This window comes from Thermomonas sp. HDW16, assembly GCF_011302915.1.
Lineage (GTDB): Bacteria > Pseudomonadota > Gammaproteobacteria > Xanthomonadales > Xanthomonadaceae > Thermomonas.
The window spans coordinates 1,985,834-2,043,504 of sequence record NZ_CP049872.1; the positions used below are offsets into that span (position 1 = coordinate 1,985,834).

Here is a 57,671-nt window from a genome sequence, read left to right on the forward strand (position 1 = left end):
AAATGACCGGCCACGAGGCGGTCTCGCAGCTATTCGAATTCCAGCTCAGCCTGCTCTCCGAACGCGACGACATCGATCCGCTCAAGATCATCGGCAAACCCGGCATCTTGCGCGTCGAGACACGCGACCCGGGCGTCATGGATGGCGAACGCCACTGGAACGGGGTGGTCTCGCATTTCGCACAAACCGGACGGGTGCAGTCGGCGGACGGCGGCGACCTGTACGCCTACGAATGCGACATCGTGCCCTGGTTCTGGTTCCTGACCCAGCACGAGGACTGCCGCATCTTCCAGGACATGACGGCACTGCAGGTCATCGAAACCATCTTTGAGGAATTCGGCTATTCCGACTACAAGCTGGACGTGGCGGAAAACCACCCGACCCTGCGCTATTGCACGCAGTACAACGAAACGAGCTTCGACTTCATTTCCCGCCTGCTGGAACGGGAGGGACTGTATTACTACTTCCGCCATTCCGAAGACGGGGAAACGCGCCACATCCTCACCATCACCGACCACAAGGACGACAACCCCGCCTGGAACCGGACATCGTCCAGTTCCACCATGCCGATGCGGGAGACGCGTACGACACGATCCGTACCTTGTCGCGCTCGCAACAGATGCGTACCCGCAAGGTGACCCTGTCCGACTGGGACTACGAGAAAAAAAACACGCTGAGCGAGAACACGCCTACGGTGCTGGGGATCGGCGAGGGCCGCGACCTGGAGCGCTACCGCTACCCCGGCGGCTTCGTCGAGGCGGATGTCGGCAAGCACCTGTCACGGGTGGTCATGGAAGCCGAGGAAGCCAGCCACCTGCGCCTGCGCGGCAGCGGCAAGGTGCGGGCATTGGCACCCGGCCACATGTTCTCGCTGGAAAGCCACCCGTTCGACGATTTCAACAGCGAATACATGGTGCTCTCGGTCTGGCACCGCGGCCACAACAACCTCAGGAACGAAGGCGGTGCCGCCGGATACGACAACGACTTCACGCTGCAACCGCGCACCGCGGTCTTCCGCGCACCGATGACGACGCCGAAAGGACACATGCGCGGCCCGCAGACGGCGATCGTGGTCGGCCCCTCCGGGGAGGAAATCTATACCGATGCGATGGGGCGCGTGCTGGTGCGTTTCCACTGGGACCGCAAGGTCGACGGCCGCAACACCAATTACCCGGACGATGGCGCGACCTGCTGGATCCGGGTGGCGCAGATGTGGGCGGGCAACGGCTACGGCAGCCTGTTCATCCCGCGCATCGGCAACGAAGTGGTGGTCGACTTCCTGGAGGGCGATCCCGACCAGCCGATCATCCTCGGCAGCGTCTACAACGGCTTGAACAATCCGCCGGTGGATCTCCCCGCCAATGCCACGCACTCCACCATCAAGACCTTGTCTTCCAAGGGCGGTGGCGGTTTCAACGAGATGCGCTTCGAGGACAAGAAGGGCCAGGAAGAGATCTTCCTGCACGCGCAGAAGAACCTGCAGGTGCGCACCGGCAATTGCCGGACCGAAGCGGTTGGCGTGCATTCGGACCTCAGCATCGGCAAGAGCCTGACCGAATCCATCGGCGAGCACCACAGCGCAGCCATCGGGATCAACGAGACGATTTCCATCGGTTCGAACCGGGCATGCACGATCGGCGCGGACGACTACCTCACCGTCGGCGCGAACCACCACACCGATGTCTCGGCCAACGATTCGCATTCGGTCGGCGCGGGCTACAACCTCACTGTCGGCGCGAACATGATCGTCAACGCCGGCGCCAATATGGATCTCAAGGCGGGCGCGAATCTCGTGCTTGAAGCCGGAACGATGCTGAGCATCAAGGCCGGGGGCAGTTCCATCGTGCTCGGGCCGGCCGGCGTACAGATCACCGGAACCATGGTCTTCATCAATTCCGGCGGCGCCCCACTGCCCGCGAAGCGTGCGCAGAAGGCCGAAAAGGCGGACAAGCCGAAGGATGCGGCGCAAGCGATCAAGTCCTCGGCCGGCAAGGTCAGCGATCCGATCCAGCAGGCGCAGGCGCGGGCACTGCGCAAGGCCGCGCAGACAGCCGTACCGTTCTGCGCCGTCTGCGAAGCGGCGCGCGCGCGACTCGCATCCCTGCAGAGTGGACGATGACAACGCATTACATCCCGCCACCGGCTTCCCCTCGATCCATGACCGGATCGAAGGCTCCGCTACGTATATCCGAAGCAGGGAAGCCCAGTACCGTACCGACGGCAAACGCGCATCGCGCAGCGGCCAGCGGGCGGTCAGTCGTTCAGCCTGGAAAGGTCGCCGTGATCCGACAAGAGCAATTCGAACTCCTCAAGCGCGCAATCTTCGGCGGAAACGATCTCCCTGTGTTCGCCGTACTGGACGGTGCCGTCATCAACGGACTTCCCGACCTGCTGGAGCAACATGCACCGGAGGCGATGTGCCTGTTCTCCGGCAACCTGGATCCAATGCTGCAGGCCGCGGCACCGTACGTACTCGAACTCGTGAACAATGCCGGTGCCACCCAAATCGCTTTGCGCGACGGCTGGAACGAACACTGGGGCATCGTGGTGGTCGCGGATCCAGGAACCGACGCCTATGCCCTGCGCAGCCACCTGCGCCGCATCCTGCGCGTCGCCGGGCCGGATGGCAGCCCGATGCTGTTCCGCTTCTACGACCCGCGCGCGTTCCGTTCGGTGGTGCCCACCTTCGACGACGAACAACGCAAGGCGTTCTTCGGGCCCATCCGCGGCTGCTGGATCGAAAGCCGCAGCGCGGACGCGGCCCTGTATATCGCCCGCGATCCCTCGCAACAGCAGCGCACCCTGCAGCTGGCGTTGGCGGCATAGACGCCATGCTCGAACTCAAGCGCAAGCAGATGGCCGTGATCGGCGAGGTGCAACTCCGCAACAACCTTGCGGACTTCCTGGGCCGCCACGTCGACGGGATCGGCGCGCTACCGCTGGATCGGCTGGATGCCGAACTCGACGCAATCATCGCCTATTGCCGCAAGACGGGCCTGCGCAGCCAGCGTGCAATTGCCTCCTACGCGCTGGCCTGCTCGCTGTTCGGCAACGAGCGCGTCGCCGGGGATCCATCGATCATCGGCGTGCTCGCCGATCGCAACAGCTCGCAGCTCGATCGCGCACTCTTGATCGAAATGTGGACGGCGACCGCCTATGGCGACTATCGCCGGATGCAGGGAGGCTGACATGTTCGAAGGACTCACCGAAGGCCTGTCGAACGTCGGTGCCGCTGCCGGACAAGCCGTGCAGCAGGCGCAACAGCAGGCATCCGCCGCCGCGAATTCCGCAGCCAGCGCCGCGCAAGGCGCGATCTCCGAAGCGCAAACCGCTGTGGCCAATGCCACGGCCGCCGCCGCAGGCGCGGCCAATGGCGCAGTAGCGCAGGCCCAGCAAGCGGCGCAGCAAGCGGCGGCACAGGCGGGCGCCGCCGCGCAGGGCGCGCTGAACCAGGCCAACCAGGCCATGGACACTGCGCGCAGTGCGGCCAACGACATGGCGCAGAACGCACTGGCGCAGGCCAACGACGCGTTGACCAACGCCAGCCAGCAGGCCGGTGCTGCAGTGCAGAGCGCTTTGTCGCAAGCGCAGGAAGCGGTGAACCAGGCACAGAGCCAGGCCAAGGCGCTGGCCGAGGGTGCCTTGTCCGCCGCTTCGGAAGCATTGGACAGCGCGATGGCCAGCGCCGAACAGGCCGCGCAGTCGGCCATCGACAATGCGATGGGCATGGTCGACAACGCCATGGGCATGGTCGAAGACGGTGTCGGCAATGCACTGGATGCCGCCAACAACGCCATCGACCAAGCCCAGGACATGCTGCGCGATGCCGCCACCGATACGTTGCAGCAGGCGCGTAATGCGGTGATGGACAACGCCCGCAATGCACTCGGCCAGATCGCCCCCGCATTGGATGCGCTGCCGCACAGCTTCCCCAACCTGCCGGTGGATTTCCCGGCATCGGAATGCCCTTACGTGCGTGCGCTGCAGGACGAACTCGCCAGGCGCGCCGCGCAAGCGAACAACGCACTCGGCAATGCCGCCAGCGCACTCGGCGATGTCGCCGGCCCGATGCTCGACCAGGCCAACAATGCGCTGGATCAGGCGGATGCCCTCGCCGACCAGGCGCTTGGGGCAATGGACGATGCAATGGCTGCACTCGACCAGGCGCAGGCTACAGCCAACAGCGCCGCGCAACAGGCACTGGGGGCCGCGAAGGATGCGGTGCAGCAGGCGCAGCAAGCTGTCCGCGAACAGGCCGGTGCCGCCATCGCGCAGGCGAAGGATGCGGTCAATGGCATGAAGGAGCAGGCGCAGCAGGCAGCGCAAGGTGCCATCGACCAGGCCATGGCTGCCGTGGATTCCGCACAGCAGCAAGCCGGTGATGCCGCGCAACAGGCGATCACCACCGCACAGGATGCAGCCGCGCAGGCGCAGCAACAGGTCACGCAGGCCGCGCAACAAGGACTCGCGCAGGCCAACCAGGCCGTGCAACAGGCGCAACAGGCGCTGAGTGGGGCCGCGCAAGGGGCACTCAACAACGCACAGAACGCCGCGCAGTCTGCTGCCGCACAGGCGGGAGAAGCGGCGCAAGGCGCGATCGCCAGTGCGCAGGGTGCGATCGGCAACGCTGCCAACGCCGCCGGCCAAGCCGCGCAAGGTGCCGTTGGTGCGGCGCAATCGGCCGCGGCAGGTGCCGCTGCGGCGATGGGCAATGCGGCCAGTTCACTTGGCAATATGGGCAACATGTTCGGCTGATGTCGCTTACCCAGTTTGCGTGCGTCACGAAAAAGCCGGCCTAAAGCCGGCTTTTTGGTCACGTGCAAATGGCCACCCTCAAGGAATCATCTCGGTCATCTGCCCCGGATTGGTCACCGTGATGACACCACCCCATGTGCATTGGCACGTGCATGTATTGTCGAGCGCCGGCATGTAGCCCAAGAGCACCGTTGCCGCCCCCGGTTTCCATGGCGTCGTGACTGGAATGCAAGGCATCGGCGTCAACACACCCAGCGCCGTTGCCGTGGCCGATGCGACTGTTGGATTCGCCAGCGACGTGCACATACCGAACGGCATGATGTTCTTCATCGGCACGAAGTCCATGATATTGGCAGCCGGCTGATTACCGGACAGCACCCTGTTTTCCGGCGTCACCACCAACGTCGATGGCGCCACGCCGAAAGGACACATCAGGGTGGCGCCATTGACGACCTGAATCGGCATGATCGCGCCCTTTGGACGGTCAGCCGCCGGTCGCCTGGATCTCCACACGGCGATTTTCGGCCGCGTTCGGATCGTCGTTGTTGAGCAGCTGGCTTTCGCCCTTGCCCATCGCCTTCAACCGCGAGGACGCCACGCCGTTTTCCATCAGGTAACGGCGCACGGCGTCCGCACGACGGTCGGACAAGGCCTTGTTGTATCCCGCCGAACCGCTGGCATCGGTGTGCCCGATCACCGTGAAGTTGCGGTTCTGCAACTGCGGCGACGCCAATGCCTTGGCCAGCGTCGCCATGGTTTTTGCGGAGCTGCCGGCAATATCCGCCGAGTTGTATTCGAAGTTGATCTGCATGTTCACCGAAGCCGGTCTTGGTGCGGCCGGCGCGGGTGCCGGTGCAGTGGACATCGAAGCGGCGCCCGGGCGCAGCGCACGGGTCTGGCCCGGCCCGGCTGCGGGCGCATCGGCCTTCAGGCTCTCGATGATCGAATCCACCGATGGCGTGCTCTGCGCATCCTGCGCATGGACACCGCCGCAAACGACCAGCACGGCGATCGCCAGCGCGGAACGGAGAATCTTGATACTGCTCATGTCTGTCCTCGTAGCGTTGCGGCCTTGCGGCCTGGATGCATTCCGGCGGGTCATTGCCGCACGGCGATCGGCACATGCCGATCCTCGCCAACGAGTCTGCGCCGCGGAACGGTCGATTTCGATACCACGTTCGGCCTAGTTCAGGCACCTGCAAACGCGGGGACTGCACTTCACAGCTAGCACCGATGGGATATCGCGGCGAGCCACGGCCTTGACTAACCTGAACAAGCGTTCCCGGGGGTATTCCATGGAGGCGATGCAGCAACTCGCGCTGGCATCGGGCACCGCCATCGGCGGTGGGCTGTTCGGCGCAGCCGTTTCCGCGGCGCTTCGCCTGCGTGCACAAAGGCGCGACGCGCTGCAAGCCGCAAGACTCATCGCCAACGGCTCCACGCCTCCCCTGGACGCATCGCATCCCTTGTCTCCCTTGTTGGAGGAGATAGCACGACAATTGGCGGTGCTGCGTCGTGTCAACGATGACAACGACCAACAACGCAGGCAACTATCGGCCGAGATGGCCCGGCTGATGACCCAAGCTGATGGCGCGAAGCGGGCCAAGGATCGCTTCCTGGCTGCGATCAGCCATGATTTGCGCCAGCCCCTGCAGTCGATGGGCCTGACCCTGGAACAACTGCGTCGCGATGCGCCGCCTTCGCAGGCTGGCGAGATTGCCCAGCTGGACGCCGGGATGCGCGCAATCGTCCATGTGCTGGATGGGCTGTCGTTGCTGTCGCAACTCGAAGCCGGTGCACTGCAGGCACATGCCGCGCCCTGCGATCTCCGCAATCTGTTCGCGAGCATCATGGCATCACGATCCGATGCCACACGACGCGCCGGCATCGCGTTATGCGCGCATGCGGGCGACCATGCCGTATACACAGACCCCGACATGTTGAGGGGGCTATTGGAACGCCTGATCGACAATGCGATCAAGGCCAGCAAACATGGCGCGCGCGTGCTGCTGGTGGCGCGCCGGCATGGCGGCGACGTCCGCATCGAAGTCCGGGATGGTGGCGTCGGCATCGCGCCGATCCATCAACCACGGGTATTCGATGAATTCTTCCAGGTCGGCAACCCGGAACGCGATCATCGCAAGGGGCTCGGCCTCGGGCTATCGATCGTCTCGCGGTTCGCCGCATTGTTGGGTACGCGCGTCGAACTTCGCTCTCGCCTGCATGCCGGGGCCTGCTTCTGGCTAACCTTGCCGCGGGCATCCGTATTGAAGCGTCCACCGTGCGCCGTGCTGAGGGATCTCGATTCGCCACAGCGCGAGGCATTGGCCGCGATGCTCAGATCATGGGGCTATGCCGTCTACGCAGACGCGGATGTAGACACCGCATCCGCACTCATCGGTAGTGGCGATGAAGGGATCGATGCGGTCTTGTGCGCAGTGGATTCCGACGACGATCCGGCATGGGCCTTGATCCGCACGACCGCTAGCCATTACCCGCTGGCCGCGCGCATCGTGTTGTGCACGCAGCCCGGGGCGGGCTTGCTGGAAGCCGCTTCGCGCCATGGCGCACGTGTCCTGTCACACCCGCCGCCGCCATCGAAGCTGCGGTCCCTGCTCGCCAGACGAACGCACCAACGCATGCCGGGCGCCGCCTGAGCGGTACCCGTGATCGACGCCAGGTCAAAAATCGCCGCAACTGCTCTTTTGTTCGGTCTGGAAGCAGTTGGTCAGGTTCGGGCGCGACCGGACTTTCGACCATTCGTTCGACAGCTCGTCGCCGAACGAGGCCAGCTTCTGGTCTTCCAGCGAAGCATTCAGCGCGCACATCGGCGCACTGCCGAAATTGCGGTCGTATACATAGGTATCAACCGTCTCCCGGATGAAATCGATCGGCGTTGATGAAAGCTGCGGCATCGGAATGACCTGCAATGCAGTGGCGTTGCCCGGCGCTTGTGAAAACACGTAGTTGACCGCGCTGGTACCGCCATTGATCGGGTAGAAACCGATCGGCGACGATGCCCCGGCCGAAGTGAACCAGATCACGTCGCCGCCGAATACGCTTTGCGCCGTGTCGCCATTCCGGAAACCGCTGATGTCACCCGTGAGCAATGGATTGTCGATGCCGAGATAGCGCACCAGGTTGTCCGCGGTGAACAAGAGCGTGGCTGGGGTAATCGCCAACGTACCGGGCACGTATTGGAGACGGTAGCCGGCTGCTGAAGTGAAACCGCCATTGATCTGATAGTTGCCGACATTGCTGCCGATGGTTGCGGTGCTGAAGCCGCTCCCGGCGGCAACACCCGCAGTATTGTCGCCGAGGATCGCACCTGCGATGTTGAACGTGAACACCGGATCCGGCAGCCCGTACTCGCGGCTGGCACTGTCGAAGGTGATCACCGCCGTCGGCTGTTGCACGTAGATGAAGTGATTGTCGGAACCCGGCACGGTCACTCCGCACGCACCAAGATAGGCACAGCCATACAGATTCGGCAGGCTGCCGCTACCAGCCAGGCCACCGCGTGCCTCCCCTGCCCAGGTATTTGCCCACACCCGCCAGTTGCCGCTCGCCGCAAGGTTGGCACCGGCCAGGTTTTGCAGGGTATTCGCCGTTACCAGGTCGATGTTTACGCCGCTCACGCCGGCGTTCAACGTCATGTCGCCGGCCAAGTTGCGCACGAAGACATTGCCACCGGCACTGATCCCGGCCGTCCCCATGCTCGACAGGCTATTCGACGCCGAATCCAGGCCCTGCGCCGAAACACTGCCGATCGCCAGTGCGTCCACGTCCTGGTATTCGAAATCGCCACCGGAGGACCCTGTCAATGTACTTGCCGCAACGTTGTTGCTTGCGCTGGCCAGCAGCACGTCCCCGCCCGCCCGCGCCAACAGGCTGTGGGCGGTGATCGCGCCGACGCTGGTCTGGGTAATATCGCCACCACTGGACAAGGCCAGCACACCGCTACCGACATCAAGCCCGGCCTGGATATCAATGCCACCGCTACCACCATCGTTTTGCAGGGTCAGGTTGCCATCGCGGCTGGTCGCAGCCAGCACGCGAATCGCGCCTGCATGCAAGCTGCTGCCCAAGATCAGCTCGGGTGCATCGATCAACGCAAGTTCCGCCCCGCTCAGGACGAAACCGGCACTGCCACCAATCAGGATTTCGTCGGCCGTGCGCTCGGCGAGGACGCCGCTCGCATCCACACCGCCGGGGCGCAGGTTGACGGCCATGCCGCTGGCAATTCCGCCATTGATGCGGATCGCGTCACTACTGCCGTCATTGCCGGCGCGAATGACCACCAGGCCATTGCCTGCATCCAGGCTAGACGCCGCGTCCATCGAAAATCCGGCCACGCTATCCGTCGAACCAGCGATATCGATATCGCCATCCGCGCTATCGATGCTCGTGCCGTTCAAGGCAACGCCATCGACGATGTCGGCGCCACGCCCATGCAGGCTCACATCGCCGCCACCGGTCGAGATGGTCGTCCCTTCGATCAATACGCCGGCGTCGCCACCCCCGGTATCCGCCGCAGTGCTTGCGCCGCGCATCAGCAGGTTTCCGCCACCGGTAACGATGTTGCTGCCAGTGAGCCGGATGCCGCTGTCGTAACTGCTCGCCAGTCCGCTTGCCAGGTCCGATTGGCCGTAGAACAGGATGTCGCCGCCATTGCTCTGCAAGGTTGCGCCGTCGAAACGAATACCGGCGAAGCCGGTGCTGAGGTTGTTTGCGTCGGCATTGAACGCGATGCCCAGCGCACCGTCGACGGCGCGAATGGCGAATGCATCGCCACCAATCGTGCCGTTGGCATCCACGCGCAGCGATAAGGGCGCCGTACCCGTCGTATAGGCGATGTCCACGCCTTTCTGGATATAGACATCGCCTGAATCGGTATCGGCAACTCCGGCACGAAGCGTCACGTTGGTACTGCTGGACAAAGCGGTGTTGATTTCTTCGTCCTGAATCGTAGTACCTGCCACCCGAGTTTCAAATGCCGTGCCGGAGTCCGCGCCATGGGTTACATCGATCGTCGGAGCCGAGAGCACCCATGTTCCAGGCGTGCCCGAGGCAGAACCTGCATCGACCTGAAGCCCGCGCATGTCGAACTCACCACTGGTGACGGTGCTGATGCTGCCGCCTGCCGTGGTACCGCGCGCCTGGATGCGGCCATAGGCCGTGATCCCGGCGACCGCATTGAGATCGACCTGCCCGCCGCTGCCACCCGCACTATTGACGGAAATCAACGTGTCCTGGTCGGCAATCACGAAGAGGCTGTCGGTCTGTACGTTGCCACCATTGCCGCTGCCCAGGCCGTCGGCACGAATACTTGCTCCCTGATAGAGCCTCGTGGCAATCGAGTTGATGGCGACACTGCCGCCACCAGCATCGCCGGACGCGTCGATCCAGCTGGCGACACGTGTTGAGGGCTGAAACGGATCACTCATGAGATAGACAAGACCCGCCTGAAGGAAGACGCTTCCTCCCCGCATTCCGGCGCCGCCGGTCACGTCGATCGTGCCCGGCCCAAGATACCCATCCCGGAGATCGCCCAGAATCACGCTCCCGCCCTGCGATGTCAGTTCGACGTGCCCAGCACGGCTGCTGATCGTCCTTGCCCGGAGATTGCCGCCATTGAAGACCCCGCCATTCAAGCCGTAGGTCAAGGCACGCATGAATATCTGTCCACCATCTGCGGTGATGTCGCCGTAGTTGCTGGCGCTATTGATGTCACCAGCCGCTACCGCACCATTCATCGTGACCTGTGTCAGGCCATCGCCGAAGAAGTCCAGGGTGACCGCAGTACCCGCGCCGAAGCCGACGTTTCCGCCATTGACAACGATATTGCCGTTGTTCTGCACTTCGGGCCCGACGAACGCCACCCCGCCAACGCCTGCAGTGATGCTGCCGCCGTTGCTGACTCTGTGGAAGGTACTGGGATCGCCGTTGAAGCCACTGAAGACGTATTGACCCGAGGACAGGCCGTTGATGAAATCGCCCGAATTCATCCACAAGGTGGAAGCAATCAGGCCACCGACATTCACGGCCGCGTCGATGCCGAAGGTGATCCCTGCCGGGTTGATCAGAAACACGTTGCCGTTGGCGCTCAGCCTGCCATCGATGCTGGAAGGTGACGCCCCATAACCGGATCCAACCACACGGTTCAACGTCACACTGCTGCTGCCGAACTGTTGATCGAAGGTCACGCCATAGCCGGCGCCGATGCTGAAGCTACCCCAGTCGATAATCGCGCCCTTGGTGGTCTGGGTGATCGTCATCTCGTTGCCAACGGTGCCGATACTCGCGGTGCCATCCACCACGTTGCCGCTTCCCGGCAAGCTCTGCGCAAGTACCGGTGCCGCCATCGGCATCGCCATCGCACCGACCAGCGCCATCGCCAGCCGGTGTCGGCGAACCGTACGGATCCGCTTGGATGTCTGCTTCGTGCGCATGTCGTGCTCCTCAGAACGATTTCTGGATCGACCAATACAAACGGGGGTTGCGCCCCCGCCATCGGTGACGCCGGGATCGCTGCCGCGCCAGGCGATACTGAAATTCACCGTGACCTTGCCCGACTTGCTCCAGTTCATGCCAAGCCCGTAGCCACGCAAGCTGCGGCTGGTGGACACGTCGAACGGTCGCGGGTCGTGGAAGAAATCGCCGCGCGCCGCGTCGTAGAACGCGAACAGGGTGGTTTCCGGGTTCGCCGCGTAACGCAGCTCGGTCGTCGCCAGCCAGCCGTCGTCGACCAGCACTTCGCCGGTGGCATACGCGCGTACCGCCTTCGGGCCGCCCAACGACAATTTCTCGTAGGCATCCAGGTTCTTGCTGGCGCGCTGCAGGCCGGTACCGAGGAACAGGCTCAGCTTCGGCGCAACGTACTGCAAGCGCGCCAATTGCAGGGTGAACTTGCCGAAGCTGCCCTCGGTGTCGTAACCGAACGGGGGATTGTCGAAGGTCTCGCTGGTGGCGTCCTTGATGTCCAGGTTGCCGCGATAGAGCAAGGCGTTCGCGCTGGTGTAGCCGCCACCAAGGAATTTGTCGCGCTTCTCGAACGACAGACCGATGCCACCACCGTGGATACGCTTCTTCGTCTCGAAGCCCACCGCCTCGAAGCGGTCTGTCAGATCCTTGTTGTCCAATATGCCGCGCACGAACAGGTTGGCGCTGCGCTGGCGGATGATCGGATAGCTGAAGGACAGGTCAGCCACGTTGCCGGTGCCGGTCGGCTTCAACGGCTCGAACGGCCCGCCCAGTTCGTACTGCACGCGCGCCAGCCCACCGCCGATGCGCAGGCCGCGATAGCCCACCGGCGTTTCGTAGGAAATGCGGCCGAATGCGGTGTGCATACCCTGCGCCAGCATCAGGCGCAGGTCGAGGTTGTCGCCGCGTTCGAACGGGCTGGCCCAACGCATGCTGCCGGTGATGCGATGACGACCGGAATCGCGGGTGCCGTAGTTGTCCAGCTCAAGGCCGTATTGGAAGCGATCACGCTCGGTTACCTGCACCGCGAGGTCGGTGGTGCCGGTGACCGCGCCAGCAGAAATAGCGGATTGCGGCTTGATGCCGGGCAAGTCGGACAGCAGCAGCATCGCGCGTTCGTATTCGCGGCCGTTCAGCGGTTTGCCGGGCTCCAGCACCGCCAGCGTCTTCGCCACGCGTTCCTGCTGCACCGGCGCACCTTCGGCGACATCGATGCTGACATTGCCGAGCACGCCTTCGCTGATGGTGATCCTGACCACCCCGTCGACCACTTCCTGTACCGGCACGAAGGCCTGCACCAGGCCGAAACCGTGCTTCCGGTAGACCGCCACCACGCGCGCGGCGAGTTGCTCCAGGTCGGCGAAGGTCACGTCCTTGCCAATCTTGTCCGCCACTGCCACCTGCAGTTCGCTCTCCGGCACGCCGGTGGCGCCATCGAACCGCACGCCCTTCAGCACGAAGCTCGCTTGCACCTGCGTTCCCATCTGTGGCTCGGGCAAGGCCTGCGTCTGTTGCGGCGAAGCCGACGGTGCCGGCGTTGCTTCCTGCGCGGCGTCGATGCCTTCGGCCTGCGCGAACGGCGCACACGCCAGCAACAACGAAGCCGCCAGCAGGTTGATCGGCGGCAACCGCCGTGATTGATGGATGCGCATCCCTTCAGCCCCGTGCTTCATTTCACCACCTTCAAACGCCAGTTGCCGATCAGGTTGAACGGCGCCCAATAGAACGGATGCGAGGTCGCCGGATCCGCCATCACCGCGCGTTGCGCATCGCGCATCGCATCCTGTACTTCCTCGCCCTTGGCGAGATCGGCGTACAGCGTGGTCATCAGCTTCTCGGTGGCGGCATCGGACACTGGCCACAACGAGGCCAGCAGGGTCGATGTACCGGCGGACAGGAAGGAACGGGTGAAGCCCAGCACTTCATCGCCGTTCTCGACCCGTCCTAGGCCGGATTCGCAGGCGGACAGCGCGATCATCGCCACGTTGCCCAGATCCATGCCCAGCACGTCCTTGGCTTCCAGGTAATTCGGCTGCCCGTTCTCGTCCGCCAACAACACCTTCGAATGCAGCGGATCCAAGGTGTCTGCCATCGCATGCGCGGCGATATGCACCAATCGCGATTGCGGCGCGCTGGTGATGAAATTCGTCTTGTTGGCGTCGGCCTTGAAGAACAGCCTGGCGCCGGGGAACTGCCGCGACAGTTCATGCACTTCGCGCTCGGCGCCGGGCAACGGATCGGCCACGTTCGGGTCGATGGTCGGGTTGCCGAAGGCCAGCAGCTGCGGGGCTGCGGTCGGCGTACGCTCGGCCAAGCGCGCGGCGATGCTGATCGACGGCGCGATGGAGATCGGGTTGCGCTCGATCAGGTATTGCCCGTCCAGCCGCAATGCCTGGAACGGCAGGTAGTGCAGCGGCCCATGCGGGACGATAATGATGCGCTTGCCGGCCTCGATGCCGAGCGGCGCCAGCAGCAACTGGCCGATCTGGTCGCCGATCTTCGCCGCATTCGGATTGAGCTTGATCAGCGTGTCGCGGTAGGCATCCACCAACCGCGCCAGGTCGTCGCGCTTCAACGCGACAGGAAATGTCGCTTCGCGCACGCCATCGTTGGACAGCACCCAGGCCATCAAGCGATCCGGCAGCGCATGGTAGGCCACCACCACTTCGTCCGGGCGCAGCATCTTCTGCAACGTGGCCGCATCCAGCGCCTTGCTCGCATCGCCCTTCAGGTCGGCCCGCCCGGACACCGCATCCAGCAACGCGCGAGAACGGCTGCGTTCGCTGATGTCGAAGGCCTGCGCGGCTTGCCCGAGCTTGCTGTGCATGCCGATGGCACGCTCGAACACGTTCTGCAGATCGGAGAACAGGCCCATCTTGAATTCATCGCTGCGAAACTGCGAACGCGCCTGGTCGAACACGTCGATGGCCTGGTCCAGCGCCTGCGCGGCTTCCGCATCGCGCCCCAGCGCGGATTCGCTCTTGGAGATGCCGTCCAGCGCCCAGGCGCGGTAGAAGTCCTCGTCACCGGCGGCCGGCGCATTGGCCAGCTTCTGGTACACCGCCAGGGCTTCGGCGGGCTTGTTCTCGGCCAGCAACAGGCGGCCGCGGGTGCGCTGCAATTGCGCGCGTTGCCTGGCGTCGTCAGGTTCGACCAAGGCATCCAGCGTGCTGCGCGCACGCGCCAGGTCGCCGGACAGGATCAGCGCATTGGCGAGCGAGGCATCCACCAGCGGGCGGAACCGATCGGAACTGCCCTGCTGCGCTTCCTCGTAACTGGCGATGGCGTCGTCGTAGCGTCCCTGCCGAGTACGAACGTCGCCGATCACCTTGCGCGCCGGCCCGTTGACCTGGGTCGGGTTCAGGCCCGGGTATTTCAATGCGAGGTTGGCGAACTGCTCGGCGCGTTCCAATTGGCCGGCATAGTTGAAGGCGATGGCAAGGTCGCGATACGCCTTGCCCAGCAGATCTTTGTTGCCGGTCTGCAGCGCAACATGAAGCGCCTTGCTCGCGGCCCGCGCGCTCTCGCGAAACTCGCCCTTCTCGGCCAATTCGACCGCCTGGCTGCAATAGGCGTAGCCGTCCAACTTCACCGCCTCGCGGTCGTACAGCGCCGCGCCCTCGGCGGCCAGCGACAAGGCTGTGTCGGCATCGTCCAGCCTGCCGATGGCGGCCAGCACCTCGCGCGCCTCGCCAGCGGCATCGGCGTCATCGACTTGCACAGCAGGCGTGGCGCTGGATGCGGCATCCTGCGGCTGCGTCATTGGCGGGGCCTGCTGCTCCTGCCCCGCCTCTGACGCGCAGACGGCCCACGCTGGCAATGCGAACACGACAGACAAGAGCAGGATCGATGCCAGCACCCCCGGCACGGAACGAAATATGGACGACGCGACGCGTGACATGCGGTGTGCTCCCCAGACAGGATCGGACGCAGGCAAACCTGCGTGGAGTCCGGTGGAGTCTAGGAAGCGTTGACGCCGCGGCCTATTCGCGGGAAGGCATAGCCCGTATTGGCTAGGAAGACGTGTCCGGAATGTCGCGCGCCTGCCGTGTGCCTGCTAGAGGGACGCTATTCATTCAGGACGCGGCGACACCTGCATTCGTCAGGCGAGAGGTCGACTGGCATCCGGATCGATTCGTCAATGCCTTGTTCCGAAAAGAAGGCGTCGGTTGTCGCGACGATGTCCTGCAAGGCCGAGACACCGCGCTTGAATGTCGGCGCCATCTCGCCCCGAGGCAGCCCGGCTGGGCCAGGGGTCGACCGCGCACGCAATCCGCGGATTGCCCCTGTGTCAGTGATAACGCAGTCGTGCGGAACTGACGGACACCACACACGCGAAAACCGGCCTGCGGCAACGAATGCCGGAAACGCAGTGAAAACTAGTAAAAAAATGGCCGAACCAGCCGTATTCAGCCTACTCGATGGACGAATGCCGCGTCTGTCCGTCTCCACGCACCACGAAGCGCTCGATAGTCAGCGTTTCTGCACCCATCGGCCCATAGGCGTGCAGGCGGGTGGTCGAGATGCCGATCTCCGCCCCAAGGCCAAGCTGGCCGCCATCGTTGAAGCGTGAAGACGCGTTCACCATCACCGCCGAACTACGGGTAGCGCAGACGAAGGCTTCGGCAGTAGCGGCGTCTTCGGTGGCGATCACTTCGGTGTGGTCGGAGCCAAAACGGGCGATATGCGCCAACGCCTCGGCCAGGTTGTCCACGACCCGCACGGCGATCACCAGGTCGAGGAATTCGGCGGCGTAGTCGTCGTCGGACGCCTGCGCGACATCGACATCGAAGCTGCGCGTGGCCGCATCGCCACGCACTTCGATACCACTTGCCCGCAGCGCCGCCAAGGCGCGCGGCAGGAAAGCATCGGCGATCTCACGATGCACCAGCAGCGTTTCCAACGCGTTGCACACGCCGGGCCGCGACGCCTTGCCGTCGATCAACAGGCCGAGGGCGGTATCGATGTCGGCGGCGCGGTCCACGTACAGATGGCAGACGCCCTTGTAATGCTTGATCACCGGCACGCGGGCGTGCTCGGCGACGAAGCGGATCAGGCTTTCGCCGCCGCGCGGGATGGCGAGGTCGACCAGATCGGTCAATTGCAGAAGTTCGAGCACATGCTCACGCGCCGTGTCTTCCACCAGCGAGACCGCCGCCTCCGGCAAGCGCAGCGCGCGCAGCGCCGCATGCAGGCAATCGGCAATCGCGGCATTGCTGCGCGCGGCCTCGGAACCACCGCGCAGCAGCACCGCATTGCCGGCCTTCAGGCACAGTGCGGCAGCTTCGGCGGTGACGTTCGGTCGCGCTTCGTAGATCATCGCGACCAAACCCAGCGGGATGCGCTGGCGCTGGACCACCAAGCCATTCGGCCGCACTTCGCTGCGGGTGATTTCGCCCAGCGGATCGGCCTGCGCAGCGACCTCGCGCAGCGCCTGCGCCATGCCCTGCACGCGCGCGGCATCCAGCATCAATCGATCCAGCGTCGCCTTGCTGGCGCCCGTCGCCGCCGCATCCAGCACGTCCTGCGCATTCGCCGCCAGGATCGCCTCTTGCCCATCCAGAAGTTGCGCGGCCATGCGCTCCAGCAGCGCGTAACGGGTCACGCTGTCGCAGCCGGCAATCGCCGTTTGCGCCGCACGCGCCGCCACTGCCAATCCACGCACATAACCGCTCATGCCTTCGCCTCCATGGGCCTGTCGACGCCATCCAGCAGGACCAGGTCGTCGCGATGGATCATCGATTCGTCGTAACGGAAGCCGAGGATGGTCTCGATCTCGCGGCTGTGGCGGCCGGCGATACGTGCGCTTTCGGCTGCGTTGTATTGCGCCTGTCCGCGCGCCAACGCCACGCCATCGAGCGACTGCACTTCGACTACGTCGCCACGACGGAAATCGCCCTGCACTGCGAGCACACCACCCGGCAACAACGAGGCGCCGCGCAACAATGCGCCTTGCGCGCCGGCATCGATGCGCAGCACACCGGATGCGGGCGCATGCCCCAACCATTGCTTGCGTGCGCTGCGACGGCTGCCTTGCGCTGCGACCAGAGTGCCGCGCAACACGCCATCGCCCAGCGCCGCGATGGTGGCGGCATCGCGACCGCAGAACAACGCGGTGGGAACACCGGCGGCGGCGGCCTTGGATGCGGCTTCCAGCTTGGTACGCATGCCGCCGGTGCCCAACTCGCCCGCAGCGCCGGCCATCGCCAACACCCGCGGCGTGACCGATTCCACTCGTTCGACCGGCAGTGCATGCGGATCGCGCGCGGGATGGCCGCTATACAGGCCAGCAATATCGGTGGCGATCAGCAACAGATCAGCTTCCACCAGCGAGGCAACTGCTGCGGCCAGATTGTCGTTGTCGCCCAACTTGAGTTCATCGACGGCGACGGTGTCGTTCTCGTTGACGATAGGCTGCGCACCCAATCGCAGCAGTTCCTGTAGCGCGGTGCGCGCATTGAGATAGCGGCGGCGATTGCGCAGGTCATCGTGCGTCAGCAGCACCTGCGCCACCGGCGCTTCGAACAGCTGCTGCCAGAACCCCATCAGCGAGGCCTGCCCCAGCGCCGCCAAGGCTTGGCGCTGGACGATGCCGTTGCCCGCCGCAGTACCGATGCGCCCGCGCCCGGCGGCCACTGCGCCTGACGACACCAAGACGACTTCGCGTCCCTGTGTGCGTGCCGCCGCGATGAAATCCGCCAAGCCGCGCGCATGAGTCGCCTGCAAGCCACCATCGCCCGCAAGCAGGCTGCTGCCGACTTTCAGCACCGCTCGACGCCAGTTCGGCAAGGGTTGCGGTGCGAAGTCGACCATGGCTCAGCCCAACCTGCCCTTGTCCAATGTGTCCCAGCGCATGCGCAGCTCATCCAGCCGCAAATCGGCCGCTGCACCGGGCGAAGTGCGTGCGGCCAGCGAGCCTTCCGGCGTGCGTCCCTGCCCCGCGCTATCGGCCGATGCGGCGGCCGCTTTGTAGGCCTCGCGGAACGGCACGCCGGCGATGGCAGCTTCCACCGCCACGTCGGTGGCGTACATGCCGGAATCGATGGCAGCGCGAATGCGATCCTCGCGCCATTCCAGGTTCGCCAGCAAAGCCGGCAACAACTCCAGCGCAGCCAGGCCGCGACCAAAGCCGTGAAAGATCGCGCCCTTCGACGCCTGCAAATCGCGCTGGTAGCCGGACGGCAGCGACAGTAGTTGTTCGATCTCGGTACGCGCAGCGGCCACGCTGGCGTGGGTGGCGCGCATGAGCTCGATCACGTCGGGGTTGCGCTTGTTCGGCATGATCGAACTGCCGGTGGTGTACTGCGCTGGTAGCGCGACGAAGCCGAACTCGGCGGTGGTGTACAGCGACAGGTCCCAGGCAAGGCGTCGAAGATCCAGCGTGGCGCTGCCGAGTGCTTCCAATGCCGCCAGCTCGAACTTGCCGCGCGAGAGCTGCGCGTAGATCGGACTGACCTGCATGCGCGCGAAGCCGAGCGCCTGCGTGGTGTGCTCGCGATCCAGCTTCAGGTTCACGCCGTAACCGGCAGCGGTACCCAGCGGGTTGGAATCGACCAGCTTGAGCGTGTCGGTGGCGCGCATCGCATCGTCGATGAAGGCCTCGGCCCAACCGGCCCACCACATTCCCGCCGACGAGACCACGGCACGCTGGATATGCGTGTAGCCGGGAAGCGGCAACGACTGTTCGGCTTCGGCACGGTCGAGTGCGACCTTGGCGATCTCGCGGCTCAGCTCGGCCACGCGCGCCAGTTTTTCTTTCAGCCACAGCCGTGTCGCCACCAGCACCTGGTCATTGCGGCTGCGGCCCGTATGGATCTTCTTGCCAGCATCGCCAAGACGCTCTGTCAGGCGCGCTTCGATGGCGGAATGCCCGTCCTCGAAGCGTTCATCCAGCACGAAGCTGCCGCTGCGGAAATCATCGGCAAGTACAGCGAGTTCGCGCTTCAAGCCCTCAAGCTCATCGGCAGTGAGGATGCCGATGCGTTGCAGCCCTTCGGCATGCGCGTCGCTGGCGGCGATGTCGTGCAGGAAGAATTCGCGATCCAGCAGCACATCGTCGCCGGCCAGGAAGGCCTGGATCTGCGCGTCCACCGCCACGCCGGTTTTTTGCCAAAGCAGGTCGCTCATGCTGCATCTTCCATCGGAATTCCGGCGAACTCGTCAAAACCAAACGCCATATTGAGATTCTGCAAGGCCTGCGTGGCCGCGCCTTTCAATAGATTGTCCTCGGTGGCGACCACCACCAGGCGCTTGCCATCGCCACTCAGGGTGAAACCGCCGAGATCGACATGGTGCGCACCGGCGATACGGCTGACCCATGGCGCATCGTCGACGACGCGCACGAGCGGCTCGTCTGCATAACGACCACGATAACGCGCCAGCACTTCTTCGATGTCGAACGGAATCGACAGATGCAGGTTGGCGGTGATGGTCAGGCCGCGGAAATGCGGAGCCACGTGCGGCATGAACTCGACGGGATGGCCGAGCTGTTTCGAGACTTCACGCTCATGCACATGGCCGGTCAGCGCATACGGCATCAGGTTGTCGCGCAGCAGCTCCACATTGTTCTTGTCGCTCGGCGTGGTGCCGGCACCGGACCAGCCGGACACGCCGAAGCACTGCACCGGCCCGTCCAGCACGTTCAGCATCGGCGCGATGGCCAATTGCATCGCGGTGGCATAGCAACCGGGATTGCTGATGCGGCGCTGGCCCGTGTACTGCGCGCGAGTCAGTTCCGGCAAGCCGTAGTACCAGGAAGGATCGAAACGATAGTCGGCGGACAAGTCGATGATCACCGCATCGGCGCCGGCATCGTCGAACTGCTGGACGATATGCGCGGCCTTGCCGTTCGGCAGCGCCAGCACTACCGCATCGGCTTCCAGCTCCGGCAGCTCTTCGTACGAGGGCGAGGTGTAGTGCACATCGCCCGTATAACCCGCGATATGCGCAGACAACGGTTGCCCGACCAGTTCGCGCGACGTCACGTAAGCCAATTCGAACTGCGGATGCGCCGCCAGCAGGCGGATCAGCTCGCCACCGACGTAGCCGCGTGCCCCGACGATACCGACGCGCACCGCACTCATGCCGGCTCCTCCAAGGTGGCGGGACGCGCTTCACAGGTACGCACGTAGCGCTCGATCAGGTCGAAGCCGGCCGGTCCATACCAGTACACCTTCCACTTGTCCTGCTTGATGCAGCCGTCGGATTCGGCGTAGTAGAAGGGGTTGACCGCATTGCCGTGGCGCGAGCGCCAGAACAGCGTGGGATTCTGCTCGCGCATCACCTGCCACACCGCGCGACCCAGGCCCTCGCCTTGCGCTTCGTCGAGCACCGCGAACTTGTCGAGATAGATGCCGGCCTCTTCCGACGTCAGGATCACCGCCGCGCGGTAGTTCTCGCTGACATAGGCGCGATGCAGCTTCGTCGTCTCGAAGTAGTCCGGCAGCAGTTTGCGGCCAAAGGCCGAATCGATCAGACCGCGCAGGCGGGTCAGATCGAACGCATCCCAATCCGAAGCTTCAAGCACGCGCTCACCGCGCCGCACCAAGGTGCCGGAGCCCTTGTGGGTGAACAATTCCTTCGCCAGTTCCGCCGGCTTGGTGATCGATACCGACGAGGCCAGCGGCAACCCGTCCAGCAAGTCCTTGATCTGCTCGATCTTCACCCGCATGCCGCCTTCGATCCACGGCTGCTGCATCAGGTGGTCGTATTCGGTGGACAGGTTGATCGAATCGATCACCTTGCCGTCCACATCCAGCAGGCCGCCGGTGCCGGTCAGGAACACGATCTTGTACGGCTGCAGCACCTGCACCAGTTCGTTGGCGGCGAAATCGGCGTTGACGTTGAGGATCTGCCCGCCGATGGTTTCGCCCAGCGAGGCGATCACCGGGATCGAGCCGGCCTGCAGGCTGGCCTGGATCGGCGCGAGGTCGACACGCTTCACTTCGCCAACCAGGCCGTAGCGTTCGCGGTCCAGGTAATCGGCCTCGAACACACCGGAGACGATGCTGGTGGCACGCGCATCGCCCGCCTGCAGCGCTTCCACCAACTTGAGGTTCTGCGCATGGAACACGCGGCGCACGATGGCCAACGCTTCCGGCGAAGTCACCCGCAGGCCATCGATGGTCTGCTTTTCGATGCCGGCGGCGGCCAGTTCCGCATCCAGCTGCGGGCCGGCGCCGTGGATCACGATGGGGGTCAGGCCGACGTCCTGCAGGAAGGCCAGCGACGACGTGAGCGAATCAAGATCATCGCGCAGCACCGCGCCACCGACCTTGACCACCGCGAAGCGCGCGGCATCCAGCTGCGAAAAGCGCTTGAGGTACTGCGAGATTTCCTTGGCGCCACCCATGCTGGACAGCAGGCGGACGATGGTCTGCCGCGTCTGCGGGTCGTGCACGTGCGAGGGATTGAAGACGGGCGTCACGGTCAGCTGGTTCCGAGAATGCGAGTGATGGAGTCGGCGTAACGCTGCAATTGCGCGAGCGTGACGAATTCGTCGGCGGTATGGGCCTGGGCGATGTCGCCGGGGCCGTACACGAAAGCGGTCAGGCCAGCCTGCGAGAACAGCGAGGCTTCGGTCCAGAAATCGACGGCATTGCCGATCGGCAGGCCGAGTTCATCGGCAAGATCGCGCGCGGCGAGGCGGCGTTCTTCCGCAGAGGCGATATCGCCAGCCGGCAGCGACGGGCCACGGAAGGTTTCCTCGTAGCGCTCCAGCGCACCGGCGCTGGCGCAGGCACCGAAACGCACGTGCAGCGCATCGATGTCGTGCGAGGGCAACGGGCGGAACCCGAAACGCACTTCCGCGCTGGGTGCAATCACATTCGCCTTGATCCCGCCCTCGACCTTGCCGATGTTGAAGCGCAACCCGGTCAAGCCGCCGAAGCGCGACTGCGCCTCGCCTTCAACCAAGTCCAATGCATTGCCGCCCCAGCGCATCGCCTGGTGCAGCGCGTTGGCGGTCATCGCATTGGCACCGGAGGCATGGCCGGCCTCGCCCTTGAACTTGAGCAGCACCGAGCTGATCCCGCGATGCGCCAGTACCGCTTCGCAACGCGTTGGCTCGGCGATGATCGCTTCACCGAAGCCGTGATCGCTGGCGAGGAAGGCGGCGATGCAACGCGGATCGTTGGCTTCCTCGTCCGAGGAAAACAGGAAGGCGGCGTCGCCATCGGTCACGTTCGCTGCAGCGATCAAACCCGCTGCCGCGCCCTTGATATCACAAGCACCGAGACCGATGGCGCGATCATCGGTGACACGCAGCACATGCGGATCCGCGCTCCATGCTTCGGACGACGGCACCGTATCCAGGTGCACGTTGAACACACGTTTCGGATTGCCACGCACCGCGAACAGCGACACCGCGCCTTCGCCATGATCGATGACATCGACGCGGAAATCCGGCAACTGCGCACGGATGTAGTCGAAGATCCCGCCGGTGCCGATCAGGCGCGGCGGGTTGCGGGTATCGAACGAGACCAGCGCTTCGAGGTGGCGGAGGACGGCATCCAGCATGTCAGGCGTCGTCCTGCCCGCCATTGACCTGCGCCCACAGCGTACTGCTCATGCCGAACAGCTTGATGAAGCCTTCGGCCTCTTCCACGCCCCAGTCCGCGGACTGCGCGTAGGTTGCGCCCTTGGAATTGAGGATATGCGGCGAACGCACGGCAACGGCATCGACGCGGCCGCCAGTGGTGCGTAACACCACTTCGCCATTGACCATGCGCTGGGACGAAGCTAGGAAGGCTTCGAGGTCGGTCTTCAGCGGGTCGTGGAAGAAGCCTTCGTACACGACTTCCACCCACTTGCGCGCCACATCCGGTTTGAAGCGGTTCTGCTGCTTGCTGAGTACCGCTTCTTCCAGCGCGCGATGGGCAGTGAGCAATGCGACCAGGCCCGGCGCTTCGTACACGATGCGCCCCTTCAGGCCAATCGTGGTGTCGCCGGTGTACATGCCACGGCCCACGCCGTACTGGGCGAACATGGTGTTGAGCTTGGCCAGAATTTTTTCGCCCGGCAGTTGATTGCCATCCAGCGCAACGGCTTCGCCTTCGACGAAGCGCAGGGTGACTTCCAGCGCCTCGACCGGCCACTGTTCGCGACGCGCGCACCAGCCGCGCGCGCCTTCGCCAGGCGCTTCCCAGCTGTCGATCTCGGCACCGGACAGGGTCACGCCCAGCAGGTTCTCGTTGATCGTGTACTGCTTCTGCTTGCTGCGCACGCCGAAGCCGCGCTCTTCCAGGTAAGCCTGTTCGTAGGCGCGGGTCTGAGTGTGTTCCTTCTGGATTTCGCGGATCGGCGCGACGATGCGGTAGTCGCCGCTCGCCTTCACCGCCAGGTCGAAGCGCACCTGGTCGTTGCCCATGCCGGTACAGCCATGCGCGATGGCATTGGTCCCCAGATCCTTGGCCCGTGCCAGCGCAGCATCGACGATGAGGTAGCGGTCGCTGACCAGCAGCGGGTACTGGCCCTGGTAGGCCTCGCCCGCTTGCACGAAGGGCTTGACGAAGCCGGCCCAGATCGCCGGGCCGCCATCGACGGTGACATGCGAGGCCACGCCGAGTTCAGCGGCGCGCTGCTCGATATAGGCGCGTTCGTCCGCATCCACGCCGCCGGTATCGGCGAACACGGTATGCACGTTCCAGCCGCGCTCCGTCAGGTAGGGCACGCAGAAGCTGGTGTCGAGTCCGCCGGAAAAGGCCAGGACGATGTCGCGGGATTCGTTGGGGGAAGTCATTGAGGAGAAATTCCGGGGGAGTTATTGGTGTGCGAGCGCGGCCATGATCGCCTTCTGCACATGCAGGCGGTTCTCGGCTTCGTCGATGGCGATGCAGTTGGGCGAGTCCATCACGGCATCGGTCGCCTTGACGTTGCGGCGCAATGGCAGGCAGTGGCTGAACACGCCGTTGTTGGTCAGCGCCATCTTGGTTTCATCGACCATGAAGTGCTTGTACTGATCACGGATGGGTTTCTCCGGCTCCCAGTTGCCGAAGTACGGCAGCGCACCCCAGCTCTTGGCGTAGACCACATCGGCGCCGGCATAGGCGGATGCGATGTCGTGGCTCACGATCAGCGAGCCGCCACTTTCGGCCACGTTCTGTTCGGCCCAGCCCATGTAGCGTTCGTCGAGGATGTACTCCGGCGTCGGGCACAGCAGGGTTACGTCCATTCCCATGCGCGTCGCAATCGTCAGCGCGGAGTTGGCAACGGCGGTGTTCAGCGGCTTCGGATGGTAGGTCCAGGTCAACACGTACTTCTTGCCGCGCAAATCCGTGGTGCCGAAGTCTTCCTGCAGCGCCAGCACATGGGCCAGTTCCTGGCAGGGATGGGTGATCGTTTCCATGTTGATCACCGGCACCGGCGAATATTTGGCGAAGGACTTCAGCACGATGTCCTGACGGTCGCGCTGCCAGTCGACGAATTTCGGGAAGGCGCGCACGCCAATCAGATCCACGTAGCGGCCCAGCACCTTCGCCACTTCGGCGATGTGTTCCTCGGTATCGCCGTCCATGACGGTGCCCAGGTCGAACTCGATCGGCCATGCATCCTTGCCCGGCTGCAGCACCACGGCATGCGCGCCCAGTTGGAACGCGCCCAGCTCGAAGCTGGTGCGGGTGCGCATCGACGGGTTGAAGAACACCAGGGCGATGGACTTGCCCTTGAGGTCATCACCCAGCTTGTTGCGCTTGAACATGGCGGCCCGCGCAAGCAGCGCGTCCAGCTCGACGCGGCTCCAGTCCTGGGTATTCAAGAAATGCTTCATGCGATCAATCCCGTAGTGCAAGAACGAAAAAACCCAGCGCGAGGGCTGGGTTCGAAGTGTGGTGCAACAGTGTTGCGCTCCGGCTACCCAGCGAAAGATGAGGTTTCCGGTCGGCGCGCACGCGACGTCATGCCCGAGGCCATCCGGGCGGAGTCAGCGTGGCGCGTGGCGAGGTGGGCATGCATCAGGCGCGGATGCTCGCATGTGGCGCTGCAGCATGCAAGGGTTTCGACCCCCTCAGGGGCCGGCCGCAGGCTGCGGAGTGATCGAAACCCGGACACGCAGGCGATTGCCGGGATCCTGCGCCAGCCGCGTGCGGAACTTGCCACCCTTGTAGACATAGTCCACGTCAAAAGCGATCGGGCGGCGGTACTCGCGCACCACTGGCTCCATCCTGCAATTGCTTAGGCCCGCGTCGCGCTCTTCCTTGCTGGTTCTCCCCAGCCGATCCTTGACCGCGCTGACCACCCTGGACAGGCCCGATTCCGACTTCGCGTCGCAGACGCGCTCGGTTCGCGTTGCGCGCAGGGTCTGGTAGATCGGACTGACTTCCAGCACCTGCGCATAGTCGTAACGCACGTTTTCGACCGGCACCACCATCTCCCGTCCGGCGTCCTGCGCTTGCGCGCTCGGGATGACCGACAGGCCGACGATGGAAAGACAAAGGCAGGGCAAGACAAGGCGCAACATGACCGAAGTCTATCGACGCAACGCCCATCGCGGATGAATCGTCGCTGTGCGGCCCGCTACAATGCGCCATCCCACGTGCGTGATGCCATGAGTCTTTCCCTCTACAACACCCTGATGCGCAGGATCGAGCCGTTCGCGCCGCTCGATCCCGCCAGCCCGACCATGTACGTCTGCGGCCCGACGGTCTACAACTACGTGCACATCGGCAACGCACGCGGGCCGGTGGTGTTCGGCGTGCTGGCCGCCCTGCTGCGCCGCCGTTTTGGCGGCCTGCGCTATGCGCGCAACATCACCGACGTCGACGACAAGATCAACGCCGCGGCGAAGGAACTCGGTACGCCGATAGCCACCATCACCGACAAGTACACCGCCGCCTACCGCGAGGACATGGCCGCGCTGGGCGTCAGTGGCGACTTCGCGCCGGACATGGAGCCGGCAGCGACCGCGCACATGCCGCAGATGATCGCGATGATCGAGCGATTGATCGCCGATGGCCACGCCTATGCGGCCGAGGGCCATGTGCTGTTCTCGGTCGGCAGCTTCGCCGATTACGGCAAGCTCTCACGCCGCGACCTGGACGACATGCTGGCCGGCGCGCGCGTGGAAGTGGCACCGTACAAGCGCGATGCCGGCGATTTCGTGCTGTGGAAGCCGTCGACCGACGACCTGCCCGGCTGGGATTCGCCCTGGGGTCGCGGCCGCCCGGGCTGGCATATCGAATGCTCGGCGATGGCCGCGGCGCACCTGGGCACCACCATCGATATCCATGCCGGCGGCATCGACCTGCAGTTCCCTCACCACGAGAACGAGATCGCGCAGAGCGAATGCGCGCATGGCGGCAAGGTCTTCGCACGCTGGTGGCTGCACAACGGCATGCTGAATTTCGGCGGTGCCAAAATGAGCAAATCGGTCGGCAACATCGAGCGCATCCACGACCTGGTGCGTGCGCATCCACCGGAAGCGCTGCGCTATGCCCTGCTCTCCGCGCATTACCGGCAGCCGCTGGAGTGGAGCGATGCGTTGATCGAGCAGTCGGTGCGCACGTTGGATCGGCTATACGGAACGCTGCGCGATGTCGAAGCGTTAGCCGCGATGTCGGATATTAAGATGTCGAAAGCTGATATTCCCGACGAGATCGAAACGGCGCTGGACGATGATCTCAATACTCCAGCAGCGCTCGCGATCATCGCAAAGACTGCGAGTGAAGCGCGTGCACTCAGAAACACTCTTGTTCACGATGCATCAAAGGCCGATGCTCTCCCACAACTCCTGGAACTCGCATCCCAACTCAAGGCAAGCGGAATTGCCCTCGGCCTGCTACAACAGGATTCGGCCGCATGGTTCGCGCGCGGCACGTCGAACGCTGACGATGCCCGCATCCAGGCGCTGATCGACGAACGCATCGCCGCAAAGCAAGCGCGCGACTTCGCCCGCGCTGACGCCATCCGCCAGCAGCTTGCGGATGAAGGAATCCTGCTGGAAGACACGCCGCAGGGCGTGCGCTGGAAGCGCGCATGAGCGATTCACCCTTTCCGCTGGAAGCCACTGCCGCTGACGCGCAAGCCGCGATCGCCGAGGAATTCGCGTTCTTCGGCGACTGGTCGGAGCGCTACCAGTACCTGATCGACCTGGGCCGCAAGCTGCCGCCATTCCCGGATGCGTGGAAAACCGAGGAACACCGCCTGCTCGGCTGCCAGTCGATGGTGTGGATCGTGGCCTCGGGTGATGCGGCGAAACTCGATTTCGCCGCGGCCAGCGATTCGGCCATCGTCTCCGGCCTGGTGTTCCTGGCCCTGCGGGTGTATTCGGGCCGCAGCGCCGAGGAAATCCTGGCCACCGAACCGGATTACATCGCGAAGATCGGTTTGGCCAAGCACCTGTCGCCGACCCGCAGCAATGGCCTGGCCTCGCTGCTGGCCTTCATCCGCGAGCACGCGCGCGCCACCCTGGCCGGATGAGTGACACCCCGGCGTCGCCGCTGAGCAGCATCGGCTTCCGCTGGCTGATGCTGTACCGCATCTGCACCTTGTTCTCCTACCAGATGGTGGCGGTGACCGTGGGCTGGCACGTCTACGAGCTCACCCGCGATCCGTGGTCGCTGGGCCTGATCGGCCTGGCCGAAGTCATCCCGTTCTTCTGCGTGGCGCCGTTCTCCGGCTACTTGGTCGATCTGTTGCCGCGGCGCAAGCTGGGAGCGGCTGCTTGTGGCCTGCTGGCACTGAATGCCGTGGCGCTGGCGCTGTTCGCCAGCGGCCATTTGCCGCTGCATGGCCTCTGGCCGATCTACTTGGCCATCGCCATCGGCGGCATCGGTCGCTCCTTCCTCGGCCCTGTCCACAACGCCCTGTTCGCGCGCGTGCTCAAGCGCGACCAGTTCGTGCGCGGCGCCAGCATCGGCAGCATCGTGTTCCAGACCGGCCTGGTCCTGGGGCCGGCGCTGGGCGGCGTGCTGGTGGGCGCGGCCGGCAAGTCCACCGCGTATGCGCTGGCGGCGGGTTTCGCGCTTGCTGCGGCCACCGCGTTGCTGGCGATGCCGGTCACCGAGCCCGCCCAGCTGCAGCAGCGCGGCCCGGTGTTCGCCAGCATCGCCGAGGGCCTGCGCTTCGTGTTCAGCCACCAGCTGCTGTTGGCGGCGCTGGCGCTGGACATGTTCGCAGTACTGCTCGGCGGGGCGATCTCGCTGGCGCCGGCCTTCATCAAGGACGTGTTGCACGCCGGTCCGGAGGCGCTGGGCATCCTGCGCGGGGCGCCGGCGGTGGGTTCGGTCGCGGTGGCAATCTGGCTGTCGCGGCGGCCGCTGCAGGCCGGTGCCGGGCGCATCCTGCTGTTCGCGGTGGCCGGGTTCGGCCTGTGCATGATCGGCTTCGGCCTGAGCACCGTGCTGTGGCTGTCGGTGCTGTTCCTGCTGCTGTCCGGCGTCTGCGACGGCGTTTCGGTGGTGGTGCGCTCCACCATCCTGCAACTGTCCACGCCGGACGAAATGCGTGGCCGGGTGTCTTCGGTCAACAGCATCTTCATCAGCAGCTCGAACGAGCTGGGCGCGTTCTATTCCGGTTCGATGGCGCGGTTGCTTGGGCTGGTACCAGCGGTGGTGCTGGGCGGCTTCGCCACCATGGGCGTGGCCGCCGTGACGGCCTGGCGGGCACCGAGGCTGCGCAGCCTGGACTTGCGCGAGCTGCAATAACGAAAAACCCCGCCGAAGCGGGGTTTCTCATCGGGATGCGGCAGCGTCAATCGCCCATCTGCTTCTGCATATGCTCCCAGCGTTCCTGCGCATCGATGGTGCGCTCCGCCTGCGGGCGCGCCTCCAGGCGATCCAGGCCGATTTCCTCGCCGGTGTCCACGCAAAAGCCGTAGTCGCCGCCATCCACGCGCTTCAGCGTGCTGTCGATCTTGCCGATCAGCTTGCGGTAACGGTCGCGGGTGCGCAGTTCCAGGGCGTTCTCGGTCTCGCGGCTGGCGCGTTCGGCTTCATCGCCGACATCGCGCACTTCTTCCTTGAGGTTCTCGATGGTCTGCTTGGATTCATCGACCAGCTCCAGGCGGCGGCTCAGCAGCTTCTGGCGGAAATACTCCAGTTGCAGCGCGCTCATGTACTCCTCGTCTGCGGTGGGCTTGTAGCCCGGCGGGACGATGGGACGGCCGGTGGCTTCATCGGTCTGGTATGCCACGACCTTGTACTTGGCCTTCGGCGCCGGCGCGGACGGTTTGGCGACCACGGCCACCGCGACCTTGCCCGGCTTGCGCGGCGCAGTCACCGGCGACGCCGGATTGGCGGCCAGCGCGGCCTTCACGCCGCTGGCGTTGGGCAGCGGATCGACCGGCGGCTTGGCTGGCTTCCTCGCTGCGGCTGGCTTCGGCGCAGGTGCAGCCTTCGGCGCTGCGACCGGCTTGGCCACAGCCTTCGGAGCCGGCGCGGCCTGCTTGGCGGCAATCGGCTTCTTGGCCGGCGCTGCAGGCTTCTTCGCCGGTGCAATCTTCTTTGCGGGCGCCACTTTCTTCGCCGGAGCGACCTTCTTGGCCACAGGCTTCTTCGCGGGCACGGGCTTCTTGGCAACCGGCTTCTTGACCGGCGCTGCAGCCTTCTTCGCGGCCGGTTTCTTGGCCGGTGCGGGCTTTTTCGCGGCGGGCTTGGCGGCCTTCTTGGCCACGGGCTTCTTCGCAGGCGCCTTGGCGGCGGGCTTCTTGGCCGGTTTGGCGGCCTTCTTCACGGTCTTCTTCACTGCCACGAGCAGGTATTCCTCATGTTCCCTTGAGGCGGGAAAGCGGGCTGTTATACCCTGCCGGGCACACAGCGGCAACCACGCAAGCATGCGCCCGTCCGCGTTGAAGGCCCGTGATCGACCCATCTTTCATCAGTAAATCCCTCATCGCGCTGCTGCGCGGCTACAAGCGCTGGATCAGCCCCCTGCTCGGCACCCGCTGCCGGTTCGCGCCCACCTGTTCGGAGTATGCGATGCAGGCGATCGACCGCTTTGGCGCACTCAAGGGCAGCTGGCTGGCGCTCCGTCGCATCGGCCGCTGCCACCCCCTGCATCCCGGTGGACACGATCCCGTGCCGTCGCCCAAGGAACCGACATGACTTCGACCCTGATCGTGAATGCCCGCCTCGTGAACGAAGGCCGCGAGTTCGATGGCGACCTGCGCTTTGCGGATGGCCTGATCACCGAAATCGGCAGCGGCCTGTCCCCGCGCGATGGCGAAACCGTCATCGATGCCGCCGGACGCCGCCTGCTGCCGGGAATGATCGACGACCAGGTGCATTTCCGCGAACCCGGCATGGAATACAAGGCCGACATGGCGATCGAGTCCGCCGCGGCGGTGGCCGGCGGCCTGACCAGCTTCATGGACATGCCCAACACCAATCCGCCGACACTCAACCGCGAGGCGCTGGAAGACAAATACCTCCGCGCCGCCGGCCGTTGCCGGGCGAACTACGGCTTCTACATGGGTGCCAGCAACGACAACCTGGCCGATGTCCGCGCCATCGATCCCAAGGCCACGCCCGGCCTGAAAGTGTTCATGGGTGCGTCCACCGGCAACATGCTGGTCGACAACCCGGAGACGCTGGACGCGATCTTCCGCGACACCCCGGTGCCGATCATCACCCACTGCGAAGACACCCCGACCATCAACGCCACCCTCGCCGAATTCCAGGCGAAGTACGGCGACGACATCCCGGTCGAATGCCACCCGGACATCCGTTCGCGCGAGGCCTGCATCAAGTCCACCCGCTTGGCGCTCTCGCTGGCGAACAAGCACGGCACCCAGCTGCACGTGCTGCACATCAGCACCGCCGACGAACTGGCGCTGTTCGAGCAAGGCCCACTGATCCGCGCAGACGGCAGCCGCAAGAAAATCACTGCCGAAACCTGCGTGCACTTCACCCGCTTCGCGCGCCCCGACTATGACCGCCTGGGCAACCTGATCAAGTGCAACCCGGCGATCAAGGACGAAGCCGACCGCGAGGCGATCATCGATGCCATCGCCGACGACCGCATCGACGTCCTCGCCACCGACCACGCGCCGCACACGCTGGAAGAAAAGGCCAAGCCGTACGCCAGCGCACCCAGCGGCCTGCCGCTGGTGCAATTCGCCCTTAACGCCGCGCTGGAGCTGGTTCACGAAGGCCGCTTGACCACCGCGCAGGTCGTGCAGAAATTCGCACATGCGCCAGCGCAATTGTTCGATGTAGCCAATCGCGGATACTTGCGCGAAGGCTATGCGGCCGACCTCGTCCTCATCGACGACACGCCCTACACCGTCCGTCGCGAAGACGTGCTGAGCAAATGCGGCTGGTCGCCGTTCGAAGGCACCACCTTCCATTCGCGGATCGCCGCGACCTGGGTCAATGGCGTGCTGGCATGGGACGGTTCAGCGCTGGTCGGCGATCCTGCCGGGCAACGCCTGCAATTCGACCGCTGATGCAATTTCGCCTGGTTCCGCTCTGTTTCTGCCTCGCGCTCGCCGGCATCTCCGCCGCGCAATCGGCTCCTGCCGATACCAAACCGATGGTGGGCGGCGACAGCGCGATCCCGATGCGCGCCACCCGCTTGCCCGCCTCCGCGCAGCAGGGCTCGATGGTGCTGGGCGTGACCCATCCGGCCGCGCTCGTGGAAGTGGCGGGCCGCACGCTGCGGGTCACGCCCTACGGCAGCTTCGTGTTCGGCATCGGCCGCGACGCCAGCGGCGAAGTCATCGTCAGGATCAAGCAACCGGCGACGGGCTGGATCGAACATCGCATCGCGATCACCCCGCGTGATTGGCCCATCGAACGCATCAACGGCGTGCCGCCGGCAACGGTGAACCCGCCGAAAGCGATTGCCGAGCGCATCGAACGCGAACAGGCCCGCGTGGTCGCCGTGCGCAGCCGCGACGATGAACGCACCGGCTTCGCGCAAGCCTTCATCTGGCCGGTGCAGGGCCGCATCAGCGGCCGCTTCGGCAACCAGCGCGTGTACAACGGCACGCCGAAAGCCCCGCATTCGGGCATGGATATCGCCGCCGCCAACGGCACCCCGGTCAAGGCGCCCGCCGACGGCGTGGTCAGCTTCGCCGACCCCGACCTCTACCTCACCGGCGGCACCGTGGTGCTCGACCACGGCCACGGCATCAGCAGCAACTTCCTGCATCTTTCACGCATCGACGCCAAGGTCGGCGACGCGGTGAAACAGGGCGATATCATCGGTGCCGTCGGCGCGACCGGCCGCGCGACCGGCCCGCACCTGCATTGGGGCATGAACTGGTTCGACACCCGCATCGATCCGCTGCTTGTGCTTGAGCGCAAATAGCAAGACACCGCAAAGCGTTGGCGAGTCTGGCGGGTATTCGCGTAGCGACATTTCGAGTTGCGGAGCGAATACCCGCCAGACTCGCCAACGCCTCAGTGACTAGCCGTTGCGGCCGCTCACGCTGGCCACCGCATCATGTGGATGCAGGCTCTCGAAATGCGCCACCCGCACGCTCCAAGCGGCAACCCGGGCATCGCCTGCCAACGCGGCCGCGACGCGGCGCGCGGCGTCCTCGCAGAACATCAGGTTGGCGGCATTGAGTTCGGCAAAGGCCTGTTCGTCCTCGCGCTTGACGGCGGTCTGCACCGGGGTGCCGAGTGCGGCTTCCGCGGCATCGACCAGCAACTTCAACGGCAACTCGTCGAATGCCGGCTTCAGTTCCACCCGGATCTCGGCACGGCTGCGCTGTGCATGCGGGGTTGCCGCCAGGCCGCGTTCGGAGGCCAGCCAGTCACGCACCACGTCGTTCGACAGCGGGCGCAGGCCGGGGAAATCCTCGGCGAAACGCTGCGCATTGACCTGCCGCGACAGCGCCGCCGACGCCGGGCAGGTACTCGAATATTCGACCGAGAATGCAAGCGACAACTGCAGATGGCCATCGCGCAGCTCGGCTTCCAGCGCCACCGGATAGTTTTTCCACCCGGCATTGCTGCTGGCCAGCGCGGGACGCAGCAACAGGTGGTCGTAGCGCAGGCGCAGGCGCGCACGCGCCGACAAGCCCTGCTGCGAGGCGATGCAGGCTTCCAGCAATTTGCGCAACGCGGGGGCGCTCAGTGCTTCGTTGGCCAGCGATTCCTGCAACTGCAGGTACAGGCGCGACATGTGGATGCCGCGCGCAGCGGCATCGCCCAGGTCGACCGCGACATCGACCGATGCCGGGACGTGCAAGACCTGTCCGTTCTCGCCATTGAGGCGAATCGGCATGGCCATTGCATCCATGCCGACCCAATCCAGCGGGCGCGCGAACGCGGCCGCGTCGTCGGCGACATCGGGCAATGGGGCTTGGCGGGAACTGTTGTGCATCGCGTCATTGTACCGGCGCGAACGTGAGCATCCCCGCAACGCTGCGTACCCCGACCAGGCGCGATCAGCCGCGGGCCGCCCGCCAGGCCGTGGCCAGGGCGCTCAGCCGCGGCAAAGCCGGCGACTTGCCCTGCGCATAACGCTGCAGGCGGCCGCGCACCATCGCGGCATGGATGCGCCCGGGCCGGGTGCCGTCGCCCGGCTGCGGCCATTGCGCGAGCAGCCCGCGCGCCCAGCCACGGACATCCAGATCGCCCAGCGGGGTGGCGCCATCCGGGTGGCGCAGCACGCGCTCGGCCAGCAGGGAGACCACCACGTTGCGTGCCGGGGCCGGGGCCACGCTGTCGAACAGGTGCTGGGCCACGCCGGCCACGGCCTCGGCATACGGTTCGAGCGCGAACAGCACGGCATCGAGGTTGGCCGGGCGTTCACGGCTCGCGCGCAATGCAGGCAGGCAGGTCGCCAGGTTGTCCCAGGGTGCGGGGATTTTCTGCAGGGCCAGGCCAAGCGGGTGCCGGCGCGCACCGCGCGACCAGCCATCCAGTTCCTCCGCCCACCAGCCCAACTTGGCATCGCCTGGGCGCGGATCTTCCCCGCCCCATGCGGCCTCACTCAGTTCATCGCGCAGGGCGAACCAGGCCTGCGCGCGTTCGCGCTGCACCTGGGGCACGAACACCTCGGCTACCGTCCATTCCGGCCACTGCGCCCGCCACTTGTCGAGGAAGCCCTGCAAGGCCTCGCGGTCGCTCATCGCAGTGATCCCCACAGCGCGGGATCCAGCAGGTCGCGCGCGGAATCCGCCAACACGTCGCCGCCCCATGTATTCGGATCGTCGCCTTCGGGACGATAGCCCCACAGGGCGACCACCGAACGCATCCGGGCCGCGCGCGCAGCATCGATATCGCGCTGGTCGTCGCCGACGTAGACGCAATCCTCGATGGCTACGCCGAGTTGCTCCGCCGAATGCAGCAGCGGCAACGGATGTGGTTTGCGCTGCGGCAGGCTGTCGCCGCCGACCAGGATCGCGCTGCGCGTGTCCCAGCCGAGTTGCGGCATGACCTGCTTCGCCAGGTATTCCGGTTTGTTGGTGACGATGCCCCAACGCGCGCCTTCGGCTTCGATCGCATCCAGCAGTTCTGCCACGCCATCGAACAGCACGCTGCTGCGGCCGAGCTCCTGCTCGTAGGTGTCGAGGAACTCGCGGATCATCTCGCCACTGACCTCGCCGCCCAGTTCCGGGAACGCCGCGGCGCTCATCGCCCGCGAGCCCTTGGACACGTGCGGACGCAACTCATCCAGCGGCATCGGTCCTTGCCCGCGCGCCGCGCGCATGCGGTTGACCGTGGTCGCCATGTCCGGCGCGCTGTCCAGCAAGGTACCGTCCAGGTCGAACAGCACCAGCTTCGGGAACGTATGACTCATGCCGGCTTGCGCGCGCAGGCGAGGTAATTGATGTCGGTGCGCGAGATCACCCGCGCGCTGTTGCGCCACGGCTCGTACATCAATCCGCTGACGTCTTCCAGTTCCAGGCCAGCCTCGCGCAGCCACTTCGCCAGTTCCGATGGCTTGATGAAATCGCGGTACTGGTGGGTGCCCTTCGGCAACACGCGCGCGACGTACTCGGCACCGACGATGGCCAACGCGAACGCCGCCGGCGTGCGATTGAGGGTGGACAGGAACAGGCGGCCGCCGGGCTTGAGCAACTTCGTGCAGGCATCGATGATCGACGCCGGCTGCGGCACGTGCTCCAGCATTTCCATGCAGGTGATCGCGTCGAACGATGCCGGCGCTTCTTCCGCCAAAGTTTCCACCGACATCTCGCGGTAATCGACCTTGATGCCGGGCTGTTGCTGGGCAAGTTCCAGTCCATGCAGGCGCGCGACCTTGAGCAGGTTCGGCGCAAGGTCGATGGCCGTGACCTTGGCGCCGGACTGCGCCAGCGCCTCGCTCAACAGACCGCCGCCGCAACCGACATCGAGCACCGCGGCATCGCGCAATGGCACGCGTTCGGCAACATAGCCAAGCCGCGCCGGGTTCAGCGCATGCAGGGCTTTCTGCGGGCCGTTTGGATCCCACCAACGCTGGGCCAGTTCGTCGAACTTGTCGAGTTCGGCCTGCGAGAAATTGCTCGATGCTGCGTTCATGCCGCGCGCACTCCTGCGATGCGGTCGCGCCACTGGCGCGCATTGGCGATGATGCCGTCGATATCCATGTCCACCAGCACGCGCTGGCGCAACTTGTGGCTGCCCGCGATCCAGACGTCACTGACCTGGTGGCGGCCGCTGGCGTAGATCAGTTGCGAGACCACGTTGTGCAACGGCTGGGTTTCCAGTGCGGACAGATCGATACAGGCGATGTCGGCCTGCTTGCCCAGTTCGAGGCTGCCGACCAGATGGTCGAAGCCGATCGCCTTGGCGCCGCCCAATGTGGCCGCGCGTAGCGCTTCATGCGCATCAAAGCCCGCAGCATCGTCGGCCACCGCCTTGGCCAGGATCGCCGCGGTGCGGGTCTCGCCGACCATGTCGAGGTCGTTGTTGCTGGCGCAGCCATCGGTGCCGATGGCGAGCGTCACCCCCGCGCGTTCCAGCGCGCAGGCCGGGCAGAACCCCGAGGCTAGCTTGAGGTTGGATTCCGGGCAATGCACCACGCTCACGCCGCGTTCGGCGCACAGGTGGATCTCGGCCTCAGTCAGCTGGGTCATGTGCACCGCGATCAGGCGGTCGTTGAACAGACCCAGCCGATCGATGCGCGCGATCGGACGCTGGCCGTACTGCTCCACCGACTGCTGCACTTCCTGCGCGGTCTCGTGCAGGTGCAGGTGCACCGGGATGTCCAGTTGGTCGGACAGCAGGCGAATGCGCTCGAAGTTGGCATCGTTCACCGTGTACGGCGCATGCGGCGCGAACGCGGTGCCGATCAGCGCGTCGTCGCGCCAGGCATCGTGCACTTCGCCGGCGCGGTCGAAATATTCGTCGTCACTGCTGGCCCAGGCGGTGGGAAAATCGATCACCGGCAGGCCGATCCGCGCACGGAAGCCGTGGCGCTTGTAGGTGGCGGCCTGTACGTCCGGGAAGAAGTAGTTTTCGTTGCAGCAAGTGGTGCCGCCGCGCAGCATCTCGGCGATGGCCAGGGTCACACCATCGGCGACGAAATCCGGGCCGATCACCGCACCCTCGATCGGCCAGATGTGCTGCTGCAGCCAGACCTTGAGCGGCAGGTCGTCGGCGACGCCGCGCAGCAGGGTCATCGGGTTGTGGGTATGCGCGTTGACGAAGCCGGGGATCAGCGCGGCGTCGGGTCGCGAAACGGTTTCCTTCGCGCTGAAGCGCGAACGTGCCTCGGCGATCGGCAGCACGGCGACGATGGCGCCAGCGGAAACGACGACGGCCTGATCCGTGAGGACCACGCCGTGCGGGACGACCGGCACGACCCAGCCGGCTTCGATGATGAGATCGCAGGCCTGCGGGGCGTTGTCGGTCATCGGCTTACTTCACGCGGGAGACGTATTCGCCGCTGCGGGTATCGACCTTGATGATCTCTTCCTGGGCGACGAACAGCGGCACGCGCACCACCGCGCCGGTCTCCAGCGTGGCTGGCTTGCCGCCGGTACCGGCGGTGTCGCCCTTCACGCCCGGATCGGTCTCGACGATCTTCAGTTCGACGAAATTCGGCGGGGTGACCTGGATCGCGTTGCCGTTGAACAGCGTGACCACGCATTCTTCCTCGCCCTTGATCCACTTGGCGGCATCGCCCACGCCGGCCTTGTCGGCCTGGATCTGCTCGAAGCTTTCCTGGTTCATGAAGTGCCAGTACTCGCCGTCGGCGTACAGGAACTGCATGTCGGTATCGACCACGTCCGCGGCTTCCACCGAGTCGGTCGACTTCATGGTGATTTCCTGCACGCGGCCGGTGCGGATCTGGCGGAAACGCACGCGGGTGAAGGCCTGGCCCTTACCCGGCTTGACGTAATCGGTTTCGAAGATGATCGAAGGTTCGTTGTTGACCAGGATCTTCATCCCGTTCTTGACGTCGTTCATGCCCAGGGTGGCCATGGGTACTCCTTGGTGCCGCCCGCGCGGGCGGCATAAAATGTGGGGTTCGGGATTCCGGCGCGACCGGAACATGTCTTTGGATCGCAGACGCACATGATACCTGTTGCCCCCATGGCCTTGCAGCCTGCCCCCGCCCCGCGCTGGCGGCAGGCCTGGCGCGAGGCCCTGCGCGACCCGCGCGAACTGCTGGCGTTGCTGGGCCTGGACGCGCTGGCTGGCGACCTTTCCGACAACGCCGCGGCCCAGTTCCCGCTGCGGGTACCGCGCGGCTTCGTCGCCCGCATGCGCCACGGCGATGCGCAGGATCCATTGCTGCGGCAGGTGCTGCCGATCCTCGATGAAGACCGCATCGTCCCGGGCTTCGGCCTGGATGCCGTGGGCGATGAAGCGGCCCGGCGCGGCGGTGGCGTGATCCACAAATACAACGGCCGTGCCCTGCTGATAGCCACCGGCAGCTGCGCGGTGCATTGCCGCTACTGCTTTCGTCGCCATTACCCATACGCCGAAGACACCGCGGCGGCGGCTGGCTGGCGCGAGGCGGTCGAACTGATCCGCGGCGATGCCTCGATCCACGAGGTCATCCTCTCCGGCGGCGACCCACTCTCACTGGCCGACCACAAGCTGGCCGAACTGACCGAAGCCCTGCGCGAGATTCCGCACCTGCGCCGCCTGCGCATTCACACCCGCCTGCCGGTGGTGTTGCCGGAGCGGGTGGATGCTGGTCTGCTGGCCTGGCTGCGCGGGCTGCCGTGGCCGGTCGCCATCGTCATCCACGCCAACCACGCCAACGAGTTCGATGCCGCGGTGGATGCCGCACTTGCCGATTTGCGCGATGCCGGCATCACCCTGCTCAACCAGGCGGTGCTGCTGCGCGGGGTGAACGATTCGGTCGATGCACTGGCCGACTTGTGTGAACGCGGATACGCGGCCGGTGTACTTCCCTACTACCTGCACCAGCTGGACCGCGTGGCCGGCACCGCGCATTTCGAGATCGACGATGCGCGGGCGTTGGCCTTGCATGCCGCATTGGCCGCGCGCCTGCCCGGCTACCTGGTGCCGAAACTGGTGCGTGAGATCGCCGGACAGCCCGGCAAGACCCCGCTGCTGGCACCGGACAGCGGCACTCCGGCCTCCGGATGAGTTAGCCTCTGCGTATCCCCCGACATTTCGAGCGACTCCACCTGCATGGCCATCGGTAAGGACACCGCACTGCGATTGATGTTGGTCGACGATCAGGTCAACGAGGCCGAGGCCATCGTCAGCGGCCTGCGCAATGCCGGCATCGCGGTGCGCCCGCTGCGCCCGGAATCACTGGACGAACTGGCCAGCCAGCTGGCCCAGCAGCAGGTCGACCTGGTGTTGGCCGAATACGCCTCGCAGAACCTCCCGTTCAATGAAGTGGCGATGGTGGTCGGCGGCTGCGGCCGCGACGTGCCGCTGCTGGCCGTGCTGGATGGCGTGACCGATGAAATTCTGGATGCCGTGCAGGCGCTTGGGGCGCAAGGCGTGGCCCTGCGCGGGCGACCGCCGCAGTTGCTGAAGGCCGTGCGCGGCCAGTGGATCGACCTCGATGCGCGCCGCTCGCAGCGCCATCTGGAAGCACAGATGCGCGAGACCGAGCGCCGCTGCGACGCGCTGATCGATTCCTCGCGTGAACCCATCGCCTACATCCACGAAGGCATGCACATCCGCGCCAACCCGGCCTACCTTGAGATGTTCGGTTACGAGGATTTCGAGGACATCGAGGGCATGTCCCTGCTCGACCTGGTGGCGCCCGCCCACGTGGACGAGTTCAAGGCGCTGCTCAAGCGCCTGTCCAAGGGCGAAGCACCGCCACCGCGTTATGAACTGACCGCGCGCGACATCGAAGGCAACGACTTTCCCGCGATCATGGAGTTCACCGCCGCGCAATACGAAGGCGAAGCCTGCCAGCAGGTGATCTTCCGCCGCCAGGCGATGGATGCGGATCCGGAACTGGCGCGGCAGGTCGAGCAGCTCAAGCAGCGCGACCAAGGCACCGGCCTGCTCAACCGCCCCACCTTCCTCGGCCTGCTGGACGCGGCGGTGGCCGAAGCCGCCAGCCAGGGCGCGACCCATGGCCTACTGCTGATCGAACCCGACCACTATGCGCAACTGCTGCAGGTGATCGGGCTGGATGCCGCCGACGAACTGATGACGGCGATGGGCCAACGCCTGGACAGCGTGACCCCGGGCGGCACCATCGCCCGCTTCGGCGAGCACCAGCTGGCGCTGCTGGTGCGTGGCAGCGACCACATGGCCACCAGCGAACTGGCCGAACGCGTGCGCGATGCCTTCGCCGAACACGTACTGACGGTCGGCAACCATTCGCTCAATGCCACGGTCAGTATTGGCGGCGTGCAGATCGGCGAGAAGATCGCCAGCACCAGTCAGGTACTGGCCAAGGCCAACCAGGGCGTCGTGTCCGCGGCCGGCGTGGGCGGCAACCGGGCCGAATTGTTCGATCCGGGCGCCGTTGACCGTGCCGAGCTGGAACGCATCGAAGCCTGGGTGGCGCGAATCAAGGTGGCGCTGGAAGGCGACGGCTTCCACCTCGATTTCCAGCCGGTGATCGCGCTGCAGGGCGACGGCGTCGAGCGCTACGAAATGTACCTGCACCTGTACGGCAGCGATGGCGAACCGGTCGATGCCGGCACCTACCTGCCGATTGCCGAGGAACACGGCCTGCTGGGCCAGATCGACCGCTGGGCGGTGGCACGCGCAATCGAACTGATCGGCGAACGCCTGCAGGCCGGCAAACGCACCAGCCTGCTGCTCTCATTGTCCAGCGAGGCGGTGCAGGATCCGACCATGGCCAGCTTCATCGCCGCGCACCTGTCCTCCGCCGGCGTGCCTGGCGAATTGCTGGTGCTGGCGGTGCCGGAAGCCAAGGTGTTCACCAACCTCAGCGCCGCGCAGGCATTCCTGGGCGCGATGGCCGGCTTCGGCGTGCGCATCGCGCTGGAGCGCTTCGGCGCCGGCCTCAACTCGATGCAGCTGCTGAGTCACTTCGACCCGGCCTTCCTCAAGATCGACCCGCAATTCATGGACGACCTGGCCAAGAGCACGGATTCCCAGCAGCAGGTGCGCAACATCGCCAGCCAGGCTGCCGGCCGCGGCATCCGCACCATCGCCGACGGCGTGCAGGACGCCACCAGCATGACCCTGTTGTTCTCTGCGGGGATCGATTTCGTGCAGGGCGATTTCCTGGCCCCGGCCGGCCCAACCATGAACTACGACTTCAGCTGATCGATCGGCTGCCGACCGTGCCACCACGAAAAAGCCCGCCGGATGGCGGGCTTTTCGATTGCATCGGAGGCGGCGTGGAACTCAGGAAACGATGCCTTCGCGGATATCACCGGCCTTCGGCGTGGCATTGCGCAGCGCGATGATGCGCTCCTCCAGCGGCGGGTGGCTCATCAGCAGGCGCTTCAGGCCGCCACCGGCACCACCGCTGATGCCGAACGCCGCCACCTGCTTGGGCAGGGTGCTTTCGCCATGGGTCTGCGCCAGCCGCTCCAGCGCGGCGATCATCTTCGGCTTGCCCGCCAGCGCGGCGCCACCGGCATCGGCGCGGAATTCGCGATGGCGCGAGAACCACATCGCGATCATCGAGGCGAACAGGCCGAACACCATGTCCAGCACGAACACGCTGAGGTAGTAGCCGATGCCGTAGCCGTCGCGATTGCCCAGGTAACTGTCGATGGCGCGGCCCACCAGCCGCGACAGCACGATCACGAAGGTATTCAGCACGCCCTGCAGCAGCGCCATCGTCACCATGTCGCCATTGGCGATGTGGCTGACTTCGTGGCCCAGCACGGCCTCGGCCTCGTCGCGGTTCATCGCCCGCAGCAGGCCGGTGGACACCGCCACCAACGCCTTGTTGCGGTTGGCGCCGGTGGCGAAGGCATTGATCTCCGGCGCGTCGTAGATGGCGACCTCGGGCATGCCGATGCCGGCCTTCTGCGCCTGCAGGCGCACGGTGGTCAGCAGCCACTGTTCGGCCTCGTTGCGCGGGGTGTCGATGACATGCGCGCCGGTGGCGCGCTTGGCCACCCATTTGGACAGCAGCAGGGAGACGATGGAACCGCCGAAGCCGAACAGCGCGGCCATCACCAGCAGGCCGGCGAAGCTTTGCGGGTTCACCCCGAGGATCGACATGACGATACTGACCAAGGCCAGCACGGCCATATTGGTCGCAAGGAACAGGAACACACGCTTGAACATCGGTCTGGCATCCTGCCGCAGGAAAAGGCGCGGCTTGTCGACGAAGTGTGGCCGCGCATCCATAAATTCAATCTGAAAGCGCGACCTTCCGATGCCGGAGACCTCCTACCGCGGCCGCTTCGCCCCCTCGCCCACCGGGCCGCTACACGCCGGCTCGATGCTGGCGGCATTGGGCAGCTGGCTGCTGGCGCGCCAGGCCGGCGGCGAGTGGCTGCTGCGGATCGAGGACATCGATCCGCCACGCGAAGTGGCAGGTGCCGCCCGCCAGCAACGGCAGGCGCTGGACGCGTTCGGGCTGCAGCACGATGGCGAGATTGTCCGGCAAAGCCAGCGTGGACACCTGTATCGCGCCGCGCTCAACCGATTGATGGCGCAGGGACTGGCGTTCGAATGCCACTGCAGCCGCGCCGAACTGGCAGCCGTTGGCGGCATCCACCGCCACTGCGTCGCAACCACCCCACGCCATGACCCGGCGATCCGCCTGCGCGTGGCGGATGGTTGCGAAATCGTTTTCGAAGATGCCGTACACGGCCCAGTCGTCCAGCGCGTCGATCGCGACGTGGGCGATTTCGTCCTGCTGCGCACCGATGGCCTGTGGGCCTATCAGCTGGCGGTGGTGGTGGACGATGCCGAGCAAGGCATCACCGACGTGGTGCGCGGCGCCGACTTGCTGGATTCCACGCCCAGGCAAATCCTGCTGCAGCGTGCACTGGGCCTGGCGACCCCGCGCTATGCGCATTTGCCGCTGCTGCTGGACGATGATGGCAAGAAGCTGTCCAAGTCCGATGCCGCGCTGCCGGTCGATGTCGAAGACCGGTTGCCGACGCTGCGCCTGCTGTGGCATTGCCTGGGGCAATCGCCACTCCCTGCGGACGCCCTGCAATCGACGCCCGCATTCCTTGATGTCGCCATCGCGGCATTCCGGCTCGAGCGCGTGCCGCGCCGCGCGTTGCCGCTGTCCGCCGCAGTGCACAACGATTCCGCAACATCGCATGCCTAGAATCGAAGCCCTCATCCCATGTCTTTCAGGAGATCCACATGACTTCCCGAGTTGCATTCGTGACCGGCGGCACCGGTGGCATCGGCACCGCCATCGTCAAGCGCCTGGCCGACATGGGCCACAAGGTCGCCACCAACTATCGCAACGAGGAGCGCGCGCGCGCCTGGCAGGAACAGATGAAGGCGCAGGGCTACGACGTGGCCATCGTCAAGGGTGACGTCACCTCGCCGGAAGAGGCAGCGACAATGGTGCGCGAAGTGGAAACCGCGCTGGGCCCGATCGAGATCCTGGTCAACAATGCCGGCATCACCCGCGACGGCACCTTCCACAAGATGAAGGCCGACCAATGGTCGGACGTGATCAACACCAACCTCAATTCGGTGTTCAACGTTACCCGCCCGGTGATCGAAGGCATGCGCGAACGCAAATGGGGCCGGGTCATCCAGATCAGCTCGATCAACGGCCTCAAGGGCCAGTACGGCCAGGCCAATTACGCGGCGGCCAAGGCCGGCATGCATGGCTTCACCATTTCGCTGGCGCGCGAAAACGCCCGCAACGGCGTGACCGTCAATACCATCTCGCCCGGCTATATCGCCACTGACATGGTGATGGCGGTGCCGGAGGAAGTACGCGCGAAGATCGTGGCCGACATCCCCACTGGTCGCCTCGGCACGCCGGACGAGATCGCCTACGGCGTGGCCTTCCTGGCCGACGAGCAGGCCGGCTGGATTACCGGCAGCAACCTCGACATCAACGGCGGCCATCACATGGGGTGGTGACAACACGCTGGCGCATTGCCTGGACAAGACGGGCCGGCATTGCCGGCTCGTTTTTTGTTGCAACGTTGCTGCACCTTGTTGCAACCCGTGCTGCAGTGCGCCATGCTGCGCCCAGCGCCGCTAGAGTCTTTGCTCAATGTCCGCGATCCGCATCATCAAGAAATATCCGAACCGTCGGCTGTACGACACCGAGATCTCGAGCTACATCACCATCGAGGACGTGCGCCAGCTGATCGTCGATGGCGAGTCGTTCGAGGTGCGCGACGCCAAGACCGGCGACGACCTGACCCGGCAGGTGTTGCTGCAGATCATCACCGAGCACGAGCAGGACGGTCAGCCGATGCTGTCCACCCAGTTGCTCAGCCAGCTGATCCGCTTCTACGGCGATTCGCTGCAGGGCTTCATGGGCAACTACCTGGAACGCTCGATGCAGGTGTTCCTGGAGCAGCAACAGCAGTTCCGCCAACAGATGGGCGGGCTGATCGGGCAGACCCCGTGGTCCATGCTCAACCAGCTCACCGAGCGCAACATGGAACTCTGGAAGGACTTCCAGAAAAACCTGGTCGGCGGCGTTGGCACGTCCACGCCGCCGCGCGATCGCGGCAGCCAGAAACGCTGAGTCAGCCCTTCGCGCGCCGCGCCAGTTCGGCGCGCGCGCCGTCCCAGGCCAGGCCACGCGCCTGCAGCAGCACCAACAGGTGGTAGACAAGATCGGCCGCTTCGCCGCACAGGGCGGCATCGTCCGCAGTGACCGCGGCCAGTGCCGTTTCCACGCCTTCCTCGCCCACTTTCTGCGCGATGCGGGCGATGCCGGCATCGAACAGCTTGCGCGTGTAGCTCGCCTCCGCATCGCCGACCTTGCGTCGCGCGATGACCCTATCAAGCTCGCCCAAAACATCGGCTGGCGCATCGACGAAACAACTGACCGCACCGGTGTGGCAGGTCGGGCCCTGCGGGCGCGCCTGCACCAGCAGGGCATCGGCATCGCAATCCATCGCGACCGATACCATCGCCAGCGTGTTGCCGCTGGTTTCGCCCTTGACCCATAGGCGCTGCTTGCTTCGACTGAAGAACGTGACCTGCCCGCTTTCCAACGTGACCGCCAGCGATGCGCGCGACATGTAGCCCAGCATCAGCACGCGCAGGTTGGCCGCGTCCTGCACGATGGCTGGCAGCAGGCCGCCCTGCTTGTCCCAATCCAGGGATTCGATATCGAAGTCAGCCACGGCGCACCTCGATGCCGTTGTCGTGGAGCACGGATTTGAGCGCGGGAATCGCCACCGTGCCGGAGTGGAACACGCTTGCGGCCAGCGTGGCATCCACGTCGGCATCGCGGAAGGCGTCCACGAAATGCTGTGGAGTTCCCGCACCGCCGGAGGCCACCAGCGGCACTTGGCACATCGCACGTACGGCGCGCAGCTGTTCGATGTCGTAGCCATTGCGCACGCCGTCGCTGCCCATGCAATTGAGCACGATTTCGCCGGCGCCGCGTTGCTGCGCCTCAAGCACCCAATCCAGCGTGCGGCGTGCATGCACCTGTATTTTGTCCGGGTCGCCTGTGTGGCTCCGCACGCGCCACTGCCCGTCGTCGTCGAGCAGTGAATCGATGCCGACCACGACGCATTGATTGCCGAAGGCTTCGGCCAACTCCCCGATGAGTTCCGGCCGTTGCAATGCCGGCGTGTTCACCGACACCTTGTCCGCGCCGGCATGCAGCACCGCGCGCGCGCGCGCGACACTGTCGATGCCGCCGGCCACGCAAAATGGAATGTCAAGCAGGTCGGAGACGCGCTTCACCCACGACACATCGACCACGCGTGCCTGCGGACTGGCCGCGATGTCGTAGAACACCAGCTCGTCGGCGCCTTCGTCGCGATAGCGCAGCGCAAGTTCCTCGATCACGCCCATGTCGACGTGGTCGCGGAAGCGCACGCCCTTGACCACGCGTCCGTCGCGCACGTCCAGGCAGGGAATGATGCGGCGGCTCAGCATGCGGCGTCCTGCGGCAATACATCCGTCAACGCGAAGCGTCCTTCCAGCAAGGCGCGGCCGAGCACGATGCCGGCGCAACCAGCGTCGCGTGCGGCCTCCACGTCCGCCGCCTCGCGCACGCCACCCGATGCCTGCACGGCAAAGGCAGGCCAGAGCTTGGTAATGCGCCGATACAACTCGATATTCGGGCCGTTCAACATGCCGTCGCGGGCGATGTCGGTGCACAGTAGGTGCCTGGCGCCCGCTCTCGCGTAATGCGCTAGCGACACGTCAAGCTCGATGCCGCTGCCCTGCGTCCAACCGTGCACGGGCAAGCGCCACACGCCATCGTCGTCACGGCGCGTGTCCAAGGCGACCGCGATGCGCTCCGCTCCAAAGCGCTCCAACCAGCCTGCGACCTGCTGCGGCTCCTTCACCGCCAGCGAGCCGACCACGACGCGCGCGGCACCGGCATCGAGGATGCGCTGCGTGTCGGCCGTACTGCGCACGCCGCCACCGGTCTGCACCTGCAGGCGTCCGTCCTGCGCGATCGCGCGTAGCAACGGCAGCAAGGTGTAACCGCCATCGCGCGCTGCATCCAGGTCCACCAGGTGCAGGAACGAAGCGCCGGCATCGGCATAGGCCATGGCCTGTGCTAAAGGATCGGCGGCATAACGCGTCTCGCGTGCGTAATCGCCCTGCGCCAAACGCACGACTCGACCCTCGCGCACGTCGATGGCGGGATAGACGGTGAAGCTCATGCCGGCTGCCACGCCAGGAAATTCTGCAGGAAGCGTGCACCAACCACTCCGGAACGTTCCGGATGGAATTGCGCGCCGGCGATGTTCGCGCGCGCGACCGCCGCCGCGAACGCGCCGCCGTGTTCGGCTTCGAGGATGGCATCGCTGCTGCCGGTCACGCCGTAGCTGTGCACGAAATACGCCTGCGCGCCGTCCTCGATGCCATCCAGCAACGGCGATGCGGCGCGCTTTCCGAGCTGGTTCCAGCCCATATGCGGCAGACGCGCACCTGCCGAAGCCGGCAGTTTGCGGACTTCACCGCGCAGCAGGCCCAGCCCGGCGACATCGCCTTCCTCACTGTGCTCGAACAGCACCTGCATGCCGATGCAGATGCCGAGCAAGGGCTTGCTCGATGCGCGCAACACGGCATCGATACCGGAATCGAGCAGGTTTCGCATCACCGGCGAAGCCGCACCTACACCCGGCAATACCAACCGCTCAGCCACGGCGATACGCGCCGGATCGCAGCTCACTTCCGGCTCGATACCCAGCCGCGCGAACGCCCCGCGTACTGAACCGAGGTTGGCACCACCGGCATCGATGATCACGACGCCACTCACAGCACGCCCTTGCTGCTGGGCAAGGCATCGCCCTCGCGCCGCAGCGCGATGCGCAACGCGCGCGCCACCGCCTTGAAGCAGGCTTCGACCTGGTGGTGGGCGTTGTCGCCGCGCACGGCAAGGTGCAGGGTGATGCCGGCGGACTGGCACAGCGAGTGGAAGAAGTGCGGTACCAGTTCGGTCGGCAAGTCGCCCACTTGTTCGCGTGCGAACGCACCTTCGAAGGCGAAGTACGGCCGCCCGGAAAGATCGAGCGTCGCGCTGGCCTGCGACTCGTCCATCGGCAGCACGAAGCCGTAGCGGGCGATGCCGCGCTTGTTGCCCAAGGCCTCGCGCAGCGCCTGGCCCAGCGCCAGCGCGCAGTCCTCGACGGTGTGGTGCTCGTCGATGTGCAGGTCGCCGGCACAGCGCAGGCGCAGTCCAAAACCGCCGTGGGTGCCAAGCTGCTCCAGCATGTGGTCGAAGAAACCGAGCCCAGTGGCGATGTCCGGCTTCGCGGAACTGTCCAAGTCGATCTCGACTTCGATATCGGTTTCGTTCGTCTTGCGCCGCACAGTCGCGGTGCGCGGTGTGTCCACCAGCGCGTGTGCGATGTCCGCCCAAGCCACGCCCTCGCCGAACTGCGGGCTGCGTAGCTTGAAACCGCGGATGCCGAGGTTCTCGGCAAAACGGATATCGGTATCGCGGTCGCCCACCATCGCGCTGCGCGTCCAGTCGATGCCGCGATCCTTCAGCAGATGCGTGACAAGGCCAGTATTCGGTTTTCGTGTCGGTGCGTTGTCGCGCTCGTAGCTGGTGTCGATCAGGATGTCGCGAAACGTGATGCCCTGGCTCCCGAAGATTTGCAGCATCAACGCATGTGGGCCGTCGAACGCCGCCTGCGGGAAGGCGTCCGTCCCCAGGCCATCCTGGTTGGTCACGATCACGAACTGCCAGCCGGCATCGCGCAGGCGCAACAGCGCCGGGATCACGCCATCGACGAAGCGCAGCTTCTCGTAGGCATCGATCTGGAAATCGTCGGGCTCGGCGATCAGGGTGCCGTCGCGGTCCACGAACAGGATGGGTACAGGCGCGCTCATGCCGCTACCCTCGCCTGCGTCAGCAAGGCCAACACGCGCCTGTTCTGCTCCGGCGTGCCAATGCTGACCCGCAACGCATCTTCCAATCCCGGGGTTGCGCGCATGTCGCGCACCACCACGCCGGCAGCGAGCAAGGCATCGAATGCCGCTTGTGCATCGTCGAAACGCACCAACAGGAAATTGCCCTGCGACGGATAGACGCGACGGACGCCAAGAGTGCGCTGCAAGCCGTCCCGAAAAGCGTCTCGTTCCATCCGCAGCTGGGTGGTCGCTGCACGGGTGCGCGCGACCGCTTCCGGTGCGAGCGCTGCCAATGCGGCCTGCACGGCAGGCTGGGCAAGCGGGTACGGTGCCTGGCAGCGTTTCAGCATGTCGATCAGTTCCGGCGCGGCCAACACGCTGCCGATGCGAGCACCGGCCAGCGCATGCGCTTTGGAAAGCGTGCGCAGGATGACGAGGTTTTCGTGCGCTGCAAGCAGAGCGGTACTGGCGTCGTTATCAGCAAACTCCGCATAGGCCGCGTCCACCACCACCAGCGCTCGTCCGCGCAAGCGTTCGGCCAAGCGGGCGATACCGGAATCGGCAATCGCCTCGCCAGTCGGGTTACCCGGGTTGCAGATAAAGACCAGCGGCGCGTTGCGACTGAGCGCCGTAGCCGCCATGCCATCGAGATCGCAACGCCAGCCGTTGTCCGAGTCGCGTGCCGGCACTTCAATCGTGCGGACACCATGGAGTTTCGCGCAGACCGCATACATGCCGAATACCGGCGGCGCGATCACGATGGCGCCGCGCCCCGGCGCACAGAACGCGCGCAGCAACAGGTCGATACCTTCGTCGCTGCCTCGGGTGGCCAGCACTTGCGCGCTGTCCACGCCATACAACGCCGCCAGCGCATCGCGCAGCGCCTGCGGCTGCGGATCCGGATAGCGACGCATCGCGCCTTCGGCATCGCCCGATGATGCGAACGGCGATTCGTTGGCATTCAGCCACACCGTGCCTTGCACGGACTCGCTTCGTGCCGAGCGATAACCGGTGAAATCGCGCAAGTCGTCGCGCAGCAGCATCCGCGCCGTGTTCATGCCGGCACAGCCAACCGCAGTTGCACAGCGCGCGCATGCGCATGCAGGCCTTCGGCTTCCGCCAGCGTCACCGCGCAGGGGCCGATGCTGCCGATCCCGGCACGACTGGCTGTCTGCACGGTCAGCGACTTCATGAAGCTGGAGACCGACAACCCGCTCCACGCACGCGCCGCACCGCCGGTGGGCAACACATGGTTGCTGCCGGAGCAGTAATCGCCGAGCGATTCAGGCGTCCAGTCGCCCATGAACACGGTGCCAGCGTTGCGTACATCGACAAGCCAGGCACGTGGATCGCGCACGCTGAGGATCAGGTGCTCGGGTGCGTAGTCGTTGCTGAGGGCGATCGCCTGCGCGATGTCGGCCACGCGGATCAGGCGCGAGTGTTCCAGCGCGCGGCGGGCAATCTCGGCACGTGGCAGCGTGATGAGCTGGCGTTCGACTTCCGCTGCAGTCGCGTCCAGCACGGCATCGTCATCGCTGAGCAGGATCACCTGCGAATCCGGGCCGTGCTCGGCCTGCGACAACAGGTCGGCGGCGATGAAGACGGGATTCGCGCCGCTGTCCGCGATCACCAGCACTTCGGACGGACCAGCCGGCATGTCGATGGCCGGGCCGTTAGGACGTTCCGCGGCCTGCCGCTTGGCTTCGTCAACATAGGCATTGCCGGGACCGAACAGCTTTTCGCAGCGCGGTACGCTGGCCGTGCCGAAGCTCATCGCCGCGATGGCTTGCGCACCGCCAAGCTTGAAGATGCGCGCGTTCGGCGCGAACTGCGCGGCGACCAGCACTGCCGGATCGGCGCTGCCGTCACGACGCGGCGGCGTGCACAGCACGATCTCATCGCAGCCTGCGAGTTGCGCAGGGATCGCCAGCATCAACGCAGTCGAGGGCAGCGGCGCACTGCCGGCCGGCACATACAGACCGACCGGGCTGATCGGCCGCAGCACGCGCTCGCAGCGCACGCCCGGCGCTGTATCCAGCGCGTACGCCTGCGGCATGCCGGCGCGGTGGAAGGCTTCGATCCGCGATGCGGCTTCATCGATGGCGGCGCGCAATTCAGGACTGACGGCATCGAGCGCGGCGCGACGCTCGTCGGCATCGACTTCGAACGCGTCCAGGCGCACGCCATCGTAATGTTCGGTGAGCACACGCAGGGCCACGTCGCCGCGCGCGGCAACATCGGCCATCACTTCCTCGACGCGTCCGCGAACGCCAGCAGCCAGCGAGCGTGTCGGCCGGGTCAGCAATTGCGCCTGCGTTGCCTCGTCAAGCGCATTCCAATCGACGCGCTTCATGCCAGCATCCTCTCGACCGGCAGCACCATCAGTCCGCGCGCGCCGGCACGCTTCAATTCTTCCAATCGCTGCCAGGTGACCACGCCGTGGCAGAGCGCCTGCATCGCCAGCATGTTGTCGCCATCCATCGGATAGCTGGTCGGTGGTTCCGCGTCCGGCAGCAGGCGCAATACGTCGGCCACCGCATCGCGCGGGGCCTGGAACATCAGCAGCTTGCTGTCGCGGATGCGCAGCACGCCATCGATCCGGCGCAGCAGCATCTGCGCGGTCTCGGCCAGCAACGGATCGAGTTCGGCCACCGGTCCGGCCAGCACCGCCTCGCTTTGCAGCAGGTCGCAGACAGGCTTCAACTGGTTCGCCACGAGCGTAGCGCCGCTGGAAACGAGATCGCAGACCACATCGGCCTGACCCAGGCGCGGCGCGATTTCGACCGAGCCATTCAACACCACGACATCCGCATCCACACCCTGCCCGCGCAACCATGCGCGGGTGATCGCCGGATACGAGGTCGCGATGCGCTTGCCTTGCAGCTGTGCCGCGCCTTGCCAATCCCACTCGTTCGGCACCGCCAGCGACAAGCGGCAGCCTCCGAAACCGAGCGCGCGCCATTCGCGGAAGTTCGCCGGCGTTGCGGACTCTCCTCGTTCATTGGACTGTTCGGCCAGCACATTGCGGCCGACGATGCCAAGATCGCACAGACCACTGTCGATCAGGCCGGGGATATCGTCGTCGCGCACCAGTAGCAGGTCGACCGGCGCGTTGTCGCCGTAGCAGAACAACTTGTCGGGACTTTCACGCCAAGCCAGGCCGCAGCTGCCCAGCAGCGCGCGCGCCGGCTCGCTGAGGCGGCCGTTCTTCTGGATCGCGATGCGCAATCGGTCGCGCCCGGTTGGCGCGGGTTTCGGGCTCATTGGGGCGGCCTTAGTGCGAGGAAGGTTGGGCGGCAAGCGCGGCAGCGTAACCGCCACTGCCCTGGTCGAGGGTGCGGGCGACGCGGCCGATGGTGGTGACGCTGACCCCGGTCTTGTCGTGGATGTTCCGGTAGGGCTCACCCGCAACGATGTGCGGCACCACCTTCCAGCGGTCACAGATGGCCTCCAGTTCTGCCGGCGTGCACAGGTCCTGCAGGAAGGCCGCAACCTGCTTCGGATCGTCCAGCGCAGCGAGTGCAAGCGCTAAAACACGGAAATCCGCATCGGATTGGCGTTTGGGCGGGTTATGGGGCCGGCTTTTCATTGCAAATTGTTTGATTAATGTATTAACGCATTAACACATTAATCGAGAATGCTGCGCCGCGTCAACCACCTTGGCGCGGGTTGGACTGAAGGATGGAATGCACTGCAGTACCAGCCACAAACGAAGAACGGGCCTTGCGGCCCGTTCCTTCGTGGATCAGCCAGGTGCTGCTCAGTTGGTCGCAGCGCCGGCCCCGCCCTGCCCGCAATATTTCTGACGGAACGCCAACGCCTTCGGCATCAGCGCTTGCAGGTGCTCCATGCGCGTGCCGGCGCTGGGGTGGGTGGAGGAAAATTCCGGTGGATTGTTGCCGCCCGACATCTGGTCCATGCGCTGCCACAGTGGAATGGCCTCCTGGGGGTTGAAGCAGGCCGCCGCGGCCAGCATCAGGCCCAGTTCGTCCGCCTGCGATTCCTGGCTGCGCGCATACGGCAAGGCGCTGCCGTAGCCGTAGGCGGACATCACGGTTTGCATGGTGCCGGCATCCATGCCGCTGGCCGCCCCTGCCATCTGCCCGAGTTGCTCCAGCTTGCCGCGGCTCATGCGTTGCGCGCCATGGCGCAGCAGGGCATGGCTGATTTCATGCCCCATCACCACCGCCATCGCATCGGCGTTCTGCGCCACCGGCACCAGGCCGGTGTAGACCGCCATCTTGCCGCCGGGCAGGCAAAACGCATTGGCCTGTTCGGAATTCAGCACGGCCACATCCCAATCGAAAGTTTTCTCGACGTGGTTGGCTTGCAAGCCATGTTCGGCGGCGACGTCGTCGGTGACCTGTGGCACCTTGGCGATCAGGCGCTGGGCGATGCCGCGCACCTGCTGGGCGATCTGCGAGTTCGGATCGACCGGTTGTTCCTTCTGCAGGATTTCCTCGAAGGCCTGCAGGCCCATCGCCTTTTCGTCATCGGGCGAGATGCTCTTGTCGATCAGCACCTTCTCGCCGGTCAGCGGATCCGTGGTGCGGTTGGAGAAATAGTAGTACGCGGCATAGCCGGCGAACAGCACCAGGATCAGCAAGCGTGGATTGAAACCGCGACGGCGCGGTTGCTGCTCGTACTGCTGGTTGCCGAATGGGTCCTGGTTCATCGCCTGCTCCTGTGTGGCTTGCGCGGAACGCCGCGCGCGGAATTCACGTGGATACTACAACTGCCTGACCAGCCTGAAACCGACCCGTGCATTGGTGACGTCGGTACCGCCTGCAGCGCGCCAGGCCGACCGATCCTGCGCCGGCGCACTGGCCCAGGAACCGCCACGGTACATACGGTTGCGACAACCAGGGTTCACCCATGCAGAGCCGTTCGCCGGGGCGCGTCGATACCCTTCGTGCCAGCAATCGGCGATCCATTCGCTCACATTGCCGGCCACGTCGTGAAGACCGTATGCATTCGCCGCGAAACTGCCCACTGGCGCCGGCCCCCACCAGCCATCGCCGTAGCCGGCGAAGGCATTGCTCCACGACAACCCGCGCGGCGAACGATCCAGCGCACCAGTCAGGTTGTCGGTGTCAGGCGGTGGCGCATCCTCACCCCACGGAAAGCGGCTACTGCCGCCGGCGCGCAAGGCGTATTCGAACTCGGCCTCGCTGGGCAAGCGGTAATGCGCACCGGTCTGCTCCGACAGCCAGGCCGCGTAGGCCTCGGCATCGCGGGCCGTCACATGGATCACCGGCATGTTCGCAGCGGCGGGTTGGCCATCGTAGCCGGAGCGCCAGTCGATGCCGCTGCCGCGCACGAAATTGCCGCTGCGCACGTCGTAGGCCATTGAATGCCCGCGCTGGGTAGCGCGCGGTTCGTAGCCGGTCGCAGTCACGAAGCGGGCGAACTCGCCAACCGCGACCTCCATGCGTGACATCGCGAAACCGCGTTCCAGACGCACCACGTGTTGCGGTTGCTCTGCCGGCGTGGCGCCCGGCTCGCCTACCGGCGCGCCCATGCCGAATGCACCATGCGGCACCACCACCAGCACCGGCCCACGGCTGCCGTCTCGCAGGCCATCGGTGAACACTTGGCCGGGGCGGAACAGACCGTAGTGGCTGACCAGGTCGATGCGCTGGCGCAGTTCGATGCTGGCCGGATTGCCAGGTGCTGCGATGCGCAGCATCTCGGCCAGCCGCTTGCGGGCGATATCCAGGCCATCGCCATCACCAAGCGCGATCAGGCCTTCATCGCGAAGCCGGCGCACCCGATCCGCGCGCAATACCTCGATGCGATTGCGAGCGGCCGGGATCGTGTCCGGATGGTGGCGGACGTTTTCGGCATGCGCCAACCACCTGCCCGCCACATCGAAATCACCTTGCTGCGCAGCGGTTTCCGCACGCCGGATCAGGCCGCTTTCGACCGCTGCGACGCCCTGCATCGCCCGTGCCTGGCCCGGTCGCAATTCCAGTGCCGCGCGAAATGCCACCAAAGCGCCGCCGCCGTCTTCGCCTAGCTGGTTCTCGGCCAGAAACGCCTCACCGCGCGCATTGCGATCCCACGCCTGTTCGCTGCGGTCCACCCGCGAAAGATAGGCCACGACCTCCGGCTGTCGCGGCCAGAGCTTGCGCAGCACCGCGCCACGGCGTTGCGCCGCACGCAAGGCGTCGATGTCGTCGTCGCCCATCGCCAGCGCGGCATCGCCCTGCTCGATCAAGGCCGTACGTGCCGTTCCCAGCGATTGCGCGATGCCCGGATCATCCGGCTGCAATGCCTGCAGCGCGAACAGCAGCGGGATCGCCGAATCGGCGGTCTCGAACAGGTCGCCATCGGCCATCGCGCGTTTCGCCCTGGCTCGTGCGGCGGCCGCGCCGTCGGCCTGCAACGGCACCCCCGGCAGCGACCAGCTCAACACCTGCGCAAGCTCATCGCCGCCACTGATGCTCACGCTGCCGGTGCGTTCGGGTGCGTCCGCTTTTGTCGCCTGTGCCGACGCCTGCGGCTTGCAGGCCGAAAGTGCAATCGATGCGACGATGATCAGGGGCCAAGCTGCGCGCAAACCGCACTCCATGTGGCGAATGGGCGGGCCTAGGTTAAGCCATCCCCGCCGCCGCCCGCATAATGGGCGCATGACACAGTGGATCGACAGCCCCGACGCGCTGCGTGCGCGCATCGCCAACCCACCCGAAAGCATCGGGCTGGATACCGAATTCATCCGCGAGCGCACCTACTGGCCGCAACTGGCGTTGGTGCAGATCGCGCTGGGTGAAGCCGAAGACGACATCCTGCTGGTCGACCCGCTGGTACCGGGCATGTGCGACGCATTGGCGCCATTGCTGGCCAACCCGTCGGTGCTGAAGATCATGCACAGCGCCAGCGAAGATCTGGTGGCGTTCAAGCATGCCTGCGGCGTACTGCCGGCGCCGATGTTCGACACCCAGATCGCAGCGGCGCTGGCCAGCGTCGGCGGCGGCATGGGGTACCAGAAACTGGTGCAGGCGATCACCGGGGTGGCGCTGGCCAAGGGCGAGACCCGCTCCGACTGGTTGCGCCGGCCATTGTCCGCATCTCAACTCGAGTACGCCGCGGATGACGTGCGCCACCTGCATGCCTTGCACCGGCATCTCGACGCGACACTCGCCACGCAAAACCGTACTGGGTGGCTGCAGGAGGATTGCGCGCGCCTGCTGGCCACGGTAGCCGACGACCAGGGCGAACGCTGGCCGCATCTCTCGCTGCGCAGCGCGCAGTTCCTCGATCGTGACGGGCAACTGCGCTTGTTGCGCCTGCTACGCTGGCGCGAAACCTACGCACGTCGCAGCGACCGCCCGCGCAGCTGGATCCTGGACAACGAACTGGCGTTCGCCCTCGCGCGCGCGGCGCGCGCGGCGCATGCCGACGTACAGGCGATCCTCGACGCCACTCCGAAAGCGCCGCGCAGCCTGGGCGGGGCGATGTTCGAGGCGATCTCCACCCCGCTGGCGGATGAGGCCGAGGCGCCGGTTGCACGTGGCGACGACCGCGACAAGAAGCAGTTGCGCGCATTGCAGGAAGCCGTGGCCGCGGCGGCGGCGGAACTCGGCCTGCCCGAGGGCCTGTTGGCTTCACGCCGCCTGCTGGAAGCCTTGCAGGATGGTGGTGGCTGGACTGGCCCACTGGCAGGCTGGCGGCGCTGCATCCTGCAGCCGCGCCTGACGCCCCTGCTCACGGCTGGCGACCCGGCGGCGGCATCCGTATAATCCGGGGCGTTGTCTTCGTGGGGCGGTAGCTCAGCTGGGAGAGCGCCACGTTCGCATCGTGGAGGTCAGGGGTTCGATCCCCCTCCGCTCCACCACGATTTCAAGGCCGGCCTTGCGCCGGCTTTGTTTTTTCCGTGGTCACTGCACCGGCACGTCGTACAGCAGACCGGGCGTGGGTTCGGGCTGGAAGGTGTAGTGCCACCATTCCATCGGATAGTTGCGGAAGCCTTGCGCAGTCATCGCCTCGCGCAATCGGTGGCGATTGAGGCGCTGCGACTCGCTGGCGTCCGGCGAATCGGTATTGGCGATGGTGCCGAAGAAGTCGAAATCGGTGCCCATGTCCAGCGGCCGGCAATCGGCGTCTGCCGCATTGCATTGCAACAACGTGAGATCGACTGTCGCACCGCGGCTGTGGCCGGAGACCGGCGCGATGTACTCGCCCAACAGCTGCGGCTTGTCGAAGCCAGGGTAATGCGCGGGCTTGGTCTTCACATCCGCGGAATCGGCGGCCCAGCGCATGAAGTGCGCGACCGCGCGTGCCGGGCGATAGCAATCGTAGAGGCGCAGGCGCTGATGACGCGCGCGCAGATCGTGCTCGACGCGCGCCAATGCCTCGGCGACCTCACGCTTGAGGTAGCAACGCGGCGCGTTGTAGCCATCAACCGGCACGCCGACGAAGTTGTCGCTGCCGAAATACTTGATGTCCTGCGCGATGTCCGGCACCAGGCTGCGGATGTCGACCATGTCCGCTTCCTGCATGGTCGCTGCCGGCGAAAGCACCGACCCCGGTTGCTTCGCGGTGCTGGTGCAGCCGATGGCCGCAAGCAGCAGCGCCGCCAGCACCAATGGCCACCTAGCCACAACCACCTACCCGCACGAAGGCAAGATCTTCGTAGTCCGAACTGAAATCGCCGTCTGGGTTGAGCTTGGCCATGCGCAACTGGCGCGAATCGCCTGTGCCACCGAAATCCAGCCAGGCGTTTTCGTCCACTGCGATATCGTCCCAGCGCAGCAGGTAACGGCCGTCAAGCTCGCCGATCTTGCCGTGCATCTTCGGCGACTTCAGCGAACGCCATTCGACGCCATCTCCCGCCGCGCATACGCGCACGTCGCCGAACCACGGATCTCGCCACGTGCCGAGCCATTCGCGTAGCTGCGATGCCGTGACCGGCTTGCGCGCGGCGATGTCCGGCAGTTTCGGCTTCACCACCGGAGCCGTCGTCACGGACGGCTTGTCGAGTTCATCGGCATAACCGGTCACGCCCAAAGACTTTTCCGGCGCGGTGAACATCTTGAGCAACACCTCGCCCAGCACGCTGCGCGCGCGGTCACCATCGCCGTTGGTCATCAGCACGAAGCCTGACCTGCGGTCCGGCACCAGCATCATCATCGAGTACATGCCGCCCAGCGTGCCGGTGTGCGAGACCGTCCACGCGCCATCCGCATCGGCCAATCGAAACCCGTAGGCATAGGCGTAGTAATGGGTATCGTCCCAGCGCTTGCGCTGCGACGAGATCGGCATCGGCGTGCGCGCCTTCCACATCTGCGCGCGTTGCGCATCGCCAAGCCACGCCATCTGCACATCGTTCGGAACCAACCAGTTACTGGCCCAGACCAGCATGTCGTCCAGGGTGCAGCGAATGCCGCCGGCCGGCGCCGAGACGATCGCCGGCACGGTGTCGCCGTCGCGGCGCATGGGCAGGTTGCGGCCACCCTCGCGCGTGTGCGGCTGCGCCACGCTGCCGGCATCGGCCAACCGGAATTCACCGACGCGGCAGCCATCAAGCCCCAGCGGGACGAATAGTTCGCGGCGTACCAGCTCCTCGTACGACGCACCGCCCGCGGCGGCGGCCACCTGCCCCGCCACCACGTACAGCAGGTTGTCGTAGGCATAACCGGAACGGAAGCCGTAGGC

50 protein-coding genes, 1 tRNA gene and 1 pseudogene (1 of these 52 cut by a window edge) are annotated in these 57,671 nt (G+C 65.5%); 18 read left to right on the forward strand and 34 right to left on the reverse strand.

Features of this window, described 5'->3' with window-relative positions:
• Window positions 1-2 precede the first annotated feature (2 nt).
• The 4 genes and pseudogenes from tssI (at window position 3) to G7079_RS09245 (ending at window position 4,755) form a co-directional block, all read left to right on the forward strand.
• A pseudogene (gene tssI, locus G7079_RS09230) lies at window positions 3-2,119 on the forward strand (type VI secretion system tip protein TssI/VgrG).
• 161 nt (window positions 2,120-2,280) lie between these two features.
• Window positions 2,281-2,826, forward strand: a complete 546-nt coding sequence (locus tag G7079_RS09235) for a DUF4123 domain-containing protein (RefSeq protein WP_166057030.1) — start codon at window positions 2,281-2,283, stop codon at window positions 2,824-2,826.
• 5 nt (window positions 2,827-2,831) lie between these two features.
• Window positions 2,832-3,188, forward strand: coding sequence for a hypothetical protein (locus G7079_RS09240; RefSeq protein ID WP_166057031.1), 357 nt, complete (start codon window positions 2,832-2,834; stop codon window positions 3,186-3,188).
• Window position 3,189: 1 nt separating this feature from the next.
• Window positions 3,190-4,755 (forward strand): hypothetical protein, encoded by a 1,566-nt coding sequence (locus tag G7079_RS09245; RefSeq protein WP_166057032.1) that lies wholly within the window; start codon window positions 3,190-3,192, stop codon window positions 4,753-4,755.
• 78 nt (window positions 4,756-4,833) lie between these two features.
• On the opposite strand, the gene G7079_RS09250 is transcribed toward G7079_RS09245, so the two are convergent.
• Together G7079_RS09250 and G7079_RS09255 are read right to left on the reverse strand one after the other, a co-directional pair.
• The gene (locus G7079_RS09250) at window positions 4,834-5,220 is read right to left on the reverse strand and encodes a DUF4280 domain-containing protein (RefSeq protein WP_166057033.1); all 387 of its coding nucleotides are present in this window, start codon (window positions 5,218-5,220) and stop codon (window positions 4,834-4,836) included.
• A gap of 19 nt (window positions 5,221-5,239) precedes the next feature.
• Complete coding sequence (locus G7079_RS09255) at window positions 5,240-5,803, reverse strand: OmpA family protein (RefSeq protein WP_166057034.1); 564 nt, start codon at window positions 5,801-5,803, stop codon at window positions 5,240-5,242.
• 247 nt (window positions 5,804-6,050) lie between these two features.
• Between G7079_RS09255 and G7079_RS09260 the strand changes: the two genes are divergently transcribed.
• Window positions 6,051-7,412, forward strand: coding sequence for a hybrid sensor histidine kinase/response regulator (locus G7079_RS09260; protein ID WP_166057035.1), 1,362 nt, complete (start codon window positions 6,051-6,053; stop codon window positions 7,410-7,412).
• 24 nt (window positions 7,413-7,436) lie between these two features.
• Here the strand turns inward: G7079_RS09260 and G7079_RS09265 are convergent, their stop codons facing one another.
• From G7079_RS09265 to G7079_RS09315, 11 genes are all read right to left on the reverse strand, one after another.
• On the reverse strand, window positions 7,437-12,890 hold the full coding sequence (locus G7079_RS09265; RefSeq protein ID WP_166057036.1) for an MBG domain-containing protein: 5,454 nt from the start codon (window positions 12,888-12,890) through the stop codon (window positions 7,437-7,439).
• A 17-nt stretch (window positions 12,891-12,907) separates the two neighbouring features.
• The gene (locus G7079_RS09270) at window positions 12,908-15,001 is read right to left on the reverse strand and encodes a CHAT domain-containing protein (RefSeq protein ID WP_166057037.1); all 2,094 of its coding nucleotides are present in this window, start codon (window positions 14,999-15,001) and stop codon (window positions 12,908-12,910) included.
• A gap of 651 nt (window positions 15,002-15,652) precedes the next feature.
• A complete protein-coding gene (locus G7079_RS09275) occupies window positions 15,653-16,915 on the reverse strand; it encodes a glutamate-5-semialdehyde dehydrogenase (RefSeq protein WP_166057038.1) in 1,263 nt (420 codons plus the stop codon).
• Complete coding sequence (gene proB, locus G7079_RS09280; RefSeq protein WP_166057039.1) at window positions 16,912-18,051, reverse strand: glutamate 5-kinase; 1,140 nt, start codon at window positions 18,049-18,051, stop codon at window positions 16,912-16,914. The genes G7079_RS09275 and proB overlap by 4 nt, the downstream gene beginning before the upstream one ends.
• A 3-nt stretch (window positions 18,052-18,054) precedes the next feature.
• On the reverse strand, window positions 18,055-19,365 hold the full coding sequence (gene argH, locus G7079_RS09285; protein ID WP_166057040.1) for an argininosuccinate lyase: 1,311 nt from the start codon (window positions 19,363-19,365) through the stop codon (window positions 18,055-18,057).
• On the reverse strand, window positions 19,362-20,321 hold the full coding sequence (gene argC, locus G7079_RS09290) for an N-acetyl-gamma-glutamyl-phosphate reductase (protein ID WP_166057041.1): 960 nt from the start codon (window positions 20,319-20,321) through the stop codon (window positions 19,362-19,364). The genes argH and argC overlap by 4 nt, the downstream gene beginning before the upstream one ends.
• Complete coding sequence (locus tag G7079_RS09295; protein ID WP_166057902.1) at window positions 20,318-21,637, reverse strand: acetylglutamate kinase; 1,320 nt, start codon at window positions 21,635-21,637, stop codon at window positions 20,318-20,320. Before G7079_RS09295 ends, argC begins: the two co-directional genes overlap by 4 nt.
• Window positions 21,638-21,666: 29 nt before the next feature.
• Window positions 21,667-22,779, reverse strand: coding sequence for an acetylornithine deacetylase (locus tag G7079_RS09300; RefSeq protein WP_240906154.1), 1,113 nt, complete (start codon window positions 22,777-22,779; stop codon window positions 21,667-21,669).
• Window positions 22,757-23,977 (reverse strand): argininosuccinate synthase, encoded by a 1,221-nt coding sequence (locus G7079_RS09305; RefSeq protein ID WP_166057043.1) that lies wholly within the window; start codon window positions 23,975-23,977, stop codon window positions 22,757-22,759. Before G7079_RS09305 ends, G7079_RS09300 begins: the two co-directional genes overlap by 23 nt.
• Before the next feature lie 21 nt (window positions 23,978-23,998).
• Window positions 23,999-25,003, reverse strand: coding sequence for an N-acetylornithine carbamoyltransferase (locus tag G7079_RS09310; RefSeq protein WP_166057044.1), 1,005 nt, complete (start codon window positions 25,001-25,003; stop codon window positions 23,999-24,001).
• Between the two features lie 237 nt (window positions 25,004-25,240).
• Window positions 25,241-25,693: a hypothetical protein gene (locus G7079_RS09315; protein ID WP_166057045.1), complete on the reverse strand. Its 453-nt coding sequence runs from the start codon at window positions 25,691-25,693 to the stop codon at window positions 25,241-25,243.
• Window positions 25,694-25,780: 87 nt separating this feature from the next.
• On the opposite strand from G7079_RS09315, the gene cysS reads away from it, so the two are divergent.
• The 3 genes from cysS to G7079_RS09330 are packed head-to-tail and all read left to right on the forward strand — an operon-like array spanning window position 25,781 to window position 28,877.
• Entirely contained in the window at window positions 25,781-27,211 is a 1,431-nt protein-coding gene (gene cysS / locus G7079_RS09320) for a cysteine--tRNA ligase (RefSeq protein ID WP_166057046.1), read from the forward strand.
• On the forward strand, window positions 27,208-27,651 hold the full coding sequence (locus tag G7079_RS09325) for a SufE family protein (RefSeq protein WP_166057047.1): 444 nt from the start codon (window positions 27,208-27,210) through the stop codon (window positions 27,649-27,651). The genes cysS and G7079_RS09325 overlap by 4 nt, the downstream gene beginning before the upstream one ends.
• Window positions 27,648-28,877 carry an MFS transporter gene (locus G7079_RS09330; RefSeq protein WP_166057048.1) on the forward strand — a complete coding sequence of 410 codons (1,230 nt, stop codon included), beginning with the start codon at window positions 27,648-27,650 and terminating at the stop codon, window positions 28,875-28,877. The genes G7079_RS09325 and G7079_RS09330 overlap by 4 nt, the downstream gene beginning before the upstream one ends.
• 46 nt (window positions 28,878-28,923) lie before the next feature.
• Here the strand turns inward: G7079_RS09330 and dksA are convergent, their stop codons facing one another.
• A complete protein-coding gene (gene dksA, locus G7079_RS09335; protein WP_206203200.1) occupies window positions 28,924-29,922 on the reverse strand; it encodes an RNA polymerase-binding protein DksA in 999 nt (332 codons plus the stop codon).
• Between the two features lie 107 nt (window positions 29,923-30,029).
• On the opposite strand from dksA, the gene yidD reads away from it, so the two are divergent.
• The 3 genes from yidD (at window position 30,030) to G7079_RS09350 (ending at window position 32,484) form a co-directional block, all read left to right on the forward strand.
• A complete protein-coding gene (yidD, locus tag G7079_RS09340) occupies window positions 30,030-30,275 on the forward strand; it encodes a membrane protein insertion efficiency factor YidD (protein WP_166057050.1) in 246 nt (81 codons plus the stop codon).
• The gene (locus G7079_RS09345) at window positions 30,272-31,618 is read left to right on the forward strand and encodes a dihydroorotase (protein WP_166057051.1); all 1,347 of its coding nucleotides are present in this window, start codon (window positions 30,272-30,274) and stop codon (window positions 31,616-31,618) included. Before yidD ends, G7079_RS09345 begins: the two co-directional genes overlap by 4 nt.
• Window positions 31,619-31,704: 86 nt before the next feature.
• Entirely contained in the window at window positions 31,705-32,484 is a 780-nt protein-coding gene (locus tag G7079_RS09350) for a M23 family metallopeptidase (protein ID WP_240906282.1), read from the forward strand.
• Between the two features lie 99 nt (window positions 32,485-32,583).
• On the opposite strand, the gene folE2 is transcribed toward G7079_RS09350, so the two are convergent.
• From folE2 to efp, 6 genes are all read right to left on the reverse strand, one after another.
• Window positions 32,584-33,507: a GTP cyclohydrolase FolE2 gene (folE2, locus tag G7079_RS09355; protein WP_166057053.1), complete on the reverse strand. Its 924-nt coding sequence runs from the start codon at window positions 33,505-33,507 to the stop codon at window positions 32,584-32,586.
• Between the two features lie 64 nt (window positions 33,508-33,571).
• Window positions 33,572-34,258 (reverse strand): phytoene/squalene synthase family protein, encoded by a 687-nt coding sequence (locus G7079_RS09360; protein WP_166057054.1) that lies wholly within the window; start codon window positions 34,256-34,258, stop codon window positions 33,572-33,574.
• Complete coding sequence (gene gph / locus G7079_RS09365) at window positions 34,255-34,929, reverse strand: phosphoglycolate phosphatase (RefSeq protein WP_166057055.1); 675 nt, start codon at window positions 34,927-34,929, stop codon at window positions 34,255-34,257. Before gph ends, G7079_RS09360 begins: the two co-directional genes overlap by 4 nt.
• The gene (gene ubiG / locus G7079_RS09370; protein WP_166057057.1) at window positions 34,926-35,651 is read right to left on the reverse strand and encodes a bifunctional 2-polyprenyl-6-hydroxyphenol methylase/3-demethylubiquinol 3-O-methyltransferase UbiG; all 726 of its coding nucleotides are present in this window, start codon (window positions 35,649-35,651) and stop codon (window positions 34,926-34,928) included. The genes gph and ubiG overlap by 4 nt, the downstream gene beginning before the upstream one ends.
• On the reverse strand, window positions 35,648-36,988 hold the full coding sequence (locus G7079_RS09375; protein WP_166057058.1) for a TRZ/ATZ family hydrolase: 1,341 nt from the start codon (window positions 36,986-36,988) through the stop codon (window positions 35,648-35,650). Before G7079_RS09375 ends, ubiG begins: the two co-directional genes overlap by 4 nt.
• 4 nt (window positions 36,989-36,992) lie before the next feature.
• On the reverse strand, window positions 36,993-37,559 hold the full coding sequence (gene efp, locus G7079_RS09380; protein WP_166057059.1) for an elongation factor P: 567 nt from the start codon (window positions 37,557-37,559) through the stop codon (window positions 36,993-36,995).
• Between the two features lie 93 nt (window positions 37,560-37,652).
• Here efp and epmB point away from each other — a divergent pair, with 93 nt between their 5' ends.
• Entirely contained in the window at window positions 37,653-38,699 is a 1,047-nt protein-coding gene (epmB, locus tag G7079_RS09385) for an EF-P beta-lysylation protein EpmB (protein WP_166057060.1), read from the forward strand.
• Between the two features lie 45 nt (window positions 38,700-38,744).
• Window positions 38,745-40,826, forward strand: a complete 2,082-nt coding sequence (locus G7079_RS09390) for an EAL domain-containing protein (protein WP_166057061.1) — start codon at window positions 38,745-38,747, stop codon at window positions 40,824-40,826.
• Between the two features lie 81 nt (window positions 40,827-40,907).
• Here G7079_RS09390 and htpX read toward each other — a convergent pair whose 3' ends face one another.
• On the reverse strand, window positions 40,908-41,804 hold the full coding sequence (htpX, locus tag G7079_RS09395) for a protease HtpX (RefSeq protein WP_166057062.1): 897 nt from the start codon (window positions 41,802-41,804) through the stop codon (window positions 40,908-40,910).
• 91 nt (window positions 41,805-41,895) lie between these two features.
• Here htpX and gluQRS point away from each other — a divergent pair, with 91 nt between their 5' ends.
• From gluQRS to phaR, 3 genes are all read left to right on the forward strand, one after another.
• Window positions 41,896-42,804 (forward strand): tRNA glutamyl-Q(34) synthetase GluQRS, encoded by a 909-nt coding sequence (gene gluQRS, locus G7079_RS09400; RefSeq protein WP_166057063.1) that lies wholly within the window; start codon window positions 41,896-41,898, stop codon window positions 42,802-42,804.
• 38 nt (window positions 42,805-42,842) lie between these two features.
• On the forward strand, window positions 42,843-43,583 hold the full coding sequence (locus tag G7079_RS09405; protein ID WP_166057064.1) for a beta-ketoacyl-ACP reductase: 741 nt from the start codon (window positions 42,843-42,845) through the stop codon (window positions 43,581-43,583).
• A 136-nt stretch (window positions 43,584-43,719) separates the two neighbouring features.
• Window positions 43,720-44,202 (forward strand): polyhydroxyalkanoate synthesis repressor PhaR, encoded by a 483-nt coding sequence (gene phaR / locus G7079_RS09410; protein ID WP_166057065.1) that lies wholly within the window; start codon window positions 43,720-43,722, stop codon window positions 44,200-44,202.
• Window position 44,203: 1 nt separating this feature from the next.
• Here the strand turns inward: phaR and hisIE are convergent, their stop codons facing one another.
• The 11 genes from hisIE to G7079_RS09465 form a co-directional block, all read right to left on the reverse strand.
• A complete protein-coding gene (hisIE, locus tag G7079_RS09415) occupies window positions 44,204-44,809 on the reverse strand; it encodes a bifunctional phosphoribosyl-AMP cyclohydrolase/phosphoribosyl-ATP diphosphatase HisIE (protein WP_240906155.1) in 606 nt (201 codons plus the stop codon).
• Window positions 44,802-45,575, reverse strand: coding sequence for an imidazole glycerol phosphate synthase subunit HisF (gene hisF, locus G7079_RS09420; RefSeq protein WP_166057067.1), 774 nt, complete (start codon window positions 45,573-45,575; stop codon window positions 44,802-44,804). Before hisF ends, hisIE begins: the two co-directional genes overlap by 8 nt.
• Entirely contained in the window at window positions 45,569-46,315 is a 747-nt protein-coding gene (gene hisA, locus G7079_RS09425; protein ID WP_166057068.1) for a 1-(5-phosphoribosyl)-5-[(5-phosphoribosylamino)methylideneamino]imidazole-4-carboxamide isomerase, read from the reverse strand. Before hisA ends, hisF begins: the two co-directional genes overlap by 7 nt.
• A complete protein-coding gene (gene hisH, locus G7079_RS09430) occupies window positions 46,312-46,914 on the reverse strand; it encodes an imidazole glycerol phosphate synthase subunit HisH (RefSeq protein WP_166057069.1) in 603 nt (200 codons plus the stop codon). Before hisH ends, hisA begins: the two co-directional genes overlap by 4 nt.
• Window positions 46,911-47,993, reverse strand: a complete 1,083-nt coding sequence (hisB, locus tag G7079_RS09435) for a bifunctional histidinol-phosphatase/imidazoleglycerol-phosphate dehydratase HisB (protein ID WP_166057070.1) — start codon at window positions 47,991-47,993, stop codon at window positions 46,911-46,913. Before hisB ends, hisH begins: the two co-directional genes overlap by 4 nt.
• Complete coding sequence (gene hisC / locus G7079_RS09440; RefSeq protein ID WP_166057071.1) at window positions 47,990-49,072, reverse strand: histidinol-phosphate transaminase; 1,083 nt, start codon at window positions 49,070-49,072, stop codon at window positions 47,990-47,992. The genes hisB and hisC overlap by 4 nt, the downstream gene beginning before the upstream one ends.
• Window positions 49,069-50,367 carry a histidinol dehydrogenase gene (hisD, locus tag G7079_RS09445; protein ID WP_166057072.1) on the reverse strand — a complete coding sequence of 433 codons (1,299 nt, stop codon included), beginning with the start codon at window positions 50,365-50,367 and terminating at the stop codon, window positions 49,069-49,071. The genes hisC and hisD overlap by 4 nt, the downstream gene beginning before the upstream one ends.
• The gene (gene hisG, locus G7079_RS09450; RefSeq protein WP_166057073.1) at window positions 50,364-51,278 is read right to left on the reverse strand and encodes an ATP phosphoribosyltransferase; all 915 of its coding nucleotides are present in this window, start codon (window positions 51,276-51,278) and stop codon (window positions 50,364-50,366) included. The genes hisD and hisG overlap by 4 nt, the downstream gene beginning before the upstream one ends.
• 10 nt (window positions 51,279-51,288) lie before the next feature.
• A complete protein-coding gene (locus G7079_RS09455; RefSeq protein WP_166057074.1) occupies window positions 51,289-51,603 on the reverse strand; it encodes a YerC/YecD family TrpR-related protein in 315 nt (104 codons plus the stop codon).
• Window positions 51,604-51,774: 171 nt separating this feature from the next.
• Window positions 51,775-52,689, reverse strand: coding sequence for a M48 family metallopeptidase (locus G7079_RS09460; protein ID WP_166057075.1), 915 nt, complete (start codon window positions 52,687-52,689; stop codon window positions 51,775-51,777).
• A 54-nt stretch (window positions 52,690-52,743) separates the two neighbouring features.
• Window positions 52,744-54,576 (reverse strand): formylglycine-generating enzyme family protein, encoded by a 1,833-nt coding sequence (locus G7079_RS09465; RefSeq protein ID WP_240906156.1) that lies wholly within the window; start codon window positions 54,574-54,576, stop codon window positions 52,744-52,746.
• Between the two features lie 70 nt (window positions 54,577-54,646).
• On the opposite strand from G7079_RS09465, the gene rnd reads away from it, so the two are divergent.
• Together rnd and G7079_RS09475 are read left to right on the forward strand one after the other, a co-directional pair.
• A complete protein-coding gene (gene rnd / locus G7079_RS09470) occupies window positions 54,647-55,756 on the forward strand; it encodes a ribonuclease D (protein WP_166057077.1) in 1,110 nt (369 codons plus the stop codon).
• Between the two features lie 19 nt (window positions 55,757-55,775).
• Window positions 55,776-55,851 (forward strand) — tRNA-Ala (locus tag G7079_RS09475).
• 43 nt (window positions 55,852-55,894) lie between these two features.
• On the opposite strand, the gene G7079_RS09480 is transcribed toward G7079_RS09475, so the two are convergent.
• The gene (locus G7079_RS09480) at window positions 55,895-56,599 is read right to left on the reverse strand and encodes a M15 family metallopeptidase (protein ID WP_240906157.1); all 705 of its coding nucleotides are present in this window, start codon (window positions 56,597-56,599) and stop codon (window positions 55,895-55,897) included.
• A gap of 10 nt (window positions 56,600-56,609) precedes the next feature.
• Window positions 56,610-57,671, reverse strand: partial view of a serine hydrolase gene (locus tag G7079_RS09485; protein ID WP_240906158.1) — the 3' portion only. 516 nt of this gene lie beyond the right edge of the window; 1,062 of the gene's 1,578 nt are visible here — the last part of the coding sequence; its start codon lies off the right edge, out of view; the stop codon is at window positions 56,610-56,612.

Excerpts from the sequence above, each read along its gene's own strand:
- hisB (WP_166057070.1), bottom strand. The coding sequence starts at position 47,993 with ATGAGCGCGCCTGTACCCATCCTGTTCGTGGACCGCGACGGCACCCTG.
- G7079_RS09325 (WP_166057047.1), top strand. The coding sequence starts at position 27,208 with ATGAGCGATTCACCCTTTCCGCTGGAAGCCACTGCCGCTGACGCGCAA.
- hisC (WP_166057071.1), bottom strand. The coding sequence starts at position 49,072 with ATGAACACGGCGCGGATGCTGCTGCGCGACGACTTGCGCGATTTCACC.
- G7079_RS09305 (WP_166057043.1), bottom strand. The coding sequence starts at position 23,977 with ATGACTTCCCCCAACGAATCCCGCGACATCGTCCTGGCCTTTTCCGGC.
- hisD (WP_166057072.1), bottom strand. The coding sequence starts at position 50,367 with ATGAAGCGCGTCGATTGGAATGCGCTTGACGAGGCAACGCAGGCGCAA.
- rnd (WP_166057077.1), top strand. The coding sequence starts at position 54,647 with ATGACACAGTGGATCGACAGCCCCGACGCGCTGCGTGCGCGCATCGCC.
- G7079_RS09350 (WP_240906282.1), top strand. The coding sequence starts at position 31,705 with ATGGTGGGCGGCGACAGCGCGATCCCGATGCGCGCCACCCGCTTGCCC.
- hisF (WP_166057067.1), bottom strand. The coding sequence starts at position 45,575 with ATGCTGAGCCGCCGCATCATTCCCTGCCTGGACGTGCGCGACGGACGC.
- G7079_RS09240 (WP_166057031.1), top strand. The coding sequence starts at position 2,832 with ATGCTCGAACTCAAGCGCAAGCAGATGGCCGTGATCGGCGAGGTGCAA.
- G7079_RS09255 (WP_166057034.1), bottom strand. The coding sequence starts at position 5,803 with ATGAGCAGTATCAAGATTCTCCGTTCCGCGCTGGCGATCGCCGTGCTG.
- efp (WP_166057059.1), bottom strand. The coding sequence starts at position 37,559 with ATGGCCACCCTGGGCATGAACGACGTCAAGAACGGGATGAAGATCCTG.
- G7079_RS09315 (WP_166057045.1), bottom strand. The coding sequence starts at position 25,693 with ATGTTGCGCCTTGTCTTGCCCTGCCTTTGTCTTTCCATCGTCGGCCTG.
- G7079_RS09245 (WP_166057032.1), top strand. The coding sequence starts at position 3,190 with ATGTTCGAAGGACTCACCGAAGGCCTGTCGAACGTCGGTGCCGCTGCC.
- folE2 (WP_166057053.1), bottom strand. The coding sequence starts at position 33,507 with ATGCACAACAGTTCCCGCCAAGCCCCATTGCCCGATGTCGCCGACGAC.
- proB (WP_166057039.1), bottom strand. The coding sequence starts at position 18,051 with ATGGTCGACTTCGCACCGCAACCCTTGCCGAACTGGCGTCGAGCGGTG.
- G7079_RS09330 (WP_166057048.1), top strand. The coding sequence starts at position 27,648 with ATGAGTGACACCCCGGCGTCGCCGCTGAGCAGCATCGGCTTCCGCTGG.
- G7079_RS09265 (WP_166057036.1), bottom strand. The coding sequence starts at position 12,890 with ATGCGCATCCATCAATCACGGCGGTTGCCGCCGATCAACCTGCTGGCG.
- htpX (WP_166057062.1), bottom strand. The coding sequence starts at position 41,804 with ATGTTCAAGCGTGTGTTCCTGTTCCTTGCGACCAATATGGCCGTGCTG.
- G7079_RS09270 (WP_166057037.1), bottom strand. The coding sequence starts at position 15,001 with ATGACGCAGCCGCAGGATGCCGCATCCAGCGCCACGCCTGCTGTGCAA.
- G7079_RS09275 (WP_166057038.1), bottom strand. The coding sequence starts at position 16,915 with ATGAGCGGTTATGTGCGTGGATTGGCAGTGGCGGCGCGTGCGGCGCAA.
- epmB (WP_166057060.1), top strand. The coding sequence starts at position 37,653 with ATGATACCTGTTGCCCCCATGGCCTTGCAGCCTGCCCCCGCCCCGCGC.
- phaR (WP_166057065.1), top strand. The coding sequence starts at position 43,720 with ATGTCCGCGATCCGCATCATCAAGAAATATCCGAACCGTCGGCTGTAC.
- hisA (WP_166057068.1), bottom strand. The coding sequence starts at position 46,315 with ATGAGCTTCACCGTCTATCCCGCCATCGACGTGCGCGAGGGTCGAGTC.
- gph (WP_166057055.1), bottom strand. The coding sequence starts at position 34,929 with ATGAGTCATACGTTCCCGAAGCTGGTGCTGTTCGACCTGGACGGTACC.
- G7079_RS09310 (WP_166057044.1), bottom strand. The coding sequence starts at position 25,003 with ATGAAGCATTTCTTGAATACCCAGGACTGGAGCCGCGTCGAGCTGGAC.
- ubiG (WP_166057057.1), bottom strand. The coding sequence starts at position 35,651 with ATGAACGCAGCATCGAGCAATTTCTCGCAGGCCGAACTCGACAAGTTC.
- hisG (WP_166057073.1), bottom strand. The coding sequence starts at position 51,278 with ATGAGCCCGAAACCCGCGCCAACCGGGCGCGACCGATTGCGCATCGCG.
- G7079_RS09345 (WP_166057051.1), top strand. The coding sequence starts at position 30,272 with ATGACTTCGACCCTGATCGTGAATGCCCGCCTCGTGAACGAAGGCCGC.
- G7079_RS09375 (WP_166057058.1), bottom strand. The coding sequence starts at position 36,988 with ATGACCGACAACGCCCCGCAGGCCTGCGATCTCATCATCGAAGCCGGC.
- G7079_RS09260 (WP_166057035.1), top strand. The coding sequence starts at position 6,051 with ATGGAGGCGATGCAGCAACTCGCGCTGGCATCGGGCACCGCCATCGGC.
- G7079_RS09360 (WP_166057054.1), bottom strand. The coding sequence starts at position 34,258 with ATGAGCGACCGCGAGGCCTTGCAGGGCTTCCTCGACAAGTGGCGGGCG.
- cysS (WP_166057046.1), top strand. The coding sequence starts at position 25,781 with ATGAGTCTTTCCCTCTACAACACCCTGATGCGCAGGATCGAGCCGTTC.
- G7079_RS09405 (WP_166057064.1), top strand. The coding sequence starts at position 42,843 with ATGACTTCCCGAGTTGCATTCGTGACCGGCGGCACCGGTGGCATCGGC.
- gluQRS (WP_166057063.1), top strand. The coding sequence starts at position 41,896 with ATGCCGGAGACCTCCTACCGCGGCCGCTTCGCCCCCTCGCCCACCGGG.
- G7079_RS09460 (WP_166057075.1), bottom strand. The coding sequence starts at position 52,689 with ATGAACCAGGACCCATTCGGCAACCAGCAGTACGAGCAGCAACCGCGC.
- argC (WP_166057041.1), bottom strand. The coding sequence starts at position 20,321 with ATGAGTGCGGTGCGCGTCGGTATCGTCGGGGCACGCGGCTACGTCGGT.
- G7079_RS09300 (WP_240906154.1), bottom strand. The coding sequence starts at position 22,779 with ATGGCGGGCAGGACGACGCCTGACATGCTGGATGCCGTCCTCCGCCAC.
- G7079_RS09390 (WP_166057061.1), top strand. The coding sequence starts at position 38,745 with ATGGCCATCGGTAAGGACACCGCACTGCGATTGATGTTGGTCGACGAT.
- G7079_RS09250 (WP_166057033.1), bottom strand. The coding sequence starts at position 5,220 with ATGCCGATTCAGGTCGTCAATGGCGCCACCCTGATGTGTCCTTTCGGC.
- G7079_RS09455 (WP_166057074.1), bottom strand. The coding sequence starts at position 51,603 with ATGAAAAGCCGGCCCCATAACCCGCCCAAACGCCAATCCGATGCGGAT.
- argH (WP_166057040.1), bottom strand. The coding sequence starts at position 19,365 with ATGAGCGACCTGCTTTGGCAAAAAACCGGCGTGGCGGTGGACGCGCAG.